We start from the raw sequence: 57,671 nt of genomic DNA on the forward strand, positions 1-57,671 counted from the left end.
ACCAGTAACTGGTTCAGCTATTGACTCAACAGTATTACTATTCGCTTCAATGCTATTAATCTTATCGGGGTTGGCTTTAAGAAAACGTTTCAACGAAATAATCTAATTTGAGAGGGTGCCCCGCCCTCTTCTTTTTTACAATTAAAAAGGAATGAGAACATGAAAAGAAAAATCGGAAACCTATTGTTATTGATTGGTCTTGCCATTCTTGCATTTGTCGCTTTTACGAAAATAAAAATATATTATGAACAGCACAAGCTCGAGAAAGAATTCTCATCGATCGAGTTCGCCACTTCCGAAGATGATTTGGGCAATACGGAGCCAACTTCTTTCAATGATGGGGATATGATTGGAAAGCTTACGATTCCAAAAATTGACTTGACAACCCCCATCGTCGAAGGAGCCAGCCAAAAAAATATGGAGAGTGCTGTCGGTCATTTGACTAATAGCAGCCCGTTATCTTCATTGGGAGATAAAAACAGCAACTTCGCAATTGCCGGACATCGTACCGCCACATTTGGAAAGTTCTTCAACCGTTTGGACGAACTTGAAAAAGGTGATGAATTCATTATTGAGACTAAAACAAAAAAATATACCTTTAACGTCATCAACAGCCAAATTGTGAAACCTACAGCCGTTGAAGTCATATTGCCAGTGGAAGATCAATCTTTAGTAACACTCATTACTTGTCACCCAATTTACTCAAATAAATACAGGCTCATTATCACAGGCGAATTTAAAGAAGTGACGGATAAAATGTAAACGACCATTTTTCTATTTTAGAAAAATGGTATTTTTTTATGTAACTTTAGCACTTTCATTTTCCCCTCATATTTTAGTAATTATAGACTTTTATCTCTCAACAATCTAGTAAAAATTTTCTTTAATTATTAAAAATCTGGCTGATTGCCCCTTCAAAAAACTATTAAGTGAATATGATGTAAATGAAAGGAGGTGAAAACAAAATATCAGTATAAGATTGTACGGTAATCTCTCAGAAAAAATCAGATATGAATAACATCTTTTAAATATCAAAGAAGGATACCCATTTCCGACATTGTGAATATGAGCAAATACAGCCTTTGATAATAAGTCAACATCACTTTTCATCATGCAATTGAAAGAGCCTGTATTTGTTTCATATCTGCCCCCTCACAATCGGAATGGTCTGGACGCGAATGTATCCTCAACTGTTACTTCTTATCGTTGGCTGATGGTGGATTTTTTGAAATTCAATGTTGTTTCCTCCATTGTAAATAGGATAGTCTCTCCGAATTCGCATTCCCATAATATTGAAACACCCCTTTCGACGACGAATGGTCCGTATGAAAAATTTTCTTCCACAAACTCCATATCATGTCAGGATGGTGAACCGCCATCCTTTTTTTTGAGTTTTTTTATTGAAAGTTCTATTTTATGCAAAGAATTTATAATTTCTTGACTGTTTCCCCTAGTTAAGGTTTAAATAGGAATAGACCTTTTTCAACTCTCTTCGCCAAACCTTGATATATAAGCATCTTGCAAGAAATCGATAGAATTTACTCTAAAGGGGATATTTATGAATTCAAAATCACAAAAAATAGCATTGGCATTGGTCCTCAGCAATATATTCATCACCTTTGTCGGCATCGGCCTCGTCATCCCTGTCCTGCCATCACTGATGAACGAATTATCCATAAGCGGTACCGTGGTGGGAAATATGGTTGCCGCCTTTGCGTTGGCACAATTGATAGCCTCTCCTATAACAGGCAAATGGACCGATAAGTATGGACGGAAGATCATGATAATAGTCGGTCTTTTTTTATTTAGTTTTTCCGAGTTTTTATTTGGTATCGGGAAGACCCTTGAAATCCTTTTCCTTTCTCGGATATTGGGAGGAATCAGCGGCGCTTGCATCATGCCTGCCATTACGGCATTTATTGCGGACATCACTTCAGAGAACGAACGCCCAAAAGCCCTTGGTTTTATGTCTGCCGCCATTAATACAGGATTTATCATAGGACCCGGTATCGGGGGATTTTTGGCGGAATTCGGCATTCGTGTTCCATTCTTTGCCGCCGGTGTTTTAGGAGCGGTTGTCGCCATTGCTTCCATCTTCCTGTTGAAAGAACCGGAACGCAGGGAGCAACCGGACATTATGAAAGGGCAAAAGGTCGGCTGGAAACGTGTTTTCATGCCAGTGTATTTCATCTCTTTCATCATCATTTTCCTTTCGACTTTCAGTTTGTCTTCCTTTGAATCATTATTCAGTCTCTTTGTCGATCACAAATTTGGATTTACCCCTCGGGATATCGCCATCATCGTGACAGGGGGCGGAATAGTGGGAGCAATTGCACAAATTCTTTTGTTTGATAAATTGACGAGACGATTGGGGGAAATCATGGTCGTCCGTCTAAGCTTAATATTGTCCGCATTACTCGTTTTTGTGATGACCATCGTCGATTCTTACTGGTCTGTCATGTTAACCTGCTGGATTGTTTTCGTCGGATTTGATTTGATTCGTCCCGGAATTACATCATACCTTTCAAAAATTGCGGGAGATGAACAAGGGTTTGTTGGCGGCATGAACTCCATGTTTACAAGCATCGGAAATATTTTCGGGCCGATTATCGGCGGTATTTTATTTGATATGAATTTTAATTTCCCTTTCTATTTTGCAACCATTATCCTGGTTGTCAGCATCACCATTGCAATATTTTGGAAAAAGCAAACCCCATCGACCGAATAAAAAAGGTTATCCAGATTCAACCTTTGAACTGGATAACCTTTTATTTTTACTCCCTTTTCCGTACGGCCAATGTCTTCACTTTATGGGTCAATCCCATGACAGCCGGCATAAATGATGGAAGCATCACCAAACTTAACATTACCAATCCAACAATCACAATGACCGCCACTTGGATTAACGTGACGATGCCTGAAGGAAGCAATGCCGCAAATGTGCCGCCTAAAATGATGGCTGCCGATAGGACAACCCCTCCAATTTGTTTCTCTGCGTCAATTATCGCTTCATAACCTTTATCCGCATTTTCAAAGTATCGCATCATCAAGAAAATACTGTAGTCGACCCCAAGGGTAACAATCATGATAAAGCTGAAGAACGGCACATTCCAGCTGAAAGTGTCTTGTCCTATCACATGTTCACTGATGAATTCGGATGCTCCCAAAGCGGTGAAATATGCAATGACAAGGGATGCGATAATCAATAATGTCTGCCAGAAAGATCTTGTGATGATTAATAATACAAAAGCAATACCGATTAACATGATGGTGATGGTTCTCGCAAAGTCTCCTGTTGAGACATTTTGCAAATCCACGTTTTGAGCGGATTTTCCGCCCAACGCCACTTTCGCATCACTGAAACTCAACCCTTTGACAGTCGCTTTTACTTGTTCGTCAATATCTTTCAAAATGGACATCGCTTCTTTTGAGTACGGATTGACATCCAAAATAATATTGATTTTTGTTGTTTGGCGATCATCCGACATATACAGATCCAAGCTTTGCTGGAATTCTTCCCCCTCCAACACTTCTTGAGGGATATAGAAGACTTCATCGGATGCGGATGTCAATTCTGATAAATAATCCTGGGCATCCACAAGGCCATTTTTGATTTGTGATAAACCTTCCGCACTTTGGGATAAACCGGATTGCAAATCGCCCATTTTATCCTGTAATGCCGTCAATCCTTGCTGCAATTGCCGCTGTCCTTCGTTTACAGCCTTCAAGCCGGATTGCAGTTGATTTGTGTTCTCAACAATCGCGGATGTCCCTTTTGCGCCGGATTGTAATCCATCGGCAAGGGTAGAAGCGCCGGATTGCAATTGCGCAACGCCTTCTTCCATTTTTTTCAACCCGTTTGTAATTTGAGCCATGGAAGCATTGGCTGCCTGGAAAGATTTCAATGCTTGATCATATTTCGGGGTAATGGATTTAAGCTGGCCCAACAACGCTTCTGTCTGGGCTTTTCCTTGTTCTGCCATTGTGATGGCCTGCTTGATATTTTCGTCTGAATTCAGCCCGGGATTTGTTGCCACCGCCGCCTTCAGTGATTGTTGGATGGCAGAAAAGCTGCTATAACTTTGTTCAACGGCCTTTGAAATCGTTGAAAATACGTCCGCAAAGGAACCGAATCCTTTCTCCAATTCTTCATAGCTATTTTTTAGCATCGTTGCCCCTTGGCGCAACTCCCGAATATTATCTATTAAAGCGGATAAACCATTGCTGATTTCCTCCGCTCCTTGCGCCCCATCCTTCAATCCTTGGGAAACCCGGCTCAAGGCGATATTCAGCTGGCCGACGCCTTGTTCCATTTCTTCCGTGCCGTCGATCAGCTGTTGCACGCTGTCAAATTTGCTTTTGTCCACTTTGCCTAATTCCTGGTCCGCTTCGGATAATCCTCCGTGAATTTTAGAAATCCCTTCTTCTGCTGTACCAAGTCCCTCTGTTAATGTATTCACTTGATCCCGTACATATAATTCTTTAATTTTTTCTCCGGCAGGGCGTGTGACCGAATATACTTCCGATACCCCTTCCACCTTGGAAATGGCTTCTGTCAATTCATCAATATCCTGCAAAGCTTTTTGTGTCGCAAGAGGTTCATCGGAATGAATCATCAAATAGGAGGGAGCCGAAAAACCGGCTGGGAAATGGTCCTCTATGACTTTAATTGCTTGCTTCGATTCATATTTATCATTAATTTCCACTAAATCGTTATAGTTCAGCTCCCCTGAATTGGAGATAATGAACGGTATGCAGATTACCGCAATAATTGCAATAGCGGAAAGCGGTCTGTACAATGAGAATTTCGATAAAACTTTCCATAGTTTGTTCTCTGGATGGCCATTTACCTGTTTGGCTGGCCAGAACATTTTGAAACCGAGCACTGCCATGAAAAATGGATTCAAAGTAATGAGCACCAGCAAAAGCACGGCCACCCCGATGGCCACAGCGGAAGTCGCCCGATACAATTGGAACTCCGCCAAATATAAAGCCATAAACCCGATAAACACGGCAATGCCGCTGTAAATGACCGTCTTTCCCGCAGTGCGGTAAGTTTCGGTAATCGCTTTTAATATATGGCCGCCTTTGCTGACCTCTTCTTTGAACCGATTGTAAAGAAGAATATTGTAATCCGTACCGATACCAAACAAAATGACAACGATGAATACTTGCGTAAAGTTTGAAAACGGAAAATCAAAGTGTTCCACCAACTGTGTCACAATACCAAGGGAAACGATATAGGCGACCCCCACTGTAATGAGCGAAATGAACGGCACAATCGGGGAACGGAATACAAGGACCAATACAATCAGGATGAAAACAACAGCAATAATCTCCGTCTTTTTAATTCCATCCTGGGACGACTTCGCAAAATCATCCAATACGATATCCGTACCTGTAAAGTAAGCATCGACTGTTTTTGTATCCGCCAGTTTCCTTAATTGCTGCGCAACTTCTTCCACCGTCCCGGCATTCTGATCCACAGCAATTTGCGTTAAAATCGTCGTGCCATCTTCCGAAACAAGCTGTTTTTCTGTTTCTTCACTGTCGTTATAAGCTAAAATACTAGTAATACCAAGTTCATCCCGCTGTTCTTTGAAATCCTCGATGATTTTATCTATTTCTTTTTTCTGCTCATCCGTCAATTTTTCTTTGCTATTAAATACGGCAATAAATTGATAGTTTTCCTTGCCGTCCGTCTCCATCCCGGTTTGCAAATTCTTTGCGATGGTGCTCTGAACATAGGCAGGCATTTCAACCTGTCCTTTTCCCGAACCAATATATCTAAATTTGGCATGGTTATTAGCATAATAATAGAAATAACGAGCCAAAAAATAAAGGATGCAGTTCGAACATTGAGCCACTCCCTCAATTTCAAACTATCAAACTCCTTTCCCAATCGTTTTTTGAAAATCATTAAATTTCTAATAATAAAACTATCATGAAACAGCGGAACCGAACATAGACAATAATCCGCCATTTGTTTAAAATAAGCAAATTCCGGAGGGCAATGATATGAAAAATTCGAAAAAACTTCTTTCCAATTCCTTAAAAGAATTAATGAAGAAAAAGCCTGTCGAACAAATTTCCATCCGCGAAATTGCGGAATTGACCGGGCTGAATAGACAAACCTTTTATTATCATTTTGAAGATATTTACGATCTGATGAGGTGGACTTTCCAACAGGAAGCTCTCGTTCTGATTGATGCCCATGAAAGCGCAAAAGTGTGGCAGGAAGGATTGCTGCAACTGTTCCATTATTTGGATGAGAACCGCGATATTTGCTTGTGTGCACTGCAATCGTTGGGCCGTAAACATATTAAACGATTTTTCTATTCGGATATTCATAACATCATTCATCGGGTGGTTCATGAATTCGGAATGAAACTCCATGCCCAAGAAGAATATGTATCTTTTCTGTCCCATTTCTTTACATTGGCTCTGGGTGCCGTTGTTGAAAGCTGGCTGAATGGAGAGCTGGAACAGACTCCAGAGGAACTCATAGCAATGATCGATTTATTCATCCAAGACCAACTGCGGGGGGCGGAGCAAAGAATTGCGGCAAAAAAACAAATAAAACCCGTATTGTAGAATAAATAATACTTTTCGACAAAAAATATAATCCATCATATATAATGAAGTAGATGAAGCCTGCTAAACCAGGGGAATGTTCGTTCTCGCGCTTCAGTACACTCTTTAAGGGGGGATTTTCTATGAGTAAGACATCAAAAGAAATAATTGAAATCACTGAAAAATATGGCGCCCGGAATTATAAGCCGCTGCCGGTTGTCATCAGTGAAGCGGAAGGAGTTTGGGTAAAAGACCCTGAAGGCAATGAGTACATGGATATGCTTTCCGCTTATTCCGCCTTGAACCAGGGCCACCGTCATCCAAAAATTATTCAAGCATTAAAAACGCAAGCAGATCGGGTGACATTGACTTCCCGGGCCTTCCACAACGACCAACTTGGACCTTGGTATGAGAAGTTATGCAAAATAACGGGAAAAAATATGGTTTTGCCGATGAACACCGGTGCTGAAGCCGTCGAATCAGCCATTAAAGTGGCCCGCCGCTGGGCTTATGATGTGAAAGGCGTGGAAGAAAACAAGGCCGAAATCATTGGCTGCACAGGCAATTTCCATGGGCGCACAATACTTCCGGTTTCCCTTTCTTCAGAGAAGGAATACCAACGGGGTTTCGGCCCATTAATTCCCGGAATCAAACTGATCCCATACGGGGATATAGAATCGCTCAAAAATGCCATCACGCCAAACACAGCGGCTTTTATCGTGGAACCGATCCAAGGAGAAGCGGGGATTGTCGTTCCGCCTGAAGGATTTTTAAAAGCAGCGGCGGAGCTTTGTAAACAGCATCATGTGCTATTGATCGCAGATGAAATTCAAACCGGCCTCGGACGCACCGGAAAAATGTTCGCCTGCGAGTGGGAAGAAGTTGTGCCGGATGTTTACATTCTGGGAAAAGCGCTCGGCGGAGGGGTTTTGCCAATTTCGGCAGTGGTGGCAAACGACGATATTTTAGGCGTATTAAATCCAGGTTCCCATGGTTCCACATTTGGAGGAAACCCGTTGGCATGCGCAGTTTCCATCGCATCACTTGAAGTGATCGAGGAAGAAAAGTTGGTGGAACGTTCGCTGGAGCTGGGGCAATATTTCAAAGGGGAACTATTGAAAATCAAATCCCCTGTCATTAAAGAAGTGCGAGGGAAAGGATTGTTTATCGGTGTTGAACTTCATGAACCTGCACGTAAATATTGTGAACAGCTGATGGAGAAAGGATTGTTATGCAAGGAAACCCATGATTTCGTCATTCGCTTTGCTCCCCCACTAATTATCACAAAAGAACAACTGGATTGGGCGTTGGAACGGATTAAAGAAATTCTTGAGTAAGCAGGAAAACAACCCGAAACTTCATGCGGCATTAAATCGAGTAGGAGGGAGCGATTAACTCCCGTCCTCTCACACCACCGTACGTACGGTTCCGTATACGGCGGTTCAATTAAGATCATTGACGCAAGTTTTCATAACGAGCTTCAAGACTTTTCAGCCCTTGGTTTCTCCAATAGGAGTTACCAAGGGTTCTGTGTAATATTGGACTTTTTGAAATACGCCAATAACTCTTCCGAGTATTTCCCCATTCATACGCTTGCCATTGTGGTACGCCAAGTTGAATAAGGTTGCGCATCTTTGTTTTCGGTTTCTTCCAGTTCTTCCATAGACACATTCGAAGTCTTCTACGAATCCATTTATCTAATTCAAGGAATGTAGATTTGGTGTCTGCTAACGCAAAATATCCACACCATCCCATTAGATATTGATTCAGTTTCTGAATGCGGTATTCCATCGGGTAGGGCATCTTGCGTGATGTGATTTCACGAACTTTATTCTTCATTCGTTTAAGGCTTTCTTTTGCGATACGAACCTTTGGCTCTTTATGATAGGTAAAGCTAAATCCTAGAAACTTACGTTTCCATGGACGGTCGACCGCTGATTTCTTTTCATTTACTTTCAGTCGTAGTTTTCCTTCAATGAATCGTTGAATGCTTGCCATTGTGCGAAGTCCTGCTCGTTTACTTTTCACGTAAATGTTACAGTCATCCGCATATCGAACGAATTTGTGTCCTCTTCTTTCCAATTCTTTATCTAGTTCATCTAGTACAATATTAGACAGTAGCGGACTTAATGGTCCTCCTTGTGGAGTTCCTTCTAATGTGCTTGACACCACACCATTTATCATGACTCCCGATTGTAAATACTTACGAATCAATTTCAGTAATGGTTTATCTTGGATTCTCTTCGCGAGTGTACCCATTAATCTGTCATGGTTGACCTTATCAAAGAATTTCTCCAAGTCCATATCTACAACCCATCGATATCCATCTCTTATATATTCTTTCGCTTTCCTCACCGCATCATGAGCACTTCGGTTTGGTCGAAATCCGTAGCTGTTTTCAGAGAATGTAGGGTCATACACTTTTGAAAGTACTTGGGCGATTGCTTGTTGAATCAAACGGTCTGTTACGGTAGGGATTCCTAGTAAACGAGCACCGCCATCAGGTTTCGGGATTTCGACTCTGCGGACTGGCATCGGTTCATAAGTTCCCTTGAGAATTGCTTCTTTAATCGATAGCCAGTTTTCAACTATGTGCTGTCGTAGGTTTTGTACGGGCATCATATCTACTCCGTGGCTTCCTTTATTCTGTTCTACACGTTTTAGTGCTTGAAGCATGTTCTCCCGTGACAGGATTTGATTCAAAAGCATCGTTATTCTCCTTCCGTGAATAGCTGTTCTCTTTATGCCAGTGGTCACTCCACCCTCCAAGAGGTCCCCCACGGGATTCACCGCTTCCTTCCTCAAGTGAGGTACTACGTTTTCTGTGTTCATCATGACTCACTGAATGCCAAGGGCTATTCTCTCTTAATTGTTCAGTCCTTCTTAGTTGTTCTAGACCAACTAATACTATGACCTCTGCTGACTTCTGACGGTTCAGCTACTTATCACTAAGTAGGTTATGAAGCGTACTTCACCTATCCGCCAGACCTCCCCGGGTAAGTACATGCACTTTCACACCATCTATCCGCCTCATTTACTCGATATGACCTTCGACAGAAAGAGCTTTGTTTTGTTTCGCAAACTCACTCAATCATACCTAGCCTTATATGAGGTTCGTGTTCCTCGGACCGGTGTTTTGCCTCCAGCTTCCTTCAGATTCCGCGTCACCACGGACACCCTTGCTCTTGGCTAACCTCTACTTCTGTCTTCGGGGTTCGGGACTTACACCCTATAGTTCATGTACATGCCGGGCGCACGAAAAGGATAGATGCACAGGAGGAATACCCGTTTGCATCTATCCTTTCTTATTAATCCTTTTTTCCAAATCGCCATTGTTGAAACTGCCCGTAACTGACCATTGGTACATATAAGATCAAAAATCAGCGCGCCCAATTTTGAATTTCCATTGATCATTCGATATAGTAAAGGTACAAAAGTGAGGGATGAAGATGATTCAATCGCTTTACGTTTCCGGATACAGACCCCATGAGCTGGGCATTTTCACCAAAAAACATCCGGGCATTCAAGTGATTAAAAAAGCAATCGAACATGAATTGAGAACTTTGATTGATGAAGGACTGGAATGGGTCATCATCAGCGGACAACCAGGTGTGGAAACATGGACTGCGGAAGTCGTGATTGAATTAAAAAAAGCATTTCCCCATTTAAAATATGCCGTCATCTCTCCTTTTTTGGAAATGGAGAAAAACTGGAATGAAGAAAAGCAAGCCGAATACGCTTATATTCTGGGCAAAGCCGATTTTGTGACGAGTGTTACAAAAAGGCCGTATGAAGCCCCTTGGCAATTTGTTGAGAAAGATAAATTCATCATCCAAAACACCGATGCTTTATTGCTTGTCTGCGATGAAGAACATGAAGGATCCCCGAAATATTTGAAAAGGCTTGTGGAAAAATATATGGAGCGGAATGAATATGAGCTCTTGACCATCACTTCTTACGATTTGCAAACCATTGCCGAAGAAATGCAAAGAGCGGAGTGGTAAATTTTCATCATTTATTTTGAATTCCCTGTTGACTTTTCAATTGATAATGATTATCATTATCGTAAAGAAAAAATTCCGAGCTGTACCCCCAAAAAATATCTCGGAAAAGTATTTTCCAAATTATTTTCTCCAACTATGTCTATATCCCCCTATATGAATAGACATTTCTAGGCTGCAACTGACTGGCATGTTGCAGCCAAATTTCTATTATGGATTCTCTTTTTGGGTTAAAATACAGATACCAACCAATTATATTGATAAAGGAGTTGTATCAAAGATGGAATACCGTATTGAAAGAGATACGCTTGGAGAAGTACGTGTTCCGGCTGATAAAATTTGGGGTGCACAAACCCAACGCAGTAAAGAAAACTTCCAAATCGGCACAGAAAAAATGCCGAAAGAAGTGATCCGCGCCTTTGCCATTTTAAAAAAATCCGCAGCACTCGCCAATAAAAAATTAAATAAACTGTCACCTGCCAAAGCAGATGCCATCATTACAGCAGCTGATGAAATTCTTGAAGGCATATGGGATGACCAATTCCCGCTTGTGGTTTGGCAAACAGGAAGCGGTACCCAATCCAACATGAATGTGAATGAAGTCATTGCCCACCGCGCAAATCAGCTATTGGAGGAACAAGGCTCTTCTGAAAAAGTGCATCCAAATGATGATGTCAATATGAGCCAAAGTTCCAACGACACATTCCCGACCGCATTGCATATCGCCGCTGTTCAAATGGTGGAAGACTATTTACTTCCTCGGTTAGAACTATTGAAAAATACATTAAAAGACAAATCTGAGGCTTTCAAAGATATTATCAAAATCGGCCGCACCCACTTGCAAGATGCAACACCTTTAACGCTTGGGCAAGAAATCAGCGGCTGGCACTACATGCTTGAACGTTCCGAAGAAATGATTAAACAAAATACGGAGTACTTAAAAAGCTTGGCCATCGGTGGTACAGCCGTTGGTACAGGCATCAACGCCCATCCGAAATTCGGCGACATGGTGGCGGAAGAAATCAGTAATCTCACCGGCAAAAAATTCGTTTCTTCTCCAAATAAATTCCATGCGTTGACAAGCCATGATGAAATCGTTGCAGCTCATGGCGCATTGAAAGCATTGGCAGTGGATTTAATGAAAATTGCCAACGATGTAAGATGGCTTGCCAGCGGTCCTCGCAGCGGCATCGGCGAAATTACGATCCCTGCCAACGAACCAGGAAGCTCCATCATGCCTGGCAAAGTAAACCCGACGCAATCCGAAGCATTGACAATGGTAGTTACCCAAGTGGTGGGTAACGATGCAACAATCGCCTTTGCAGCCAGCCAAGGCAACTTTGAACTGAACGTATTTAAACCGGTCATTATTTATAACTTCCTGCAATCAGCACGATTGCTTGCAGATGCCATGAAATCCTTTAACGACAAATGTGCAGTCGGCATTGAACCTAACCATGAAGTGCTTAAACGCAACTTGGAAAACTCTTTGATGCTTGTAACGGCCTTGAACCCTTATATCGGCTATGAAAATGCGGCAAAAATTGCGAAAAAAGCCCATGCGGAAGGAACAACATTAAAAGAAGCAGCTCTTGCCCTAGGTTTATTAACCGAAGAACAATTCGACCAATATGTGGATCCAAAGAAAATGATTTATCCAAATGCTTAATCCCCCATCCCTTGACATAACCCAATCGAGTAGGAGGGAGCGATTAACTCCCGTCCTCTCACACCACCGTACGTACGGTTCCGTATACGGCGGTTCAATTAAGATAATTGACGCAAGTTTTTATAACTTCCGTGAATAGCTGTTCTCTTTATGCCAGTGGTCACTCCACCCTCCAAGAGGTCTCCCACGGGATTCACCGCTTCCTTCCTCAAGTGAGGTACTACGTTTTCTGTGTTCATCATGACTCACTGAATGCCAAGGGCTATTCTCTCTTCATTGTTCGGTCCTTCTTAGTAGTTCTAAACCAACTAATACTATGACCTCTGCTGACTTCTGACGGTTCAGCTACTTATCACTAAGTAGGTTATGAAGAGTATTTCACATATCCGCCAGACCTCCCCGGGTAAGAATGTAATCTTTCCTTCCATCTATCTGCTTCATTTACTCTGTACCACCTTTGGCAGAAAGAGCTTTGTTTTGTTTCGCAAACTCACTCAATCATACCTAGCCTTATATGAGGTTCGTGTTCCTCGGACCGGTGTTTTGCCTCCAGCTTCCTTCAGATTCCGCGTCACCACGGACACCCTTGCTCTTGGCTAACCTCTACTTCTGTCTTCGGGGTTCGGGACTTACACCCTATAGTTCATGTACATGCCGGGCGCACGAAAAAGCCGGCGGAACTTTTTCCGCCGGCATTTTTTCTTTATTCTTCCACAGTTGTTGCGGCCACTGTTTTCGCTTTTTTCGGACCAACCATATTAAATAAAATGTTTAACACGATGGCAGATAAAGAACCGCACACAATTCCATTGGATGTTAAAATGGACAGGCTCTCTGGCAATACTTCGAAAATATTCGGAACAAAGGCAACCCCTGCTCCAAGAGCAACTGAAATCGCAACAATCATTGTATTTTCCGGTGATTTTAATATTTCAGGAGCCAGCATCGTAATCCCTTGCGTCAACACCATTCCAAACATGGCAAGCATGGCCCCGCCTAAAACTGATGTTGGAATAATGGTTGTGAGCGCTGCAATTTTTGGTAAAAAGCCTAATGCAACTAACATAACGCCCGTAATAACGATGATTTTTCTTTCCTTCACCCCTGTCATTTTGATAAGTCCCACATTTTGGGAGAAGGTTGTATATGGAAAGGCGTTAAAAATTCCTCCGATAATGGATGCCAATCCTTCTGAACGATAACCGCGGGCTAAATCTTCTGCCGAAATCTGCTTTTTCTCAATATCCCCTAATGCAAAATATACGCCACTAGATTCCACCAATGACACCATCGCAACAAGGGTCATCGTAATGATGGAAGCTAAATCAAAGGTTGGTGTGCCAAAATAAAATGGCTGAACCATATGAAACCATCCTGCTTCTTTGACAGGTGAAAAATCCACTTTCCCCATAAACATACCTACAATTGTTCCAAATACTAATCCTAATAATATGGAGATAGAACGGATAAAACCTGTGGCAAAACGATAAATCAATAAAATCATGAATAGTGTTATCATCGCTAAAGCAATGTTGGACGCTGAGGCAAAATCTTCAGCCCCTTGTCCGCCGCCCATATTATTCATTGCCACTGGAACTAGGGAAATCGCAATAATGGTTACAACAGAACCTGTTACGACAGGAGGGAAAAATTTTACTAACTTTCCGAATACTCTTGATATAAAGATAACAATCAGCCCTGAAGCAATGATGGAGCCGTAAATGGCGCCGATTCCTTTACTTTGGCCAATTGATATAATCGGGAATACGGCTGTAAAAGTACATCCTAATACAACAGGCAATCCAATCCCAAATACTTTCCCTCTCATCACTTGCAGCAATGTAGCAACCCCGCACATCATAATGTCAATTGCGACTAAGTATGTCATTTGCTGCTCATCAAAACCTAATGACCCCCCAATAATCAATGGCACCAATATCGCACCTGCATACATGGCCAGTAAATGCTGTATTCCTAGAGTTATAGCTTTTCCATTTGTCATGAAATGATGTTCCTCCTCAAAATCATTCAACAATCGATTATTCAGCAAATTCAATCGTGTTATTTTTCAAAGACTTGATAATGGCTAAAGATTCCACCCGGACACCTTGTTCTCTCAGCATTTTTCCGCCATTTTGGAACCCTTTTTCTATCACGATGCCTACCCCGACTACTTTGCATCCGGCCTGCTTCGCAATATCCAACAATCCCTTTACCGCTTCTCCATTTGCCAAGAAATCATCAATGATGACCACATTATCGTCAGGAGATAAAAAGTCTTTGGAAACGGATATTTCATTCGTTTCTCTTTTCGTAAAGGAATACACTTGCGAAGTATACAAATCTCCGGATAGAGTCAAAGATTTCTTTTTGCGGGCAAATACGACCTGTGCACCAATCGATAACCCCAACATGGTTGCAGGTGCGATGCCGGAAGATTCAATCGTTAATACCTTTGTTATCACTTCATCTTTGAAACGGTTGGCAAATTCTTCCCCGATTTCTTTCATCAACAGCGGATCAATTTGATGGTTCAAAAAAGAATCCACTTTCAGCACTGTATCCGAGAGCACTTTCCCCTCTTTTAAAATCTTTTCTTTCAATAGATCCATTAAAGAATCTCCCTTTCGTCATTCCTTGATAATAAAAAACCCGAAAGACCTTTCCTATGAGGAATAAGCCTTTCGAGCCGATCGAAAGCACATAGACTTGTGCATATGTACTGCATCCGACAAATCTAATACTATCCCCTCATAGTCGACTTATTTACGGTAAGTCGGTAGAAACTTGCGAGCCATATTCCCGCGATTATATGAGTGCGATATTATTTATTTTTGAATGTTTATAATTATAAACACGTCAATTGTCGAATGCAAGATATTTCTATGAAAAAACACCCTTATTATTCGGAAATTACTGCAAATTTAGCCAACAGGCAATCAAATTGTTCGTATTTTCTGTTTTTTCAAAAGGTTCACAATAGACGGCCAATGGTTTCTTTCAACGTACCAAAAGCCGCCCCTTCTTTCCCGAAGTAAGACATATTGCGGCACACAAGTATTTTCACATTTTCCCCTTCTTGAAGGGGCAATTCCGCAACAACCCCTGATTGCTCCAGTTCCTGCACATTGCCTGTATCAAAGACATCCGCTTTATGAATCAAACGGTCATGAAAGTTTTCCCTGAATTCATCGAAAGCCTTTGAACCCTCAATGATAAGGATTTCCGGCGAGAATTCATAAAGCACTTGTTCAAACAATTTTTTCCCTGCAAGATAGCGAAAATGATTTTCTTTTTTCATTTGTTTAAATTGCTTATAATCTTCCGCCATAAAACCATTCACGTTCGTCAGCACGACGTTTTCATTGAATATTTTTTTCATCCATTGGGCAAAATTCAAACTTCCCTTATATTCCCTTGAAGCGTTGAGGATTTCAAGCCCATTTAATTGTTCAAACAGCTCCCCATCCACCAATGAATCGGCGTATATTTTTGCATCTTCCAAATCAAAATAAGCAAGGGATTCCGGATATAGTCCAACTAAAAACACTTTCGACTTATAGGGGTTCCCGTCCACTTGAAATGGCCGATACTTTATTTCTTCTGAGAGCCCGTCTGCAATCCACTCGTTAATTTTTCTAAAAAAACCCACTGAGACCGTCATTTTTTCCCATCCTTTACCAATCTTTTCATCCTTTTGACTTCTTCACGTTCTCCCGTTCCAACTACCCGGTTTATATGGATGAGTACTGTCTACTCATGTTTTTCAACATCCAATTTGCATTCCTCAAGGGGGATGATTTTGGTTTTATGTTTTATCTTATACCCCAACCATAGGATGATAAACAGCGGAAGCCCAATATATGAAACGGCAATGCCATGCCAGTCGATTGTCCCGATAAAGGCGCGATAATTTTGTCCGATGATGACAATTAAACATAAAATTAACGCAAACAATGACCCGAATGGATATACCGGCGATTTATAAGGCAAATCTTTCAAGTCTCTCCCCTGTTTTATATAGGCTTTCCGGAAACGGTAATGGCTGATGGCGATCCCTACCCATGCAATGAAACCGGATAATCCGGAAGCGTTTAATAACCATATATATACAACTCCATCTCCAAAAAAGGAAGATAAAAAAGCCAAACATCCTACCGCCAGAGTGGCAAGCAACGCATAAATCGGCACTCCACGTCCATTGATTTTGGCAAAAAGTCTTGGCGCCTTTCCATCAACCGCCAATTGCCACAACATGCGGGAAGAGGCATATAAACCGGAATTCCCCGCCGATAGCATGGCGGTTAAAATGATGGCGTTCATCACCGATGCGGCAAAAGCGATTCCCAATTTATCGAACACTAGCGTAAATGGGGAAACGGCCACATCTTCGGATAATAGGCGTGAATCTGTATAAGGGATCAATAAGCCGATTGCAAGGATGGCCAAAATATAGAACAATAATATGCGCCAAAAAACGGATTTTACAGCTTTCGGAATATTTTTCCCGGGTTCTTCCGTTTCACCGGCTGTAATCCCCAATAATTCCGTCCCTTGGAAGGAAAATCCCGCTGCCAAGAAAATCCCCACTACCGCTAGAAACCCGCCGTTAAACGGGCCGTCGCCAATGAAGAAATTGGACAAACCCACTTGTTCTTCCCCAATGATCCCAAAAACCATTGAATAGGAAGTGATAATAAAGATGATGACCGTTGCCACTTTAATCATGGCAAACCAATATTCACTTTCGCCGTACACATTGACGGATAGAATGTTGAAAGTTAACACGACCGCAATAAAAAGAATGGTCCAAAGAAAGGATGAACTGTCCGGAAACCAATATTTCATAATTAAATTGACCGCTGAAATTTCCGCGGCAATGGTAATGGCCCAGTTATACCAGTAGTTCCATCCCATCGCAAATCCAAAGGCGGGATCCACGAAATTTGACGCATATGTACTGAATGAACCGGAGGAAGGCATGTAAGCCGCCATTTCTCCCAAACTGGTCATTAAAAAGAACACCATCACTCCGATGAGAGCATAGGCCACCAATGCTCCACCCGGTCCCGCTTGCGCAACGGAAGCGCCGCTTGCGAGAAAAAGGCCCGTCCCAATCGTTCCTCCTAAGCTGATCATGGTTATGTGCCGGCCTTTTAAGCCCCGTTTCAGTTGTTTTTGATTATCTGTCTCTTTCTTCATGATGAATCTCCTTTGAGTCAGTTAATTCATTCCATTTTTTCTTACCTAATTTATTTTCCAAGCATTCCTCTATAAAAATTTACAATTGGAAGTTATTATTATTTTTGTATCCATTCATAAAGGCACTTTATTAATATAACATTATTTTTGTTATTTTGAATTTTTGGAGGTTTATTATGAAGATTGAACGGGAATACCCCACTAAAAAAATTCACTTTACTTTTGCGACTTTTCTTTTTTTCATTGCCATCATCTTTTTCGCAACAACCGTAAGGACTCCGATCACAGGTGTAGGCACCATCATTTCATATATTCGTGAAGATTTGGGCATTTCAAATACGTTGGCAGGTTTTTTGACAACCATTCCGCTTCTCGCCTTTGCCACCGTTTCTCCCTTTGCGCCAAAGATTGCGCGCAAATTGGGCATGGAGTATACACTGTTTTATTCTTTAATTCTTTTGTCCATCGGGATCCTGATACGATCCATCGGAACCATCAGCTTATTGATTGTGGGCACGGTTTTGGTCGGCGTCGCCATTTCTTTCGGAAATGTTTTATTCCCAAGCTTTTTCAAAGCAAAATATCCGTATCAAGTGGGCTTATTGACAGGCATTTATACGGTGGCAATGAATATATCGGCAGCTGCATCCCTCGCCTTCAGCCAACCGGTTGCGGAGCTCACCGGATGGCAAGGGGCTCTCGGTTGTACCGTTCTGTTCGGTTTGCTCACAATGATCGCTTGGATTCCGATTCTTAGAGGCGAACGAATCGGCAAAAGCGAATCCGGGCAAAGTCAAAAAGGCGGAAAGAAAATTTGGCAATCCCCTCTCGCTTGGGCGATTGCGATTGCCATGGGCATGCAATCTTTATTGTTTTACTGCTCCACTGCCTGGATTCCGGAAATCTTGGTATCACAAGGATTCAGTCTGGAAAAGGCCGGTTTAATGACTTCGATATTTCAACTTTCCCAAATGCCGATGACGTTTTTCATTCCTATATTAGCGGAAAAACTGTCATCCCAGCGGCCAATTGTCTATTTCTTCACAATTTGTTACCTTATCGGTTTCAGCGGACTGCTCTTTCAATGGACAAAAGGTGCAGTTCTTTGGATGATTTTGTTGGGATTTGCGGCAGGCGCCTCTTTCGGCCTTGTATTGATGCTCTTTACTTTGCGCACCAGAAATGCGTATGAAGCTTCCGAAATTTCCGGGTTTGCCCAGTCTTTTGGCTATTTGATCGCAGCGGTCGGTCCCGTGTTGTTCGGGTTCATTCAGGAAATCACGGGAAGCTGGACTGTGCCAAACATCATCTTTATGGCAACATCCCTTATTTTATTTGTTTTTTCCTTCATCAGTGCAAAAGAACGGTATATTTAACAAACGCAAACATACGTACCCTTTTTATGGTACTATATATGATAAGTATGGTAGTAAGGGGTAAAGACTGTTGGCAAAAAGAACGAAAAGGAAAAATAAATTCAGAAAGACTTTGTTTCGGCTTTTACTGATCGGTGTTGCCTGCATCGGTTGGTACTATACAAAATCTTTGAAAGGCACGCTGATTACCTTAGGGGTATTTCTGCTCACCTTTTTTCTTATAAAAATATGGTGGAAAACAAGACGGGTTTTGCGTCTTCGAAAAGCGGGTATAAAACAAATAGATGAAATGTCCGGCGAAGAGTTTGAAGAGTATTTGGGGATGCTCTTTAAAAAGCGTGGATTTAAAGTGGCCTATACAAAAAGTTCAGGAGATTATGGCGCCGATCTTATTTTGCAAGATCGGGAAAGTACGATTGCCGTCCAGGCAAAAAGATATTCCGGTACGGTGGGTGTAAAAGCGGTCCAAGAAGTGATCGGCGCTTTAAAAATGTATGATGCGACGGAAGCCTGGGTGATTACTAACAGCTATTTTACAAAACAGGCTCAAAAATTGGCGGAATCCAATGATGTTTACTTGATTGACCGGGATGAATTAATTGAAATCATTTTAGATTCCAAATAATGGGTGTTCATCGTATTGATGACACCCTCTTTTATTATCATTTAATTTTTTACATTTTCAATTATCCCTCCTCCAATCAATATTATCACTGTTGGAACATTTGTAATTATCGTTTGATTTTACATACTTCAGAAGAAAAAATGAAGAATTCATCAATCTTAAAAATATATTAATATTTTTGTAAATAATTCTTAAAAATAATAATTCTAATTTAGTAGACATTTTAATTTACCTATGCTATATTAAGAATCAAGCAAAGAACAAATGAGGAGGGGCTATATTATGACGAACAATCTTAATAAACGCCAACAATTTACAAAAGCGAACGGTGCTCCGGTCATCAGTAACCACGATTCAATGACTGCCGGAAAAAGAGGTCCGGTATTATTACAAGACGTATGGTTAATCGAAAAACTTGCAAACTTCAACCGCGAAGTGATTCCTGAACGACGCATGCACGCCAAAGGTTCAGGAGCGCACGGTGTATTCACAGTGACAAATGACATTACAAAATATACGAAAGCAAAAATGTTCTCAGAAGTCGGGAAAAAGACTCCGCTATTCACCCGCTTTTCTACTGTGGCCGGTGAACGGGGATATGCGGATGCAGTCCGTGATATCCGCGGTTTTGCCATTAAATTCTATACCGAAGAAGGTAACTGGGACTTGGTCGGCAACAACACACCTGTTTTCTTCTTCCGCGATCCATTGCACTTCACTGACTTGAACCACGTGGTAAAACGCGATCCACGTACAAATATGCATAATCCAAACAGCAACTGGGATTTCTGGACATTGCTTCCTGAAGCATTACACCAAATCACCATCACCATGTCTGACCGCGGTATCCCTGCAAGCTACCGTCATATGCACGGTTTTGGTTCGCATACTTACAGCTTCATCAACGAAGATAACGAACGTGTTTGGGTGAAATTCCACTTCATTACGCAACAGGGCATCAAAAACTTGACAGATGAAGAAGCAGCTGAAGTAAGAGGAAAAGACCCGGATTCACACCAACGCGACCTTTACAACGCCATTGAAAACGGCGATTATCCGAAATGGAAAATGTACATCCAAGTGATGACAGAAGAACAGGCAAAAGAAATGCCTTACAACCCATTCGACTTGACAAAAGTATGGTATAAAAAGGACTTCCCACTTATTGAAGTTGGTGAAATCGAACTTAATAAAAACCCAGAGAACTACTTTGCCGAAGTAGAACAAGCGGCATTCTCACCATCCAACATCGTGCCTGGCATCGGCTATTCACCGGACCGTATGTTGCAAGCCCGTATTTTTGCATACGCTGACGCACAACGCTATCGCTTGGGTGTAAACCACTATTTGTTGCCAATCAACGCACCTAAATGTCCATTCCGCTCATTCCACCGCGATGGTGCAATGCGTTTCGATGGCAACCTGGGAAGCACATTAAGCTATGAACCAAACAGCTATGGCGAATGGCAACATAACCCGGACTTAAAAGAGCCGCCATTAGCCCTTGAAGGCGATGCAGACATCTACGATTTCCGTGAAGACGATGACAACTACTTCGAACAACCGGGAAAATTGTTCCGCTTGATGTCTGCCGATGAACAACAACGCCTATTTGAAAACACTGCCCGTAATATGGAAGGTGTCGAAGAATTCATTAAACGCCGTCATATCTTACACTGCTACTTGGCAGATCCTGCTTATGGCGAAGGTGTCGCAAAAGCCCTTGGATTATCTTTGGACGGTATGGATCTATCCAACCCATACAAGAAATAAACATGCCTGACTGAAACCTATTAATAATCGCTTACAAAAAATAATCTTCTAATCACTGATACTCATAACCTGCTTTGCCTGTCAAATGCAAAGCAGGTTATTATTTTTTTCATAGTTTTTACATTTATTATATTAAATATTCAGAAATTTCATACAAGTTTAACAGCTATACGTGTCAAATTTTGTTATATTTTAGTTAAACAACGTTTAAAACACTGATTAACTTTTTTGAAGCGGGGGGGAAGCAATGAAAAATAAAGAAGATTACACCACAAAACAGGCCATATTAAATGCCGCGTTGGACTTGATGAAGGATGAAGGAATCAAAAGGGTCACCATTCGGAAAATCGCAAAGATCGCCGGCGTCAATGTCGCATTAATCAATTACTACTTTGGCTCAAAGGAAAATTTAATAAGCGAAGCAATCCAATCCCTGCTTACTTCTTTGAAAGACACCTTTACCATTTTCGATGACCCTTCATTAACATCAACGGAACAAATAAAAGGGTTTTTGCTCCAATATGCGCGCATTTTTCAACAATACCCTTTCATCGCCCATATGGTGATGCAAGAGAATCCATTAATTTTTAAAAGCCAAATGGAATATTTCAATTTCCTCAATGCCATTGGAATGAAAAAATTTAAAAACGCCATCAGTGAAGCTTCTGGCGAAAAAGATCCAAAAAGGTTGACCATTATGATGTCCCATTTGATAGGGGCTACTTTGCTGCCAAATTTAATTGACCCCATTTATGAATATGTCACGGGGTACCCCTTTTCAAACAATATTGAAACCCAGGTGGATATTCTGATACAGCAATATTTCTCTAAATCATGTTAGTACCAGTAAAATTTGCAGAAGGAGTGATATCAGTGGAACTCCAAATCGGTTTAGATGTAGGATCAACAACAGCAAAACTCGTAGTACTGAACAACAAAAAAGAAATTTTACATAAAGCTTACCAAAGACACTTTTCCGATATCAAAAATACAACCTTATCTTTGCTTCAAACGGTGGCTGAAAAATTTCCGAATGCGAAATTGAAAATGAATGCCAGCGGTTCCTCGGGACTTGGTATTTGTGAAGAAACAGGTATTCCATTTATTCAAGAAGTCATTGCTTGTACAGAAGCAGTAAAGGCGACTCAACCGAATATCGATGTCATTATTGAACTTGGTGGAGAAGATGCCAAAATCATATATTTGACAAACGGGCTTGAACAGCGAATGAATACGGCCTGTGCGGGAGGCACAGGTGCATTTATCGACCAGATTGCCGCCCTGCTCAATACCGATGCCGCCGGATTAAATGAACTGGCGAAAGGTGCCGAAAAAATTTACCCGATTGCTTCCCGCTGCGGCGTGTTTGCCAAAACGGATGTACAACCATTATTAAATGAAGGAGCCCGCAAAGAAGATATTGCAGCAAGCGTCTTCCAGGCGGTGGTCAACCAAACCATTGCAGGCCTTGCCAATGGACGTCCTATTCGCGGTAATGTCGCTTTCCTCGGCGGTCCATTGACATTTTTGACAGAGCTCCGGAAACGGTTTATCGAAACCCTCCGTTTGACCGATGAACAAGTTTTGCATAATGAAAATGGTCATTATTACGTGGCATTGGGCGCCGCTTTGGAATGCCAGCAGGAAAACGCCATCAACATCAATGAAATCATTGGTATCCTCAGCCACTCAAAACCGGTTGTAAGCGTTTCCAATGTTAATAAAAACGGCATGCTCTTTGAAACAGAAGAAGATTATGCCGCCTTTAAACAACGACATGACAAAGCGAAAGTGCCAAAAGCCCCGCTAAAAGACTATCAAGGAAACGCCTACTTGGGCATTGATGCCGGTTCTACCACAACGAAAATGGTATTGATTGGCGGAGAAGATGAAGTGTTATACACCTTCTACGAAAAAAACAAAGGCAACCCTATTGAAACAGTGCGGGAAGGATTGGCCAAATTATACGAACAGCTGCCAAAAGAGGTGAAGATCCGCCGCTCCGCTGTTACCGGCTATGGTGAAAAATTAATTCAAACCGCCTATCAAGTGGATGACGGTCTCATTGAAACCATCGCCCATTATCAAGCGGCAAAGAAATTCCAGCCCGATGTGGACTTTATCATCGATATCGGCGGACAAGACATGAAGTGCATCAAAATCAAAAACGGTGTGATTGACAGCATCCATTTAAATGAAGCTTGTTCAGCAGGATGCGGCTCCTTCCTGGAAAGTTTTGCGGAAACATTGGGCCAAAGTGTGCAAGAGTTTTCGAAACTTGCCCTTACTGCCAAATCGCCGGTGGATTTGGGCTCCCGTTGCACCGTTTTCATGAACTCCCGAGTCAAACAAGTGCAAAAAGAAGGAGCAAGTATTGATAACATTTCGGCAGGACTCGCCTACTCCATCGTGACAAACGCTTTATATAAAGTGATTAAATTGAAATCTGTCGAAGAATTAGGGAATAAAATCGTCGTTCAAGGCGGCACTTTTTTAAACGATTCGGTTTTAAGAGCCTTTGAAAAAATGACCGGCAAAGAAGTGGTCCGTCCTGACCTGGCCGGGCTCATGGGCGCCTATGGATGCGCCCTTGTAGCAAAGAAAAACTGGAACGGGGAAGAAACTACGACATTAATTCCAAAAACAAAATTATATGATTTCCAAGTAAAAATCACCCACAGCCGTTGCGGTCTCTGTGAAAACCGTTGTCCGATCACGATCAACCGCTTCCCTGACAAGCGGACATTCATCACTGGAAACCGCTGCGAACGCGGCGCCGGAATACAAAAACCGAAAAGCACTTTGCCAAACTTGGCAAAGGAAAAATACGAAAAATTATTTGACCGCCCATCCCTCCCGGAGGAAGAAGCGGTTCGAGGGAAAATTGGCATCCCCCGCGTTTTGAATTTATATGAAAACTATCCATTCTGGCATACATTCTTTACAGAGCTTGGCTTTGAAGTGGTCTTATCCAATAAATCGAGCAAAAAACTGTTTGAGAAAGGCATTGAAACCATTCCTTCCGAATCGGTTTGTTATCCGGCCAAATTGAGCCACGGCCATATTATGAATTTGATCGAAAAAGGTGTCAAAATCATATTCTATCCTTCCATCGTCTATGAAGAATTGGAGAGAAGAACGCAGCAAAACCATTATAACTGTCCGGTTGTCGCTTCTTATCCTGAAGTGATTCGCGTCAATATGGAACAAGTCTTTTTGGAAAATGGCGTGAAATTCTTAAATCCATTTTTATCAATCCATAAAGAGGACGCCTTGTTCAATGAATTATGCGCTGTCTTCCCGGATATTTCAAAAGTTGAAATTAAATACGCCTTGCAAAAAGCGAGACAGGAAGACATCCAATTTAACGCATGGCTAAGACAACGGGGAGAAGAAATCATTAAACAATTGGAGGAGGAAGATCAAATCGGCATCGTTTTGGCGGGACATCCATATCATATCGATCCTGCCATCAACCACGATTTGCCCGATGAAATCATCCGGCTTGGCATGGCCGTTTTGACAGAAGACTCCGTCAGCCATTTGGCACCGTTGCGATCCCGGGATGAAGTGGTGAACCAGTGGACTTTCCATTCACGGCTTTATGAAGCGGCAGAAGTCGTGAAAGAACACCCGAACTTGGAATTATTGCATGTAACATCCTTTGGTTGCGGCCTTGACGCCATTACAACGGATGCCGTGCAAGAAATATTGGAACAAGATAATCAACTCTACACTTGGATTAAAATGGATGAAATTTCTAATCTAGGCGCCGCCCGCATCCGGCTCCGCTCCATGAAGGCGGCGATTGAAGAACGGAAAAACAATAAAAATCTGGGAATCGCACAAAAAAATGCAGTAGAAAAAGAAGAAGCCATTTTTGATAAGAAAGCAAAAGAAATTTACACCATTTTGGCGCCTCAAATGGTTCCAACCCACTTCAAGCTGTTTGAAGAAGCCTTCAATCAGCATGGCTATCAAATCAAGGTGCTGGAGAAAGTGTCAGAAAAGGATGTTGAAGAAGGATTGCGTTACGTGAATAACGATGCTTGCTATCCAGCCATCGTTACCATCGGCCAATTAATTGCCAATTTGAAAAAAGGCCATTACGACTTGGACCGCACGGCCGTGATCATGTCTCAAACTGGTGGTGGATGCCGCGCGACCAACTATTTTGCATTACTCCAAAAAGCATTGAAAAACGCCGGCATGGGACAAGTGCCTGTACTTTCCCTCAGCGCCAAATCCATCAGCGGCAAGAAACATACAGGTTTTAGAATCACCTTGCCTCTTGCGAAAAAGCTGATCATTGCCGCCAATATTGGGGACTTGCTGCTCCGTTTGAAACTGGCGGTAAGACCTTATGAAGTGGTGAAAGGGTCCACCGAAGCCGTCTATCATAAATGGCTGGAACAATCGAAATATATTCTTCCCAACTTCTCTATGAAAGAATATAGAAAATTAATTCAACACATCATTGATGATTTTAGCCGCATTGAAGTAACGAATGAACAGAAACCGAAAGTCGGAGTCGTGGGGGAAATTTTAGTCAAATTCCATCCATTCGCCAATAACCAAGTGGTGGAAATTATCGAAGAAGAAGGCGGCGAAGCGGTCGTTCCTGATTTTATCGACTTCTTCTTATACGGTTTATACAACCGGAAATACAAAGCGCAACATTTTGGATTCCCGAAAATGGATTCCATCTTCGGCAATATTTCCATTGAATTTATTGAGTTTTACCGTAAGCCTATACGGAAAGCGCTGCAAGAAAGCGGGCTTTTTTCAGCACCGCTTGAAATCCATGAAATTGCCGAAAAAGCTTCGAAGTTTTTAAGTCTTGGCAACCAAATGGGCGAAGGTTGGCTATTGCCTGGGGAAATCGCGGAATTGATGGATGCCGGAGTGCAAAATGTCGTTTGTGTGCAGCCATTCGGATGTTTGCCAAACCATATTGTCGGCAAAGGCATGTTCAATGCAATCAAAAAAGAATATCCAAATGCCAATCTCGTTGCCATCGATTATGATGCCAGCATCAGCAAAGTGAACCAAGTCAACCGCATCAAGTTGATGATGAGCGTGGCAAAAACAAACATTCAACAAACAATATAAAAACCAAGCGGCCTTGAAGTAGAACTATCAAGGCCGCTTGGTTTTTATTTCAATAATTTATTGGCTTACAACGGGTTCGTTTTCCAAAATGCTCATGAATTCTTCCCCGCTGATCGTCTCTTTCTCCAACAAATACTCTGCCAATTCATGGAGTTTGTCGATGTTCTCTGTGAGAATTTGGCGCGCTTTTTCATGGGCGCTTTCAATAATGTTTTGCACTTCTTCATCGATTTTGGCTGCCGTTTCATCGGAACAGATGAGAGAACTGTCCCCTCCTAAATATACGTTGGAGACCGTTTCAAGGCCCATCATGCCAAAGTGCTCGCTCATGCCGTAGCGGGTAACCATCGCCCTCGCCAATTTCGTCGCCTGTTCAATATCATTGGCGGCACCGGATGTAACGGATTGGAAAACAATTTCTTCTGCCGTTCTTCCGCCGGTCAATGTCACAATTTTATTAAACAGCTCTTCTTTTGTTAATAAGTATCGTTCCTCTTCTTCCACTTGCATTGTGTAGCCTAAAGCTCCGGAAGTACGGGGAATAATGGTGATTTTTTGCACCGGCGCGGAATGGGTCTGTCTCGCCGCAACAATGGCATGTCCAATTTCATGATAAGCGACGATTTTCTTCTCTTGCGGTGACAGGATTTTACTTTTTCTTCTATATCCCGCAATCGTAATTTCCACCGCTTCTTCAAGGTCCTCCTGAATCACTTTGTCCCGATTCATTCTCACCGCTCTTAAAGCCGCTTCATTGACGATATTGGCGAGATCTGCCCCGGATGCACCAGGCGTTGCTTTTGCAATCGCAGTCGCATCGACATTCTCGTCTGCCGCCACCTTTTTCAAATATACATTCAGAATGGCTTCCCTTCCTTTTAAGTCTGGAAGTTCAAGCGGAATTCGGCGGTCGAATCTTCCCGGACGCAAAAGAGCTTGGTCCAACACTTCCGGACGATTTGTAGCGGCCAGAATGACAACGCCCTTGCTGGGATCGAAACCGTCCATTTCATATAATAATTGGTTTAATGTTTGTTCCCGTTCGTCGTTTCCTTGGGTCAAATTCACGCCCCGCTTTTTCCCGATGGCATCAATCTCATCGATAAAGACGATGCATGGCGCTTTTTCCTGGGCTTGCTTAAACAAATCCCGCACACGGGCCGCACCCATTCCGACAAACATTTCCACAAATTCAGAACCGGAAATCGTAAAGAATGGCACTTTCGCTTCCCCGGCCACCGCTTTGGCAATCAACGTTTTCCCGGTTCCTGGAGGCCCTACCAACAACACCCCTTTAGGGAGTTTTGCCCCCACTTTCCGGTATTTTTCCGGATTATGTAAAAAATCCACAATCTCTTTCAATGCTTCTTTCGCTTCATCCTGGCCGGCTACATCGTCAAAGCTTTTCCCGGTTTCGGATTCAACATAAATTTTGGCATTGGCTTTGCCAAACGTTAATACGTCCGCTCTTGATTGGCGGAGTCCCCGCGTGAAAAAGCTTCCGATTAGCAAAATAATCAAAAAAGGAACAATCCACAATAATATGAATCGAATTAAAGGTGAAAATTCATTCGGGATGGTTTTCGTAAATGGGACATTGGCTTCATATAGCCGGTCCACTAATTTAGCATCTTCCACCACACCTGTTTTGTAAATGACATCTTTATTGTCTTTATCGGTAAATGTAATGGCATCATCTTGAATCGTTACTTTCTTCACTTTCCCGTCTTCAACCATTTGAAGGAAAGTGCCGTAGTCCACCTCTTCCACTTTTTGCTTCTGAATGCCCGGAAAAATGAGCGCATTCAATAACACAATGGCCATTAAAATGAAAAAGTAGTAGGTCAGAGAGCGATTTTGAGGTTGCTTTTCTTTCACAACTCAACACTTCCTTTTATCTTCTATATTATTAGTTTACAAATGTTTACTCCCCGTAGCGAAGCATTTTTTTGAACTTTTATTTAACATTCCTTTACCCAAAAAGAAGGTTGGATAAATAAATTACAATCGTCACAGTAATGCAGCTGACAATGGTTGAAAATAAAACCGTTTGAGCTGCTGTGTTGGATTCCACATCATACTCCAAAGCAAGGCTTGAGCTGTTGCGGGAAGTAGGAAATGAGCTTGCAATAAATAAAGATTTGGCGACAACGCCATTGATGCCGAGAAGATATATGATGAGAAGCGCCACCGCCGGACCTACAAAAAGCCTCATAAAGCAGCTGGTAATGATCGTTTTGTTGATCATCGTGCGCATTTCCAGCTGTGATAGTTGCGCACCAAGGGTAATCAAAGCAACGGCGACAAACCCATCCGCCACATGATCCAATGGAATGCGGAAGGTTTGGGGGATTTCAAAATTTGCCACATTCAAAATGACCCCGACAATTAATGCATGGAGAATCGGCATTTTTAAGAAATCTTTGATGATGTCAAGCCCGGATTTCGTTGCTGAAATCAAATTGTACAATCCGTAAGTGTAAGTCGTCATGTTTTGAAAAATTACAAGGATGACCTGAATGGCGACACCAATGGGCTGGGTTGCAAAAACCATTTGCGCCACCGGAATTCCGTAGTTGCCGGAGTTGATGAGAACAATACTATTTTTAAATACAGCGGATTCCGAACGGTTAAGCCCAAGTATTTTCGCCACATAATGGCTGATGATCATTTGGCTTCCGATAAATAAAACGATAAAAACCGCAACTTCCCCGAGGGCCGACATGCTGATGGTCGTTTCGTATATGTTGACAAATACCGCTGCCGGCATGAAACAATATGTAACAAGTTGAGACAATGCTTTTAAGTTAAAGCGGAATTTCTTTTGCAACAACGCACCTACTACAAGCAATACGAGAATCGGTGCCACGATTTGGAAAAAGATCATCGATAGGTAGTGCATGTTTGCGACCTCACTTAATTGATTTGTAGTTCAACCTTTTGTATGAATGCATAATATTACATTATACAACTATAGTGTATAAACCGAAAGGAAATTCAGGATGAATCAACTGGACATGTGCGGCAAGTCCGGGGAATGAATGCGGAAGAATGTTTGAATAGCAACAAGTATATGAATCGTGAAGAAGTTTTTATAGAATGATTCAGTTTATTATATTAATAATAGAATAATAAACTGACAGGATGTTGGGATATCCCCTTTTCAAGCACCACGTTTTTTTATTTTTCATTCTTTGGTATATTCTTCTTAAGTAGCTTTAGGGGGAATCGTAAGAATGCTCAAATTTGATGAACAGCTTTTTCAAAAAACGAAAGGTCAAATCGGAGAACTCTTTGAAGAAGGCATACAACAACTCGGCGGATATGAAGAAGAGGAGAAAATCTTTGGCCGCCTCATCCCGCTTGAACAGATCCTTCTCAATAAAACCGATGCTTCCAATGTCATTTTCCAGGAAATCAAACAGCATTGGGGCAAAATGGATTTATTTACGCAAGAAATGTTCCGTTCATCAAACATTGAACTGCAAAATGTTCAAAAGAAACTCGATGCCTTCTTCTCTTCCCCATCGAGCAAAAAAACCGTTTTTGAACACGCCCTGATAAAAAATGTGTTCAACTTTTCCCACTTTGTCGAAATCGTTTTTGGCAAAAAGACCGATTACTCAAAATCAATCACTAAATTAAATGAAATCTATTTATATAAAATAGGGAAAAAATATTTTATACATATTCTTTATAATCATAAAATCGATTTTTGGCGCTATTTATATGCAAAAAAGATTTATTCTGTTTTCTTGCAAGCGCCCCTACATACCATTCAAAACCCTATTGATTTGATTCAGCAGTATAAGCAATTTATTCAATCTTTCATGACCCAAAATCAACTCATCACAACGATGAATCATTTCATTCAAAAAATTGATTATAAAAATCCTCGTTCACATTTGTTGAAAGAATTTCATCTGTTAAATATCTCCCTCCATTTTATGGGTGGGAAACGGCATTATAAGAAAATCAACAAATTGATAGCGGAAGTGATCCGAACGTGGGAGGCTGGAGAATGGGCGTTGACAGAGAAAGAGCAAACACTGTTGTCTTATATTTTGGCGATTGACGGAGCCAAACATTCCGATACGGAAAAAACGATTGCCCACGGCAAATATTTAATTACGAATGACCGCTTGATCAATCACTCGATTGAATTATTGATCGATTATGGGGAAATTTTGCCGAACATAAAGCCGGAACCTGAATCTTTGGTGAAACGGTACGATCAAAATTATTTGGAACAAATCTTTTATATTGTCATTGATGCCCTTGTGAAAAACGAACAATATTATGATGTATTGCAATTGATGAAAGAATATGAAATCGCCTCTTGCACAAGCATTTATGAATTTTTGAACGCAAAGGATTTTGATCGGGACTTATTGTTGAAAATTGAGGCAGCTGTTCAACGGAATATCGCCTATGTGGTCGATCAATCCCATCAGCACGTAAAGCAGTCGATTGAAAAGTGGATGCAGGAATATCATCATGTTGATAGCCCCTTCCATTCCATCGCCCAAATGACTTCCAAACATGTGTGCAATCTCTTAAAAACCCTTTTTGCCACAGAACAATTTGATTTGTTTGAGCAATTGATGAGCATCTATATGAAATACTTGATCCTTCAGGAAGATTTCATGGATTTGCGGGATTTTGTGGCAGGCTTTGTGCAAAAAGAGACGTCCCAAAAGGAATGACCATCCTTTTGGGACGATTTTTTATTCAAGTACGCCATTGTCATGCAATGATTTGATTTCTTCATCGGAATAGCCGAGGGATTGTAAAATTTCATCTGTATGCTCTCCAACCTTTGTCCCGACAAATCGATAAGTCGGTTCCACCCCTTCAAATTTAAGGGCTGTGCCGATTTGCTTTTGCGTTGTGCCATCTTCTTTCGGCACTTCCACAATCATATTTCTTGCACGGATTTGCGGATGATTGCAGGCTTCTTCAAAGTTCAATACCGGCTCCACGCAACCTTCGAAATCTTCATTGAACACTTCCAGCCACTCATCGAAGGTTTTTGTCAAGAAAGCGTCTTTCACCGCCTCTTTAAACCGTTTTTGCGTATAAGTGGAATCATTAAACGTGCTTTGAATCAGTTCGGGAATGTCCAATGCTTCACAAAGCAGTTTGCGGAAATGCGGCTCCAGGCTGCCAACAGAGAAATAACGGCCATCTTTCGTTTCATAGTAATCATAAAACGTACCGCCATTTAAAATTTCCTCTTCCGGCTTTGGCAATTCCCCGCTGCCTAAAAAGGCCGTTCCATATAATGCATTCATCGTGAATACCGCATCGGTCATGGATAAATCAATATATTTTCCTTCACCCGTTTTTTCCCGATGCAATGCACAAGCAAGCACACCAATCGCCGCATGCAATGTTCCACCGGCGATATCCGCAATCTGGATTCCCATGGAAACAGGTTTTTTTCCTTTATGGCGGGAATAATCCAGGATGCCTGAAATCGATAAGTAGTTATTATCATGCCCGGGACGATTTCGATATGGCCCTGTTTGTCCATAACCTGTAATGGAACAATAAATGAGCCTTGGATTTACTTTTTTCAGCGATTCATAATCCAGCCCCAAACGTTCCATCACGCCCGGACGGAAACCTTCAATCACAATGTCATATTCTTGGATCAATTTTTTTACGATTTCTACGGCTTCCTTTGTTTTTAAATTCAATTTGATTGATTTTTTGGAGCGATTTAGATGCTGATGAATATAGGACTCTTTATTTTCATCATATGGCGGCATAATGCGCATCAGATCCACTCTTCTCGTGGACTCCACATGAATGACATCCGCGCCGAAATCCGCAAACATCATTGTTGCAAAAACTCCCGGAAGCATTGATGAAAAATCAAGTATTTTCAAGTCTTTTAGTATTGTCAATTTCCCCATCCCCTTTATGAACCAGACGTATATCAATATAATGAACAATCAGCAGTAACCTTTGAAAACGCTATCTTCTTACCCCACAATTTTATTATACTAATATTTTAAAATAATCTGAATATTTTGTGAACCTATTATACTATATATGTTGCAAGAAGGTAAGAAATTATTAAATTAAAGATTTTGGTAATAAAGATCTTGCATCCAATCAAAATTCCTTTAATTTATTAATAAAATTTCACATCTTGACCTCCCTGAATTTGAAAAAAAGCAAAAAAATATCACCCAAAAACCGGTTTGGATGATACTTTTTTCAGGACGGACCCTCTTTCCGTTCGATATTAACAGCCCACTTTTACCCTTCCAGTTCAATCTTTTCTTTGCAGAAAGATAAAAGTTCCTGTTCCTCCTCTTCTTCCAAGGCAAGTTCAATATAACGCTCGTCCTTTTTATCGATAATATAATAATTGATAATAAACGGCCCTTCACCTTCATTGCCAATCAATAGCCGGATCTGTGTTCCCGCTTCGGAATAAAGTTCATCATCTTCTTCCACTTCCACGTCCAACAAAAACTCATAGCGTTTTCCCTGAATAATCCCTGTCGGATCAATCAATTCTTCCATTGTGTATTCAATGATATCCATCTGTGTAGTCTCCTTTGCTTAATTCCATAAGAAATCTAATTACAATCATAATGAAAAATAACTTTTGGTCAAATATCTTCTCCTGTCAGATTGCAACAAAAAAACGCCTCAGATTGAGACGGTTTCATCGCACGTTATTTCGCCTTCAGCTCAACCACTACAATTTCAGGAAAATTAAAAATGCGAAATGGCGCGCCGCTGTTTCCCAACCCTCTGTTGACGTTCATTGTCGTTTGATTCTCTTCATAAAATCCCGCTGTATATTCAGGGAAAAATCCTTGTCCCGGCGCAATGAGTCCTCCTACCAAAGGAATCCGGATTTGGCCACCATGGGCATGTCCCGCAAATACCAAATCAATTTCATTTTTTGTATAGATATCAAATTTTTCCGGACGATGGGCAAGCAATGCGGTAAAAAATTCTTTTGGTACATGGGCCATCGCAGTATTTAACATGATTTGCGTATCAGCGCCATTGAGGGGATCTTCAATGCCGGCAACGGCTATTTTTTCTCCGCCGCGTTCCAGCAATACGGCAGCATTCGGCAAAATATGTACCCCCAATTTTTGAAGCGCATCATAAATTTCGTCCACTTGATTAATGGCCACTTCATGATTTCCTATGACATAATACACATCCGCAATTTCAACAAATCCCCGGACAGCCGTTAAACTTTGTTCCAAGTCATACCGGTTGCTGTCAATCAAATCGCCTGTAATAAAAATGGCATCCGGTTTGGTGTTCCGCACTTTCTCGATTAATTTTTTCTGATTCTCTCCAAACAGGGCATCATGCAAGTCAGAAACTTGGGTAATCCGAAAGCCTTCAAAGGATTTTGGGATTTTTTCGGATTCATAGGTTCTTTCCGTGATGACAATCCAATGATTGTTTACGTACAAAAACACATATACTCCGACAATCAATAATATGATTTTCAGCAACTTTTTCAATTTGTTTCGCTCAATTCTTTTTAATTTTCCGGAATATCCATTCATAATATTATGGGTTTATATAGAGAGATTCAAGCCATCATTTTAGTTGTTCCGCATCTTTTCCGCCAAATAAGACCGACTTCAACTCATCCTCGCCTGAACCTTCCGCCAAAGGCACCCCTGAACGGTAGGCTGCCCGGATGACAAGATGACTGGCAACCGGAGAAGTGATAAATACAAATAAAATGCCCAACAATATGCGGATACTGATATACCCATCTTGAACCCATATATAAACAAAAGACCCGATCAGACAAGATAAAACCCCTAATGTGGCGCTTTTGGCCACCGCATGGGACCGGGTATAAACATCCGGAAAACGGAGCATTCCAACAGCACTAATGACACTGATGATTGCCCCCAACAACATAATCATGGCGCAAATCCACTCAATGATCTGACTTGCGTTCAATAATGACACCCCTTTCAATAAATTTGGAAAAAGCGATCGTCCCAATAAAGGCTAAAATCCCCAATATTAATATAGCCTCCAAAAAGGCAGTCGTTTCAAACAAAATGGAAACAATCGCCATGGACGAAATCAAATTAACCCCGATCGTATCGAGGGCAATGGCCCGATCAGGCATTGTCGGACCTTTAATAATCCGAATGACATGTAAAGCAATGGCAATCATAAACAAAGCCAAGGCAATCAGCAACATCGTTTCAATCAATCCCGGGACACCTCCAATATGACAGTCTCAAATCTCCCCAACGATCGAATCAAATCTTCCTTCTGTCCAATATCCATTGCGTGAATATATAATTCATCGCCAGATTCCGACACTTCCATCACCACCGATCCGGGTGTCAATGTCAATAACAAGGCAAGGGCCGTTACTTCCCAATCTTTTTCCAAAATCGTCTTATATTTAAAAATACCTGGTGTGATATTCAAGTTTGGAGTCAACACCTGCTTCATGACGACAAATCCGGAAACGATCAATTCTCTGAAGAAAACAAGCGCAAGCTTTAGAATTTTCACAAGCCGGATCAAATAAAACCTCGTCCCAAAAAACCGATGCATGAGATAAAGGATTCCAATACCGACGATAAATCCGGTATTAAAAGTGGAGAGGGTCGGCTTCGGCTCGTCTTTAAACAAGAGCCAAAGCAGCGCAATAAATAAGTTTAAAATGAATTGGGCAAAAAACACCTTCACACCCCCTCGCTTTCGCTTAATATGGCATCAATATAGATGGATGGGTTCACGAGGATTTTTGCCGCATCTTTGACATAGGCCATCAGCTGCTCCGCCCCTAAACCCATCCCCACAATGCAGAGGGCAAAAGCAACAAGCGAAACCATTGAAGCGATGGGAAGCGGTTTTTTATCTTCATTGGTAATAATCGTTTCCCCAAAGAATGAACTCAGGAATATTTTCAGCAACGAAAAGAGCACCACAAGGCTGGATGCGAACCCGAGGAACAGCAATACATAGGAACCCGCTTCAATCGCCCCCTTGCCAATCAATATTTTTCCCACAAAACCGCTGAGTGGCGGAATACCGACCAAAGCCAGCATCGTCAGGAAATAGATCCATCCGAATAATGGGTAGTTTCGGATGAGTCCGCTCATATTATCAATAAACTTTTCGCCGGTCAAAAAGACCATCAAGCCCACCAACAGGAACAACAACGCTTTCGCAATCATGTCATGGATTAAATAAAACACGGACCCTGCCAGTGCGTTTTCCGTACCACTCGCCAACCCTATTAAAATAAAGCCCACAGCAATCACAATATTATAAGCGGCGATTCTTAACACATTCCGGGATGATAATGCGCCCAAACATCCCAGGATGATTGTTAAACCCGCAAAAACGCCAATGATGGTATGGGTTACCTCCGGACGATGCGGGAACATCAATGTGAATGTGCGAATCAGCGCATACACTCCAACCTTTGTGAGCAATGCCGCAAACAATGCCTGCACCGCTGCGGGCGGTACCACATAGGAACCCGGTAACCAGAAAAACAGCACTAAACCGGCCTTCAAACTGAAGACAATAAACAACACAAGGGAAACGGTTGTCAACATCGGATCTTGCCCCGCTTCAGCAACCCTCTCGGCAATGTGTGCCATATTCAACGTTTTCACCGTTCCATATAAATATGCAAGGGCAATTAAGAAAACGGAAGAACCTACAACATTAATTAATACATATTTCAACGATTCCCGGAGTTGAACCTTCTCACCATCCAATGCGACTAATGCATAAGATGCCATTAACATCACTTCAAAACAGACGAACAAGTTGAAAATATCCCCTGTTAAGAAGGAACCGTTGACTCCGGCAACCAGAAGCAAGACAAAAGAATAAAAAAACATGTATTCATGCCGCTCGCCAACCGTCGAAAATGCATATAGCAAACAAATCAGTGTGACAATGCTTGCTGTTAGTACCATCAACACCGAAAAAGCGTCCGCAACGAACAAAATCCCGAATGGCGGTTTCCATCCTCCAAAGTCTATTCTTATAATCCCTTCTCTTTGCACAAGCACCAGCAAAAAGAAAGATATGATGCTAACCGCAAGCATTGTCAAAAAAGCGATGATCCTTTGCACGACCACATGCTTTCGCAAAAAGATTAAAATAACGGCTGTAAATATGGGAATAACCAGAGGCAAGACAATGATGTTGTTACTCATCGGACATTCCTCTCAATTCGTTAAAATCATCCGACCCATTCGTTTGATAGGTGCGGTAGGCTAATACGAGCAAAAAAGCGGTCGTGGCAAAGCTGATTACAATCGCTGTTAAAATCAAAGCCTGCGGCAAGGCATCGGTAAAAGGTTCTTCCCCGTGGCCCAGCAAAGGTACATTTCCGGCTTTTAATCCACCAACCGTCATAATCAGCAAATTCACTGCATGGGACAATACAGCCGTGCCAAGAATGACGCGAATCATATTCCGCGAGAGGATCAAATAGGTAGCCACTGAAACGAGTATCCCAATCAAAACCAACATGACCTGTTCCATACATTTACTCATCCTCACTTATGCTTATAATCATTGTAACGAGCGTGCCAATCACCGTTAAGGCCACTCCCGCTTCAAACAAAGTCACCGTCGATAAATGTTTATCACCTATAAATGGAAACGCAAAATGTCCATCCGTATGAGTTAAAAATGGCAAATCAAAATAAATTGCCCCCAATCCTGTTCCCGTTGCAATCAAAACGCCAAGGGCCGCCACCTTCTTAAAATCAAAGGGGATTTTCTTTTGAATCGTATCGATATCGTACGTTACATAAAGGAGAATGATCCCGGAGGCGAGAACAAGTCCGCCAATGAAGCCTCCCCCCGGTGCATGGTGGCCCGAGAAAAACAAGTACACACCGAGCGTCAGGATAATTAAAGTGATCCCTTTTACGACCGTCCGCAAAATCACATCATTGATTCTCATTTGTTCCCCCTCCTTTTGCTTTCAACTTGATGATGGCGTATACTCCCAAACCTGCAATAAACAACACGACCACTTCAAGCATCGTATCGAAAGCACGGAAATCACCCAAAATTGTGTTGACGATATTTTTTCCTCCGGCCAATTCATAAGAATCATTAAAATAATAAGAAATCGTCATAAATTTCTCGTAGTGAATGGCCGCAAAACCGACCAGCGTAACCGTTGCCCCGGCAGCAGCCGAAATCAAAACATTTCTTATCTTTTTCCATTTTGGAAGCATCTCTTTTTTTATTTCAGGCAAATGTCTGAAACAAATTAAATACAGCACCGTTGAAACAGATTCCACCGCCAGCTGCGTCAATGCCAAATCCGGTGCCCGAAACACGATAAAAAACAAGGCAGTCGAATATCCTAAAACCCCGTTCAGAAATACGGATGTAATACGGGATGTCGCAAACACTATTCCGATGGAAGACACAATCATAATCAACACCAGAATGATTTCAAACACTTCCAGCGATTCAAGATGGACTGGACTTAAAACCATAAGATCCGCGCGAAGAAAATATCCTCCGACAAATAATAAAAAGGCAAGATATATATAAACAAAATAATCTGTCAAATTGCCTGTCATGTACCGGTTTGTCAATCGTGCCGATAATGATTCGCTCAATAAAATCCCGTTATTAAAAATCTCATTCAATGAGAATTTTTGAGGAAGTACCCGATAAATCGGTTTCCAGCTTTTCAAAATACTATACAGAATAATTCCTGCGATGATTACAAAAATCGTCATCCAAAGCTCCGGACTCAATAATCCATGCCAGGCATGGATGGTCGGGGTCAATTCTTGTGTGGATGGAAATGAAGGATAAATGCTTGCCATTGCAGGTCTTAAAATATATTGGCCCAGCAAATTCGGGAAAAAGAAAATTCCAACAACAAAAATGATGAGCGTATAAGGAGAAATCAACATTCCAATTGGCGCTTCATGAGGATGTTTGTCCAGCCAATGGGATTTCACTTTCCCAAAGAATGTTTTCCCGACAATAATCAAGCAGTACACGAACGTGAATACACTCGCAATCCATGCAACGATTGGAATCAGGAAACCGATATGGTCGAGAGAAAAAATGCTCAAATCCTGTATATGAAGAGTCGCAGCGAAAAACATTTCTTTGCTCAAAAATCCGTTGAATGGAGGAAGCCCTGCCATCGATAAACTGCCAATCAACGCAATCGTAAAGGTGAGCGGCATGAAAGACATCAGTCCGCCCAGTCTCCGAATATCGCGCGTACCCAATTCATGGTCGATGATTCCGACCATCATAAACAGCGCACCTTTAAAAGTGGAATGATTAATTAAGTGGAATATGGCAGCAAATGCCGCTTGCGTGTAGATTATCGTTTCAGCGGAATAACCCAGATAGATTGCCACGGAACCCATGCCCAATAAACTCATGATGAGCCCCAGTTGGCTGACCGTCGAAAAGGCGAGCAACGCTTTCAAATCCACTTGCTTCACAGCGTTGAAAGAGCCCCAAAACAGCGTAAATAAACCAACCCCCGTTACCAACCAAAACCAAACCGCTTCTCCGCCAAAAACAGGCGTAAGTCTAGCCACCAAGTAAATGCCCGCTTTTACCATCGTTGCGGAATGCAAATATGCACTCACGGGTGTCGGGGCCTCCATCGCATCCGGCAGCCAAATATAAAACGGAAATTGGGCCGATTTTGTAAAAGCTCCTAATAAAATCAACACAAGCGCCGGCACAAACAAGGCACTGCCGCGAATCAGATCCACTTTATCGATGATTTCCCGGATGCTCAATGTACCGGACACCTCATAAAGCATCAAAAATCCGGCAAGCATAGAAATACCGCCAGCAACCGTTATAAGCATGGATTTTCTTGCTCCGGCTCTGGAAGCTTTCCGATGATGCCAAAAAGCAATCAATAAAAATGATGAAACACTTGTTAATTCCCAAAATCCATATAAAACTAATAAATTATCAGATAGAACAACCCCTAACATTGCCCCCATAAACAAGAGTAGATAGCAATAAAAATGGTATAGCTGTTCACTTCTAGATAAATAGAAAATGGAGTACAAACCAACTAAGCTTCCTACTCCGGTTATGAGTAAACTAAAAATTAAGCTTAGTCCATCCAGATAAGTGGTGAAATTGATACCTAACGAGGGGATCCACTCATGAGTGAAAGTAATGACTTCGCCGTTAGAAATACGGGGAATATAAGCAGCTAATAGAAAAAATAAAATGAAAGATACAGTCATTACAAGCCAGCCAATGTATCTCTTGCTAATGTACCTGTGAAATACGGGAATCATCAGGGCAAAAATAAACGGGGTGAGGACGATGGCAACATCCGTTGTCACTTAATTCTCTCCTCCCTTCACTTATTCCATTCACTTGACGAAAACAAAACTGCATTGCATAATATTGTGTCAACAACATGATTTTAATTGATATGTATTTTTTAGAAAAAATAAACCTTAGTCTACAATTTTAAGTATATAATAAAGCAAAATGGTTTTCATGGATTTTGATTGCGGAATGTTGAAAATTTGTATTACATAAATTTAAGAGGTGCGATAATAATGGTGAATGATATCAAAAAGCAAACGGATGAAAGCATTTTGGTTTGCGTCTATTATGGTTTAAACGGAGAACGGCTGATTCGAAGAGGCCATAAACTCGCTTCTTTGCTCAATTGTCCATTATATATATTAACCGTCGATTCGAAACCTCTCGACAAGTTCGATGCCGAAAAGTCCGGTTATATTGAACGATGGAACGAGTTGGCGAAGGAACTCGGGGTTGAAAAATTTATCATTCGGGATAATGAAAAACGGCCCATTCAAAAAGTGATTGCGGAAGTGGCCAAGGAATTGAACGTATCTCAAATAATCGTTGGGCAAAGCGCCCAAAGCCGATGGGAGGAAATTACAAAAGGGTCTTTATTGAATGTCTTGTTGAAAGAAATTCCTTTTGTTGATTTTCATATTGTGGCCGTAAACCCTCCTACAGAAGATGAAGAAATCGGCATGTATGAAAAAGGAGTCCGGGCTTTTATCGTTCCGGCAGGGGAACGATATAAAATCGTATTTACGTGCCCGAAAGGCCGCTATATCGAAGGGATTTTCTTCAAAGAAATCGGTACCGACTTCGATAATGGCATTTTCCGTTTTTCCCACAACCATAAAATGTGTGAATTGAAAGTTGAGGAAGATTTTGTATCAAATCCCGAAAAGATTCCGGAAGAATATAAACATTATTTGGTGTGATTGGACAGAAGCATGATTGCTTCTGTTTTTTTGTATAGTTCCTTCCTCTTCCGCTCATGCTAAAGGGAGAGGCGAAAGGAGGCTTCTGGATGATGGAAAACTTTTGGGAAGCAAACTTTTTGGACATCGTTTTTCGAAGCGTCATTACCTTTATTGTGATACTAGTATTGGCAAGAATCATTGGGAAAAAACAATTGAGTCAGTTGACCTTCTTCCATTACATTACAGGCATTACAATCGGATCGATTGCCGGTGAAATTACCACTCAAATAAAAACCCCTTTTTTTGACGGTATCATCGCTTTATCCTGTTGGACCATTTTGACCCTTCTCATGAGTTTTATATCGATCAAATCAACGAAAATCCGTGTCATTGTCGATGATCGCCCGACGATTTTGATCCAAAATGGAATGATCAATCAACATGGGCTAAAAAAAGCAAGGCTTCATGTCGATGAATTGGCCATGCTTTTGCGCGAACAAGGCGTCTTTTCCTTTGATGAAGTCCATTATGCCGTATTTGAAACAAACGGTGAACTCAGCGTAATGAAAAAGCCTGAAAATAACCCTGCCACCAAAAAAGATGTCAAAGCGGATTATCCAAACTCACCCCTCTTTCCAACCGAAGTTATTTCTGATGGGAAGATTGTGGAGAAAAATCTTTCAGAATTAAACCTAACGGAAGATTGGCTGCTCAACAAACTTAAAAAGAAAAATGTGAAAAAAGTGGAGGATGTGTTTTTTGCACAAGTTCTTGAAGATGGTTCCCTCTATGTTTCCCTTTTTAATAATAGACAAGGTTTGTCCAAAAAAAGCAAGTAAGGACAAACCTTATTTTATGTATGTATAATCAATGCACTTTCATTAAATCGAGAGGGGTGATGATTCCGATCAACTTTTGATGCGGCTTGCCATGTTCCGTAATCAATAGCGCATCATACCGCTTCCCCTTTTCGACACTTTCCTTATAAAGTTCCTTTGCGTGATAAACCGTTAGATTTCTGCTGACAAACTTATAATTGACCCGCTTTTTTTCGTAATTCAAAATTTCTTTGATCGTTGGCATGTCGTAAACCAAAATCTTTTGGTTCGCCACATCCGCCAACCAGTTCGTAATGCCCACCGTCGTGATGAGCCCTTGAAAATCCCTCCCCTCGTAAACAGGAAATTGCGTATATTTCCGTTCCTGAATAATATCTAAAACATCTTTTAGGGAATCCGACGTTTGAAAGGCCACTACCTTCTTTCGAAAAACTTGTCCCACTAAACCCGGGCGGGCTAACAGTTCGTCTATGTATTCGATGCGTTCAACCACTTGTGTATGAGGCTCGGCAATCACAAAATCTTCGGATACCCGATAATGCACAATTACATTTCGCAAATCCGCAAAAGAACGCAATTCATCCTCGTATTTTCTTACTAACGGACTTTTCTTTTTTGCAAAATCCACTAAACGATAAAAAGGCATAAATTCTTTTGCCTTTACGATTTTCCGCAATGTGAATGTGATCCGGTTAAAGGCCGCCAAAAACCGTTCGGAGTTTTTCAACGGACAACCCTCCTTTCCATATTTTTATTACTTACTATTATATTCTAATTTTTCATTTAGCAGAAAATTCTTTATTATGTATTATTTTTCTTCTGGGAAGCGCATTTCAGGCATTATCAAAATTTGCTATACTTTTTTCAAAGAAAAATAGCAGATTTAGTCGAATCATGCTAAAATTAGAAACTCATCAATATTTAACGACAAATTTTTTAAGTGGGTTAACATCATGAAAACCAAGATTATTTATCCATTACTTATCATAGTTGCAGCAAGCAGTTACGGCATCCTTTCGACCGTTATCAAAGTGGCGATGGGCCGTGGATTTACTTCGGATGAAGCCGTTACAAGCCAATATTTAATCGGCTTTTTCCTGGCTTTGGTATGTTTCATCCTGACGAAAGGCAAAATTCCTAAGCTCGGAAAAAAGGAATTCATGCTTCTTCTTTTCGCCGGAATTTTTACCGGTACAACCGGGATCGTTTACGGAAAATCTTTAAATTATTTGCCTGCTTCCCTCGCCGTAGTATTGCTTTTCCAATTCACATGGATCGGCATGTTGATCGACTGCATTTTAAGAAAAAGATGGCCAAGTCGTCCTGAAGCGATTTCCCTCGCCATTCTTTTTGTCGGAACGCTCCTTGCCGCTGGTGTCGCGTTTGAAGCGGATTTATCGAACTTTCAATGGAAAGGCTGGTTGTTCGGCTTTTGTTCAGCCATCAGCTTCGCCATATTCCTGCAAATTAATTCAAGATCCATCGAAGGGATTACAACCATTGAACGAACATTGTTTACATCCTTTTTTGCCCTTGTTTTGATCAGCATATTCTTGTCACCAGAAATACTGTGGAACGGTATATTAATAAGAGAAGGTCTTTGGCAATTCGGTTTAGTGCTCGGATTCTTCGGAACCATCCTGCCGATTTTCCTGCTTGCTTTCGCTGTGCCAAAGGTTGGCGGCGGTATTGCTTCCATCTTAAGCGCCATGGAATTACCCGTTGCGGTCTTCGCTTCGGTCATCGTACTTCATGAAGCCATTACTTGGCTGCAAATCATCGGAATTGTCCTTATTTTGTGGGGAATTGCGTTGCCAACAATGCTTTCTGAAAAACAGTTAAAGAAATTGCAAAAAGAAAAACAATAAGTTTTGTCCGGAAGTGAATGTTTTGTTGATAGAAATCGTTTTTGGGGGCGATGATTGTGATGTTCCAAGAGTATAGAAGCCGCATCCATGAATCTGAGGGTACCCAGTTCCCTTCAAACAGCTATCGTAAAATCGTGCTACAGCCTGCCTATGATGAAGCAAAGAAACATTTTTTGAAAGCAATGGTGCAAATACATATTGCCCATTTAAAAATGCTTGAAGAACAACAACTGGTTTCAAAAGAAGATGCAAAAAAAATCGGTGCTGCAATCGGCCAATTAGACATGGAATATTTTTCAAAACAAGAATATCAACCGCAGTTTGAGGATCTATTTTTCCATATTGAAAATAAATTGATGGAGATGGCTGGTGATATAGCAGGAAATCTGCATATCGGACGAAGCAGAAACGATATGGGCATCGCCATTTATCGCATGACCATCCGCGAAAAACTTCTCGACCTGATGGACGAATTGGTCACCTTAAGAACTTCCCTCATCACCTTTGCATTAGAACACGTAGATACGATCATGATCGGCTATACTCATACCCAACAAGCCCAGCCAACCACTTTTGCCCACTACTTGAAAGCCGTGATTGACCAGCTCACAAGGGATTTTAAACGCATGCAGCACGCTTATGCGACAGTGAACCGGAGCAGTATGGGGGCGGCTGCACTGACAACAACAGGATTCAACATTAACCGCGCAAGAATGCAGGAACTGCTCGCCTTTGATGATATGGTGGAAAATGCGTGGGATGCGGTTGCGGGGGCCGATTATATCGCTGAAACGGCCAGTGTCGTGCAGCTGGCTGCATTGAACCTTGGCCGCACCGCGCAAGACTTCTTGCTGTGGGCCACACAAGAATTTAACGCGATCAGTCTTGCAAGTCCCTATGTTCAAGTAAGTTCCATCATGCCGCAAAAGCGGAATCCCGTTTCCATTGAGCATACCCGTTCACTGCTTTCATCCGTTGTAGGCGATGCTTCCACCGTCTTACAAATGATTCATAACACGCCATTTGGAGATATTGTGGATACGGAAGATGACATGCAGCCTTATATTTGGCGGGCTATGGAAAAATTGCGCGGTATCTACAAATTATTTGGCAGTTTAGTAGTAACCATGGATGTGAATAAAGAAAAGTTGTTGGAACGGGCTGAAAAAAGTTTGGCCAACGTCACTCAATTGGCGGATACCCTTGTCATGACCGAAAATATTTCCTTCCGACAGTCCCATAAACTCGTTTCCGAATGTGTCCGCGCACTGCTTAAAGACAATAAGACTTCCATTGAGGATTTGACTTGGGAACTGGTCAATGCGAAAAGTATTGAGCTCACAAAGAAACCTTTAAAGATTTCAAAGGAAGAATTCTATCAATCTTTGAAACCCGCCCATTTCGTCAATGTCCGCAAAATGCCCGGCGGCCCTGCACCAATGACGATGACCGAATCATTGTTAAAGGCAAAAAGCGAAACATCCGCCCTTTGCAAATGGGTTCAGAATAAAAAGGATGCCATTTTACAAAGTGAAAAACGATTACGACAATATTTGGATGAATGGAGCAGAAAGGAAAAATGAATCAATATGTTTTAGCCATTGATGGAGGAGCGACAAAAACGACTTTGTCATTGAGGGATGCTGAGGGGAAAATCTATTTTGAAAAAACCACTACAAGCACCAATTACCAAGCAATCGGCACAGAAAAAGTCGAAAAGGTGTTAACCGATCTATTAGAAGACGCCTACACTTCAACGGGCATTCAGAACATTGCCGTTGCAGCTTTTGCCATGGCTGGCGTCGATACAAAAAACGGGCTGGCAATCGTACGGAACATAATCGATCGAAGCTGCCAAAATTCATCCTTTTGCATCCATCACACCATTGTTGAAAATGACGTACAGTCCACATTAATCGGATTAACCGGGAACAATGCGGGAGCCCTTGTTATTTCAGGTACAGGTTCAGCCGCTTATGCGACCGATGGCAAAGGAAGAATCGAACGTTCCGGCGGTTGGGGGCACCGGGTTGGAGATGAGGGGAGCGGCTATTGGATCGGAAGGGAAATTTTAAATACCATTTTCAGATATGAAGACGGCCGTCTCCCGAAACCTACCATCCTCACCGACTTGGTATATGACCTTTTGCAAATAAACAATATCGAACAGCTCAACGACTGGATATACCATCCCAATTATACCAATGCCCAAATGGCCAAAATCTCCGCCGTCCTTTCAAAAGCCATCTCTCTTGGAGACGAGCGGGCCATCGATATTGCTTGTGAAGCTGCAAAGGAGTTATCCCTTATGACCGATGCCGTACTTCGGAAAATCGGGCCGATTCATGAGAAGTTTGTAGTTTACTTAAACGGGGGCATACTGAAAAATAATCCGGTCATATTAAAACTATATAAAGATTATGTGAAAGAATTATATCCTCATATTTCCTTCCATTTATGCAATCAAAATCCGATAGACTATATTGCCAACAGGGCACTTCGTTCATTAAAATAATAATGGTTTTTCAATTTCGATCTAGTCGGTCGGTACGTTGGTAACTGGGGCTAATAGAAAAAGCCCCCTTTTTTTATGCTTCAAGAAGTCTCAATCTCCATCTTTTTCAATCCATCATCCGTCGCGAAGATCAAGTAACCATCTTCAACCAGCAAATCACTCACCTTTTCCGGATAGATGATGGATTCTTCCGAGCCGTCAGTGCGTATTCTTGTTAAATACGCCCCATTGGAATAGTTGCTGAAGTAAATCCAATCTCCGGCACCAACGATATATTGTGCTCTGCTTCTTGTTAATCGCTGATTTTCGCCGGTAGCCAAATTCAACCGATATAAGCGATGATGATCCTGAAGATTGCTGTAATAAATATAACCACCTTTTTCAAAAGCATGATCCATTTTTTCCATAAAGGCGTATTGTTTGCTGGTCGCCTTCGGATAGTTCCCTGCTTCCCAACGATGATCCAATTTCATTGTCGCATCATCTACAAGGAAATATTGATATCTTACTGCATTACCGCGGTCAGGCACCGGATCATTCCATGTTGTATCAAGGTGATACCATTCCCCATTCACTTTCACCAAATTCCAAGCATGAGGTCCTGTATTCACCTCTCCCACCACATATAAGGTTTCAATGCCAAGCTCTCTCAACATTTTTAAAGCAAGAAGCGCATAGCCCTGGCAAACGCCTTTATGTTCTTTCAAAACGGCGATTGCGCTATGCGGGCTTAGAGTTGTATCTTCGCTATAAACGGTATTTTTTACGATGTAATCATTCACAAACTTTACCTTTTCAAAATCCGACATGGAGTTGGCATCCACATTGGACAAAATGCTTGCCACTTGTGCATCTACATATTGTTCATAGGCAGCATTGGTTAAATATTCCTGATGCACTTTGATCAGCGCTTTATATTTTCCGTATTCATATTCAATTTTCCGGTCGCCCAGATGGCCTAAAATGTAATGATCCCGGTTGGCTGCGTCTTCCACAGCTTGTTGAAGCAGATGTTCGATATCACTTGTACTTCCCGCGTACTGTATTTCAAAATCCGTTTCCCACTGGCTAAAATGATAATAAAATGCATCGGCCAATTCTTCAACAGATTGCACTTTTGTCGGCAGGTGAATGGTATTTCGCAAAGCGGTAATGGTTGATGTGGTTTCATCAATCGGTTCTTTTGCCGATTGTTTTTCAACATTTGAAATATTGAAGCTATCTATTTTTTCGGCAACCTGGTTTTCGTCAATCCATTGAAGCACGCCATCCCAGATATCTTTTGACAAATCATAAGCGGGTTTAATCATTACAAGAAGTATCACGAAAATGGTCAAACGCTTTAACAATACCCTTCACCACCTATCGATAAAACTGCTCATAGAAAAAAATTTTCCCCAAATCCATTACAAGTATTGCCATGAAAATAAAAAGAAGTACTACCGAAATAAAAAAGTTGGTAGCCCTTTTGGTAGTACTATCAAAATGTACGATTTTTGATTTAAAAAGTTTCACTCAAGTTTTTTTATTTATTGTACTTAGTGAAATTTGCAATGATTTGGTGAATGATTTTTTGAGTGCTTACAATTTCATCGTAATGAATAATGGAATTCTTTTTTATTTTTGCCCGTCCAATCGGGATTTCGTAAATCGGGATTTTTCGTTTAATTGCCTCCACCAGCATATTGATGTCATAATCATATGAATTTCCAGGCACTTTCATCAACCATGGCAATTCTTTTGTCGGAATCGAACGCAATCCCGTCTGGGTATCTAAAATCCGGCGATGGAATAGTAATTGAAATAGCCATGAAGCCGCTTGCTGGCCAATTGTATTCATAAAGGACAAATCTTTTGATCGGAAGTTGCGCACACCTAATATAATACCATCGGAAAATAACTTCATCTTCTGCAAAATAAGGTTTACATCATCAATGGTATGTTGTCCATGGGCCCCTACCGTCAACACGGAATGCGATTTGGGAAAATGGTTTAAAACATATCCAAACCCTGTCTTTAACGCCCGGCCTTTTCCTTTATTTTCATCATGATGTAATACCATGCATTGATTCATCGCAGAAATTTCCTGGAAAATCGGTTGGTATTTCGAATCACTGCCGTCATTGACGACAACAATTTGATGAATATCCAATTCTAATAAAGTATTTATATAATGAACGAATGTCGGCAAGGGATTAAGAGTCGGTATGATCACAATTGGCCGTTCCACAGCGAGCTCTCCTTAACAAGAAATATACTAATCTATATATTAGTATACTATTATCAAGTATTCTTTTACATTTCATAAATCCATAAAAGTCATAAAAAATTATCATCCGGCCTGGATGATAATTTTGGTTTCATTCTCGATCAGAATGAATTGCTAATTCATCACGGCTTGTTTCATTTCTTTTTGAAAAGCTTCAATCGCTTGTTCAATATTTACGGCAAGGCCCAGCTCCTGAAGCACTTCCCCGATTGTCCGAATTGCCTTCTCCAGCATGTCAGGGGTCGTATTCCCCATATGACCGATGCGGAACGCTTTCCCGGCTAAATGGGCTAATGAACCGGCAACGACGATTCCTTTTGACGCAAGTTTATTTCGAAAAGCGGCATCCTCCACACCTTCCGGATAGAAAATACAACTTAAGGTAGGGGCGGCCACCTCTTCTTCTGCCAACGGTTTCATTCCATAAGTGCGCAATGCGGCCCGAATTCCCCGGCCATATGCGATATGGCGTTTTTCCCTTCTTTCCATTCCTTCATTTAGGACCATTTTCAACGCTTCATTATAGGCATAAATCAAGTTCACCGGTGGAGTCGCAAAATATTTCGATGGATCTTGCATGATCGGCTTCCAATTTTCTATGTCACAATAGTAAGCAGGAATCCGTCCCAATTGTTCCCTTGCCTTTAATGCCGTTTGATTAAACGCAACAATGGCTAAACCTGGTGGTATGCCAATCGCCTTTTGGGAACCGGTCAACACGACATCCAGCTTATAATCCTTGTGTCCGTATGTTTTGCTCATGTTTTCATCCATTGCTGCGGTTGCCACAACCCCATCCAGAATGACCAGGGCACCAGCCCGTTTAATAATCGGCACCAATGTATCCAAATCCGAAAAAACGCCGGTGGATGTATCTGCGTGCGTAATAGTTACAGCCTTATATTGTTTGCTTTTTAATGTTTCTTCCACTAATTTTGGATCTACTTGTTTCCCCCACTCGGATTGCAACACATCCACTTGAATATCATAAGCTTTTGCCAATTGTGTAAAACGGTCGCCAAAATAACCATGGCTGATGACGAGTAAATGTTCCCCTTTGCCCACCGTGTTGACGATCGCCATTTCCATGGCCAATGTACCTGATCCGGCAATGACAAATACTTCGCCATCCGTCTGAAACAATTGTTTTGTTTGTTCCAAGGCATTTTTATACACTTCAACAAAACGCGGGTCGGTATGTCCTCTTGTTTCAGAGGATAGGGCATCATAAATTTCATCCACTACCGGAGTCGGTCCTGGAATTAGTAGAATATCTTTATTTCGCATCTTTCTCTCGTTCCCCTTTTTAATCTTATTTTTAACAATAGATTCTCGGCAAAACCGTTTTTTCCTTCTTATCTTATGTAAAAAAAAAGACCTTACTTGCTCAGTATCCCAGCTAAGTAAGGTGAAATCCCCAATTTACTAAAATCTATTATTCCTTAACATAACCCCTTTAGCAATAACACTATCAATATAGGAGGCAACCTATAGATAGATATTTTACGATCCCCTTTGTGTAAAATGTAAGCGATTTATTGAATTCGTTCCCAAAATGAATAATCAACAAAAATGTACGTTTACCTGCAATTTCGAAACGACCGTTTTATGATTCTTTTATCCCCATTCTTTGCTACTTTTGACCATTTCTAGAATACCTTTTAATGGCGAATACATTTTGAAACTTCCGTTTATGACATTTTCTCAAAGCGATGTTTTAAATGCTGCCCTCATACCATGAATTTTGATGATGTTATAGTTTAAATCCCGACACATATATTGATTCATACATCCGTTGGAACTTCTTCCATTTGGCAGCTGTTACTTGCACGCCTATTGATTTGGAGTAAACAAATTAGGATTGGCTGATTATAATTTTAGGTTCACATCGTGCGATAATTTACTGACATGACGAAAATTATTACGCCTGAACTTACTGCATCGATCGATAATTTCTGATCGACCGCTGATCCTTTGAGTTTTTGGTGAGAAGGGAATGGAACAATGCCAATCCCCTTCCCCTTATCAATAATCTAGTTTTTTATTACCAGATTAAAATTATACGAATTGTTCAGTTTCTGTTGAACCTGCCATCGCAGTTGTTGAAGAAGTACCGCCAGAAATAACCATTGATACTTCATCGAAGTAACCTGTACCAACTTCACGTTGGTGTCTAGTAGCTGTGTAACCTTTTTTCTCAAGATCGAACTCAGCTTGTTGTAGTTTAGAGTAAGCTGCCATACCTTGATCTTTGTATTCAACAGCCAATTCGAACATTGATTTGTTGAGCGTATGGAATCCTGCTAATGTTACGAATTGGAATTTGTAACCCATCTTCGCGATTTCACGCTGGAATTCCGCAATCTCTTTGTCTGAAAGATTTGCTTTCCAGTTGAAAGATGGAGAGCAGTTGTAAGCTAGCATTTTGCCAGGGAATTTAGAATGGATTCCTTCAGCAAATTTACGGGCTTCTTCTAATGATGGTTTAGATGTTTCACACCAGATTAAGTCAGCGTATGGTGCGTAAGCTAAACCGCGGGCAATTGCTTGATCAATGCCTGCTCTTGTTTTAAAGAATCCTTCTGGTGTACGTTCACCTGTGATGAACTCATGGTCACGAGGGTCGATATCGCTAGTTACCATATCCGCTGCATCAGCATCTGTTCTAGCGATTAGGATTGTATCTACACCCATTACGTCTGCAGCTAGACGTGCAGCGATAAGGTTGCGAACTGCGTTTTGAGTTGGAAGCAATACTTTACCGCCTAAGTGACCGCATTTTTTCTCAGAAGCCAATTGGTCTTCCAAGTGTACTCCAGCAGCACCCGCTTCGATCATTGCTTTTACTAATTCAAACACGTTAAGCGGACCGCCGAATCCTGCTTCTGCATCGGCAACGATTGGTGCAAACCAGTCAAAATTATCGTCGCGGCCTTCAGCATGTTCTATTTGATCAGCACGTTGTAATGCTTGGTTAATGCGTTTTACTACAGCTGGAACTGAGTTAGCTGGATATAATGATTGGTCTGGATACATTTGACCTGCCAAGTTAGCGTCAGCAGCTACTTGCCAACCTGATAGATAAATAGCTTTTAACCCAGCTTTCACTTGTTGTACTGCTTGGTTACCAGTCAATGCACCTAATGCATTGATGAAATCTTCTTCATGAAGTAGTTTCCATAGTTTTGCAGCACCACGTTTTGCCAATGTGTGCTCAACCACTACAGACCCCTGTAATTTTACTACTTCTTCTGCGGAGTATGGGCGCTCAATGCCTTTCCAACGCGGATTTTCAGCCCAATCTTTTTTTAGCGCTTCTACTCTTTCTTTTCTTTCTTGTTGTGATAACATTTCTTTCAACACCTTCCCCTTTATTTCAATACACTCTGTTAGAAAAGTAATTTACATTCTGTTTCATAACAGGTATATTTATTGTAAGACTAATATATAACAGTCAATTCAAAAATGTATAATTTTGTGACGAAATACAGAAATTTCAGGATGAAACAATTATTTTGGGGGATAAATACTTAAGATTCTGAATTTTTAAAAAGGGGGAAGTCCATGTGGAGATGAAATGCGTTGCTATTTCAAATAAGGGGTTAGAGCAATTTAATATTATATTAAAAGATTGGATTCCCAAAAACGCATCCATTGCTTTGGCTTGCGAAGATTCTTACATTCATTACTCCCCAAGTGTTGAACATATGCATTTGACAATTGGGGATAAAATTCATCCTGACAGTGTAGCAGCCCGTGTGATGCAAACCCGTATGAAGACGGATCTTGTCATCGATTCTTCCATATTCGGGCAGCCATATTTCGTGATGGGTTATCCAATTTATTTGGATCAAAAAGAAGCGGCACTGATTATTATTTTCCCATCTTCCTATACACCAGAAAAAAAGGAAACTTATAAATTTTTAACGGGCAAACAGGAAGATATGTGGACACCTGTACCGGTCGAAGAAATTACACATATTGAAAGTTTGCAAAAACGGACTTGGTTTTATGCTAATAATGAACAATTTAAAACAAACTTTACATTAAAAGAATTGGAATCTAAGTTGCCTGAATTTTTTATTCGAATTCATCGTTCCTATATATTAAATATTTACTTTATTAAAAACATTACGAAGGACATCACAACCAACTTTATTATCCAACTGAAGAATGGTATCGAATTGCCTGTCAGCCAATCCTATATCAATGATTTGCGTAGAGTGCTTGAGTTTTGACGGATATTAAAAGAGTTTAGTTAATTGTATATAATTTTTGTGACAATGGAATCGAAATAAGGATGAAGCAATGGTATATCTTCCTTATTTCGATTTTTTTATGATTCTGTATTTTGGGGGGAATTTTTTCTTACAATTCTCTAAATACTTGAGTGGTAATAGTTGTGCTTCATTTTCAAGAATAAACAGACTTTCTGTCTTTAATAGATAGGAGGAACTTTTTTGGTAATTAAAACCACTACTTTCGTGGTGTTTCTGCTTGCGAAGCGACGTCCTACTCTCGCAGGGGGATCCCCCAACTACCATCGGCGCGAACTCCGAAGCACGTTGACCGGCTACTCTCGTCAGCTTCGGCGGTCCGGTGCTCACGTACCCGACGCTTGCGCTCCGGGCCGCCTCGCTTCCTTGATCTTCTTGGTCCCCGTGCTTCTCGTCTGCTTCTAATCCGGCTTGCCGCTCCACTTTGGCTCTATAATATTTGGTGTTGGTGAGTATAAACCAGCACCAATTTTTTTGAACAAAAAAAATGAGACAGTGACAAAACTCTGGTAAAATGTAATCGCCAAAACACATTTTCCAAAGGAGTTGTGTCACATGTCTCACCATCATTCTATACGAAACCTACTCAATATAAAAGACAAAAATATCACATTTGATGAAAATTTTTGTGCAGAAGAACTCATTAAAGGGGTCCAATCAAAAGTCTTTTATGGCCAATTAACTTACCAACCAAAAGCTTGTTATGCTTGTGGACATGTCTTTGATGTTCAAATCATTAAACACGGTTTTAAAACGTCTCTCATTAAAATGCCTAGTATTTCAGGTTTTCATACCTACTTAAAATTGCGTAAACAGCGTTATTTCTGTAAACATTGTCATTCCACGTTTACTTTAAAAACGAGCGTCGTGGCTAAAAACTGTTGTATTTCCAACAATACTAAAGTAGCGATTGCTTTAAACGCCAAAGATAAAATATCCGAAAAAGATATTGCGATGAAACATAATGTTTCTCATGCCACTGTCAGTCGTGTCATTGACAGCTTTTATAGCTATTATCAACCAAATGTTCACTACCTTCCAAAGCATTTGTGTTTTGATGAGTTTAAATCAGTGAAATCCGCAGCTGGAGCGATGTCCTTTATTTTCTGCGACTCTGAAACGGGGGAGATTGTGGATATCGTGGAGGACCGGAGATTACATGTCCTCAAAGAGTATTTCTTACGGTATTCCAAGAAGGCGAGAGATGCGGTAAAAACGATTGTCATCGATATGTACAGCCCTTATATTTCCTTAATCCACGAAGTTTTCCCTAAAGCGGAAATCGTACTCGACAAATTCCATATCCTCCAACTATTTAGCAGAGCTTTAAACAAAACGCGCATCAACGTCATGAATCGGGATAAAAAGAATTACAATAAATTAAAAAAATACTGGAAGCTCCTTCTGAAAGATCAAACAAAACTTGATTATAAGAACTATAAATATCATCGTTGCTTTAAAAAGCATATGTGTGAGGTGGAGATTCTCCACTATCTCATTGATTTAGATTCTGAATTAAAAGCGTCCTATGAGTTATATCAATACGTGCAACATTGCATAAAAATCAAAGACTTTGAGCTCCTAAAGAAAACATTAGAGAATAAACAAAATATCGTTTCCAGCTATATGAAAACCGCCATCAAGACAATCAACAAATACATCAATTACGTGGAGAATACGTTGAAATATGATTATAACAACGGCATTTTAGAGGGGATTAATAACAAAATCAAAGTGATTAAACGCATTTCTTTCGGTTATCGATCCTTCTATCACTTTAGAAACCGAATATTCATTACCCAAAACTTAGCGAAAATAAAAACAGCTTAGGGGAACCTCGAATTTCCCCTAAGCCATCCGATTACATATTACCAAATAATGTCACTAAAATTTATTCACCAACACCATTTGACAAAGAACCTCCACTTTTTGGTTCCTGCTACTGTATCGCGCCGAACTGACCTCCGGCCTTTGGTAGTTGGGGGCTTATTTTGGGCAATAAAAAAAACACCACTTTCGTGGTGTTTCTGCTTGCGAAGCGACGTCCTACTCTCGCAGGGGGAAGCCCCCAACTACCATCGGCGCTAAAGAGCTTAACTTCCGTGTTCGGTATGGGAACGGGTGTGACCTCTTTGCCATCGTCACTTCACCATATTTAGTTGAGAGGTTGTTCTCTCAAAACTGGATAACGGCATTGAAAGCTTTTCTTTTGGTTAAGTCCTCGATCGATTAGTATCCGTCAGCTCCACACGTCACCGTGCTTCCACCCCGGACCTATCTACCTCATCGTCTTTGAGGGATCTTACTTGCTTATGCAATGGGAAATCTCATCTTGAGGGGGGCTTCATGCTTAGATGCTTTCAGCACTTATCCCGTCCACACATAGCTACCCAGCTGTGCCTTTGGCAAGACAACTGGTACACCAGCGGTGTGTCCATCCCGGTCCTCTCGTACTAAGGACAGCTCCTCTCAAATTTCCTGCGCCCACGACGGATAGGGACCGAACTGTCTCACGACGTTCTGAACCCAGCTCGCGTACCGCTTTAATGGGCGAACAGCCCAACCCTTGGGACCGACTACAGCCCCAGGATGCGATGAGCCGACATCGAGGTGCCAAACCTCCCCGTCGATGTGGACTCTTGGGGGAGATAAGCCTGTTATCCCCGGGGTAGCTTTTATCCGTTGAGCGATGGCCCTTCCATGCGGAACCACCGGATCACTAAGCCCGTCTTTCGACCCTGCTCGACTTGTAGGTCTCGCAGTCAAGCTCCCTTATGCCTTTACACTCTGCGAATGATTTCCAACCATTCTGAGGGAACCTTTGGGCGCCTCCGTTACCTTTTGGGAGGCGACCGCCCCAGTCAAACTGTCCACCTGACACTGTCTCCCAAGCCGATCAGGCTTGCGGGTTAGAATTTCAGTACAACCAGGGTAGTATCCCAAGGGCGCCTCCAGGGAAGCTGGCGCTCCCCCTTCTACGGCTCCTACCTATCCTGTACAAGTTGCACCGAAATTCAATATCAGGTTACAGTAAAGCTCCACGGGGTCTTTCCGTCCTGTCGCGGGTAACCTGCATCTTCACAGGTACTATAATTTCACCGAGTCTCTCGTTGAGACAGTGCCCAGATCGTTACGCCTTTCGTGCGGGTCGGAACTTACCCGACAAGGAATTTCGCTACCTTAGGACCGTTATAGTTACGGCCGCCGTTTACTGGGGCTTCAATTCGGAGCTTCGCTTGCGCTAACTCCTCCTCTTAACCTTCCAGCACCGGGCAGGCGTCAGCCCCTATACGTCACCTTGCGGTTTTGCAGAGACCTGTGTTTTTGATAAACAGTCGCCTGGGCCTATTCACTGCGGCTCATCGGGGCTTGCACCCCAATGAGCACCCCTTCTCCCGAAGTTACGGGGTCATTTTGCCGAGTTCCTTAACGAGAGTTCTCTCGCTCACCTTAGGATTCTCTCCTCGACTACCTGTGTCGGTTTGCGGTACGGGCACCTCCCGCCTCGCTAGAGGCTTTTCTTGGCAGTGTGAAATCAGGAACTTCGCCTCCAAAGAGGCTCCCCATCACCGCTTGGCGTTATGGGAAGCGGATTTGCCTACTTCCCCGCCTTGCGGCTTGGACACGCGCGACCAACGGCGTGCTTTCCCTATCCTCCTGCGTCCCCCCATTGCTCAAACGGCGGGGAGGTGGTACAGGAATATCAACCTGTTGTCCATCGCCTACGCCTTTCGGCCTCGGCTTAGGTCCCGACTAACCCTGAGCGGACGAGCCTTCCTCAGGAAACCTTAGTCATTCGGTGGATGGGATTCTCACCCATCTTTCGCTACTCATACCGGCATTCTCACTTCTAAGCGCTCCACCAGTCCTTCCGGTCTGACTTCTGCGCACTTAGAACGCTCTCCTACCACTCGTGCGAAGCACGAATCCACAGCTTCGGTGAACCGTTTAGCCCCGATACATTTTCGGCGCAGCGTCACTCGACCAGTGAGCTATTACGCACTCTTTAAATGATGGCTGCTTCTAAGCCAACATCCTGGTTGTCTAAGCAACGCCACATCCTTTTCCACTTAACGGTTACTTTGGGACCTTAGCTGGTGGTCTGGGCTGTTTCCCTCTTGACCACGGATCTTATCACTCGTAGTCTGACTCCCGCGTCTAAATAGCTGGCATTCGGAGTTTGTCTGAATTCGGTAACCCGAGGTGGGCCCCTAGTCCAAACAGTGCTCTACCTCCAGTATTCGTTACGCGAGGCTAGCCCTAAAGCTATTTCGGAGAGAACCAGCTATCTCCAAGTTCGATTGGAATTTCTCCGCTACCCACACCTCATCCCCGCACTTTTCAACGTGCGTGGGTTCGGGCCTCCAGTGAGTGTTACCTCACCTTCACCCTGGACATGGGTAGATCACCTGGTTTCGGGTCTACGACCACGTACTCTTTCGCCCTATTCAGACTCGCTTTCGCTGCGGCTCCGTCTCCTCGACTTAACCTTGCACGTAATCGTAACTCGCCGGTTCATTCTACAAAAGGCACGCCATCACCCGTTAACGGGCTCTGACTACTTGTAGGCACACGGTTTCAGGTTCTCTTTCACTCCCCTCCCGGGGTGCTTTTCACCTTTCCCTCACGGTACTGGTTCACTATCGGTCACTAGGGAGTATTTAGCCTTGGGAGATGGTCCTCCCGGATTCCGACGGAATTTCACGTGTTCCGCCGTACTCAGGATCCACTCTGGAGAGGATGGATTTTCGACTACAGGGCTGTTACCTTCTACGGCCGTCCTTTCCAGAACGGTTCGTCTAACCCATCCTTTTGTAACTCCGTATAGAGTGTCCTACAACCCCAAGAGGCAAGCCTCTTGGTTTGGGCTGTTCCCGTTTCGCTCGCCGCTACTCAGGGAATCGATGTTTCTTTCTTCTCCTCCAGGTACTTAGATGTTTCAGTTCCCTGGGTGTGCCCTCTTAACGCTATGAATTCACGTTAAGATACTGCTCCATTACGAGCAGTGGGTTGCCCCATTCGGAAATCTCCGGATCAAAGCTTACTTACAGCTCCCCGAAGCATATCGGTGTTAGTCCCGTCCTTCATCGGCTCCTAGTGCCAAGGCATCCACCGTGCGCCCTTACTAACTTAACCTAAAAATTAAGAGCTTACAGTAAATTTCTTGCTTTCAATGTCGTTTATCCAGTTTTCAAAGAACAAAACTCTTGATTGAAGGCATGAACCTTCAAAACTGAACCCAAAACGTTAATGTTTTCCGTTTATATCCTTAGAAAGGAGGTGATCCAGCCGCACCTTCCGATACGGCTACCTTGTTACG

Annotated in this window: 43 protein-coding genes, 3 rRNA genes, 1 pseudogene and 1 riboswitch (2 of these 48 cut by a window edge); of the genes and pseudogenes, 20 read left to right on the top strand and 27 right to left on the bottom strand. The window is 41.9% G+C overall.

Features of this window, described 5'->3' with window-relative positions:
- The 3 genes from NSS77_RS04800 to NSS77_RS04810 form a co-directional block, all read left to right on the top strand.
- Nucleotides 1–106, top strand: partial view of a hypothetical protein gene (locus NSS77_RS04800; protein WP_342470630.1) — the end only. The gene continues 1,256 nt to the left of window position 1, outside the view; only the last 106 of its 1,362 coding nucleotides appear in the window; its start codon lies beyond the left edge, outside the window; its stop codon occupies nt 104–106.
- Nucleotides 107–159: 53 nt separating this feature from the next.
- A complete protein-coding gene (locus NSS77_RS04805) occupies nt 160–762 on the top strand; it encodes a class D sortase (RefSeq protein WP_342470631.1) in 603 nt (200 codons plus the stop codon).
- 796 nt (nt 763–1,558) lie between these two features.
- Entirely contained in the window at nt 1,559–2,728 is a 1,170-nt protein-coding gene (locus NSS77_RS04810) for an MFS transporter (protein ID WP_342470632.1), read from the top strand.
- Between the two features lie 46 nt (nt 2,729–2,774).
- Here NSS77_RS04810 and NSS77_RS04815 read toward each other — a convergent pair.
- Nucleotides 2,775–5,920: pseudogene (locus tag NSS77_RS04815) on the bottom strand (MMPL family transporter).
- Nucleotides 5,921–6,018: 98 nt separating this feature from the next.
- Between NSS77_RS04815 and NSS77_RS04820 the strand changes: the two are divergent.
- Both NSS77_RS04820 and NSS77_RS04825 read left to right on the top strand, forming a co-directional pair.
- Entirely contained in the window at nt 6,019–6,594 is a 576-nt protein-coding gene (locus NSS77_RS04820) for a TetR/AcrR family transcriptional regulator C-terminal domain-containing protein (RefSeq protein ID WP_342470633.1), read from the top strand.
- A gap of 122 nt (nt 6,595–6,716) precedes the next feature.
- Entirely contained in the window at nt 6,717–7,910 is a 1,194-nt protein-coding gene (locus NSS77_RS04825) for an ornithine--oxo-acid transaminase (protein WP_342470634.1), read from the top strand.
- Between the two features lie 115 nt (nt 7,911–8,025).
- Here NSS77_RS04825 and ltrA read toward each other — a convergent pair whose 3' ends face one another.
- Nucleotides 8,026–9,282, bottom strand: coding sequence for a group II intron reverse transcriptase/maturase (gene ltrA / locus NSS77_RS04830; RefSeq protein ID WP_342471184.1), 1,257 nt, complete (start codon nt 9,280–9,282; stop codon nt 8,026–8,028).
- Nucleotides 9,283–10,022: 740 nt separating this feature from the next.
- Here ltrA and NSS77_RS04835 point away from each other — a divergent pair.
- Both NSS77_RS04835 and fumC read left to right on the top strand, forming a co-directional pair.
- Entirely contained in the window at nt 10,023–10,577 is a 555-nt protein-coding gene (locus NSS77_RS04835; RefSeq protein ID WP_342470635.1) for a DUF1273 domain-containing protein, read from the top strand.
- A 277-nt stretch (nt 10,578–10,854) separates the two neighbouring features.
- Nucleotides 10,855–12,243 carry a class II fumarate hydratase gene (gene fumC, locus NSS77_RS04840; RefSeq protein ID WP_342470636.1) on the top strand — a complete coding sequence of 463 codons (1,389 nt, stop codon included), beginning with the start codon at nt 10,855–10,857 and terminating at the stop codon, nt 12,241–12,243.
- Between the two features lie 98 nt (nt 12,244–12,341).
- On the opposite strand, the gene NSS77_RS04845 is transcribed toward fumC, so the two are convergent.
- From NSS77_RS04845 to NSS77_RS04865, 5 genes are all read right to left on the bottom strand, one after another.
- Nucleotides 12,342–12,485, bottom strand: a complete 144-nt coding sequence (locus NSS77_RS04845; RefSeq protein WP_342469131.1) for a hypothetical protein — start codon at nt 12,483–12,485, stop codon at nt 12,342–12,344.
- A gap of 461 nt (nt 12,486–12,946) precedes the next feature.
- On the bottom strand, nt 12,947–14,245 hold the full coding sequence (locus tag NSS77_RS04850) for a nucleobase:cation symporter-2 family protein (protein WP_342470637.1): 1,299 nt from the start codon (nt 14,243–14,245) through the stop codon (nt 12,947–12,949).
- A gap of 37 nt (nt 14,246–14,282) precedes the next feature.
- Nucleotides 14,283–14,855, bottom strand: a complete 573-nt coding sequence (locus NSS77_RS04855; protein ID WP_342470638.1) for a xanthine phosphoribosyltransferase — start codon at nt 14,853–14,855, stop codon at nt 14,283–14,285.
- A gap of 122 nt (nt 14,856–14,977) precedes the next feature.
- Nucleotides 14,978–15,079, bottom strand: a riboswitch (purine riboswitch).
- Between the two features lie 138 nt (nt 15,080–15,217).
- Nucleotides 15,218–15,907: a hypothetical protein gene (locus NSS77_RS04860; RefSeq protein ID WP_342470639.1), complete on the bottom strand. Its 690-nt coding sequence runs from the start codon at nt 15,905–15,907 to the stop codon at nt 15,218–15,220.
- A gap of 89 nt (nt 15,908–15,996) precedes the next feature.
- Entirely contained in the window at nt 15,997–17,445 is a 1,449-nt protein-coding gene (locus tag NSS77_RS04865) for an amino acid permease (protein WP_342470640.1), read from the bottom strand.
- Nucleotides 17,446–17,621: 176 nt separating this feature from the next.
- Between NSS77_RS04865 and NSS77_RS04870 the strand changes: the two genes are divergently transcribed.
- The 5 genes from NSS77_RS04870 to NSS77_RS04890 all read left to right on the top strand — a co-directional run bounded on the left by NSS77_RS04870 (nt 17,622) and on the right by NSS77_RS04890 (nt 26,331).
- The gene (locus tag NSS77_RS04870) at nt 17,622–18,821 is read left to right on the top strand and encodes an MFS transporter (protein WP_342470641.1); all 1,200 of its coding nucleotides are present in this window, start codon (nt 17,622–17,624) and stop codon (nt 18,819–18,821) included.
- A 70-nt stretch (nt 18,822–18,891) separates the two neighbouring features.
- Entirely contained in the window at nt 18,892–19,446 is a 555-nt protein-coding gene (locus NSS77_RS04875; RefSeq protein ID WP_342470642.1) for a restriction endonuclease, read from the top strand.
- 282 nt (nt 19,447–19,728) lie between these two features.
- Nucleotides 19,729–21,219: a catalase gene (locus tag NSS77_RS04880; protein ID WP_342470643.1), complete on the top strand. Its 1,491-nt coding sequence runs from the start codon at nt 19,729–19,731 to the stop codon at nt 21,217–21,219.
- A gap of 247 nt (nt 21,220–21,466) precedes the next feature.
- Nucleotides 21,467–22,060: a TetR/AcrR family transcriptional regulator gene (locus tag NSS77_RS04885; protein WP_342470644.1), complete on the top strand. Its 594-nt coding sequence runs from the start codon at nt 21,467–21,469 to the stop codon at nt 22,058–22,060.
- A 32-nt stretch (nt 22,061–22,092) separates the two neighbouring features.
- Nucleotides 22,093–26,331, top strand: coding sequence for an acyl-CoA dehydratase activase-related protein (locus NSS77_RS04890; RefSeq protein WP_342470645.1), 4,239 nt, complete (start codon nt 22,093–22,095; stop codon nt 26,329–26,331).
- 57 nt (nt 26,332–26,388) lie between these two features.
- Here the strand turns inward: NSS77_RS04890 and ftsH are convergent, their stop codons facing one another.
- Nucleotides 26,389–28,209, bottom strand: coding sequence for an ATP-dependent zinc metalloprotease FtsH (ftsH, locus tag NSS77_RS04895; RefSeq protein ID WP_342470646.1), 1,821 nt, complete (start codon nt 28,207–28,209; stop codon nt 26,389–26,391).
- A 94-nt stretch (nt 28,210–28,303) separates the two neighbouring features.
- Nucleotides 28,304–29,233: an AEC family transporter gene (locus NSS77_RS04900; protein ID WP_342470647.1), complete on the bottom strand. Its 930-nt coding sequence runs from the start codon at nt 29,231–29,233 to the stop codon at nt 28,304–28,306.
- Between the two features lie 334 nt (nt 29,234–29,567).
- Between NSS77_RS04900 and NSS77_RS04905 the strand changes: the two genes are divergently transcribed.
- Nucleotides 29,568–31,037, top strand: coding sequence for a hypothetical protein (locus NSS77_RS04905; protein WP_342470648.1), 1,470 nt, complete (start codon nt 29,568–29,570; stop codon nt 31,035–31,037).
- A gap of 21 nt (nt 31,038–31,058) precedes the next feature.
- Here NSS77_RS04905 and NSS77_RS04910 read toward each other — a convergent pair whose 3' ends face one another.
- The 10 genes from NSS77_RS04910 to NSS77_RS04955 all read right to left on the bottom strand — a co-directional run bounded on the left by NSS77_RS04910 (nt 31,059) and on the right by NSS77_RS04955 (nt 39,692).
- A complete protein-coding gene (locus NSS77_RS04910; RefSeq protein WP_342470649.1) occupies nt 31,059–32,243 on the bottom strand; it encodes a CaiB/BaiF CoA-transferase family protein in 1,185 nt (394 codons plus the stop codon).
- A gap of 358 nt (nt 32,244–32,601) precedes the next feature.
- Entirely contained in the window at nt 32,602–32,892 is a 291-nt protein-coding gene (locus NSS77_RS04915) for a DUF6509 family protein (protein WP_342470650.1), read from the bottom strand.
- A gap of 134 nt (nt 32,893–33,026) precedes the next feature.
- Nucleotides 33,027–33,842 (bottom strand): metallophosphoesterase, encoded by an 816-nt coding sequence (locus NSS77_RS04920; RefSeq protein ID WP_342470651.1) that lies wholly within the window; start codon nt 33,840–33,842, stop codon nt 33,027–33,029.
- Nucleotides 33,843–33,921: 79 nt separating this feature from the next.
- On the bottom strand, nt 33,922–34,296 hold the full coding sequence (locus tag NSS77_RS04925) for a Na+/H+ antiporter subunit G (RefSeq protein WP_342470652.1): 375 nt from the start codon (nt 34,294–34,296) through the stop codon (nt 33,922–33,924).
- Nucleotides 34,274–34,558, bottom strand: coding sequence for a Na(+)/H(+) antiporter subunit F1 (locus tag NSS77_RS04930; RefSeq protein WP_342470653.1), 285 nt, complete (start codon nt 34,556–34,558; stop codon nt 34,274–34,276). The genes NSS77_RS04925 and NSS77_RS04930 overlap by 23 nt, the downstream gene beginning before the upstream one ends.
- A complete protein-coding gene (locus NSS77_RS04935; protein WP_342470654.1) occupies nt 34,555–35,040 on the bottom strand; it encodes a Na+/H+ antiporter subunit E in 486 nt (161 codons plus the stop codon). Before NSS77_RS04935 ends, NSS77_RS04930 begins: the two co-directional genes overlap by 4 nt.
- Before the next feature lie 2 nt (nt 35,041–35,042).
- Nucleotides 35,043–36,536 (bottom strand): Na+/H+ antiporter subunit D, encoded by a 1,494-nt coding sequence (locus NSS77_RS04940; RefSeq protein WP_342470655.1) that lies wholly within the window; start codon nt 36,534–36,536, stop codon nt 35,043–35,045.
- Nucleotides 36,529–36,867 carry a Na(+)/H(+) antiporter subunit C gene (locus NSS77_RS04945; RefSeq protein ID WP_342470656.1) on the bottom strand — a complete coding sequence of 113 codons (339 nt, stop codon included), beginning with the start codon at nt 36,865–36,867 and terminating at the stop codon, nt 36,529–36,531. Before NSS77_RS04945 ends, NSS77_RS04940 begins: the two co-directional genes overlap by 8 nt.
- Before the next feature lie 4 nt (nt 36,868–36,871).
- Nucleotides 36,872–37,294, bottom strand: coding sequence for a Na(+)/H(+) antiporter subunit B (locus NSS77_RS04950; RefSeq protein ID WP_342470657.1), 423 nt, complete (start codon nt 37,292–37,294; stop codon nt 36,872–36,874).
- Nucleotides 37,281–39,692: a Na+/H+ antiporter subunit A gene (locus tag NSS77_RS04955; protein ID WP_342470658.1), complete on the bottom strand. Its 2,412-nt coding sequence runs from the start codon at nt 39,690–39,692 to the stop codon at nt 37,281–37,283. Before NSS77_RS04955 ends, NSS77_RS04950 begins: the two co-directional genes overlap by 14 nt.
- A 225-nt stretch (nt 39,693–39,917) precedes the next feature.
- Between NSS77_RS04955 and NSS77_RS04960 the strand changes: the two genes are divergently transcribed.
- On the top strand, nt 39,918–40,601 hold the full coding sequence (locus NSS77_RS04960; protein ID WP_342471201.1) for a histidine kinase: 684 nt from the start codon (nt 39,918–39,920) through the stop codon (nt 40,599–40,601).
- 92 nt (nt 40,602–40,693) lie between these two features.
- Nucleotides 40,694–41,422 carry a DUF421 domain-containing protein gene (locus tag NSS77_RS04965; protein WP_342471202.1) on the top strand — a complete coding sequence of 243 codons (729 nt, stop codon included), beginning with the start codon at nt 40,694–40,696 and terminating at the stop codon, nt 41,420–41,422.
- A 28-nt stretch (nt 41,423–41,450) separates the two neighbouring features.
- Here the strand turns inward: NSS77_RS04965 and NSS77_RS04970 are convergent, their stop codons facing one another.
- The gene (locus NSS77_RS04970; RefSeq protein ID WP_342470659.1) at nt 41,451–42,149 is read right to left on the bottom strand and encodes a CBS domain-containing protein; all 699 of its coding nucleotides are present in this window, start codon (nt 42,147–42,149) and stop codon (nt 41,451–41,453) included.
- A gap of 226 nt (nt 42,150–42,375) precedes the next feature.
- Here NSS77_RS04970 and NSS77_RS04975 point away from each other — a divergent pair, with 226 nt between their 5' ends.
- Genes NSS77_RS04975 through NSS77_RS04985 form a run of 3 tightly spaced genes read left to right on the top strand, consistent with a single transcriptional unit; the run spans nt 42,376 to nt 45,805 of the window.
- Nucleotides 42,376–43,290, top strand: coding sequence for a DMT family transporter (locus NSS77_RS04975; protein ID WP_342470660.1), 915 nt, complete (start codon nt 42,376–42,378; stop codon nt 43,288–43,290).
- A 59-nt stretch (nt 43,291–43,349) separates the two neighbouring features.
- A complete protein-coding gene (argH, locus tag NSS77_RS04980) occupies nt 43,350–44,873 on the top strand; it encodes an argininosuccinate lyase (RefSeq protein ID WP_342471203.1) in 1,524 nt (507 codons plus the stop codon).
- The gene (locus tag NSS77_RS04985) at nt 44,870–45,805 is read left to right on the top strand and encodes a BadF/BadG/BcrA/BcrD ATPase family protein (RefSeq protein WP_342470661.1); all 936 of its coding nucleotides are present in this window, start codon (nt 44,870–44,872) and stop codon (nt 45,803–45,805) included. The genes argH and NSS77_RS04985 overlap by 4 nt, the downstream gene beginning before the upstream one ends.
- Nucleotides 45,806–45,885: 80 nt before the next feature.
- On the opposite strand, the gene NSS77_RS04990 is transcribed toward NSS77_RS04985, so the two are convergent.
- From NSS77_RS04990 to aceA, 4 genes are all read right to left on the bottom strand, one after another.
- Nucleotides 45,886–47,154 (bottom strand): transglutaminase domain-containing protein, encoded by a 1,269-nt coding sequence (locus NSS77_RS04990; RefSeq protein WP_342470662.1) that lies wholly within the window; start codon nt 47,152–47,154, stop codon nt 45,886–45,888.
- Between the two features lie 176 nt (nt 47,155–47,330).
- Complete coding sequence (locus NSS77_RS04995; protein ID WP_342470663.1) at nt 47,331–48,035, bottom strand: glycosyltransferase family 2 protein; 705 nt, start codon at nt 48,033–48,035, stop codon at nt 47,331–47,333.
- A gap of 153 nt (nt 48,036–48,188) precedes the next feature.
- The gene (locus NSS77_RS05000; protein WP_342470664.1) at nt 48,189–49,361 is read right to left on the bottom strand and encodes an alanine--glyoxylate aminotransferase family protein; all 1,173 of its coding nucleotides are present in this window, start codon (nt 49,359–49,361) and stop codon (nt 48,189–48,191) included.
- 771 nt (nt 49,362–50,132) lie between these two features.
- Nucleotides 50,133–51,425 carry an isocitrate lyase gene (gene aceA / locus NSS77_RS05005; protein WP_342471204.1) on the bottom strand — a complete coding sequence of 431 codons (1,293 nt, stop codon included), beginning with the start codon at nt 51,423–51,425 and terminating at the stop codon, nt 50,133–50,135.
- A 221-nt stretch (nt 51,426–51,646) separates the two neighbouring features.
- On the opposite strand from aceA, the gene NSS77_RS05010 reads away from it, so the two are divergent.
- Together NSS77_RS05010 and NSS77_RS05015 are read left to right on the top strand one after the other, a co-directional pair.
- Complete coding sequence (locus NSS77_RS05010; protein ID WP_342471205.1) at nt 51,647–52,312, top strand: LytTR family DNA-binding domain-containing protein; 666 nt, start codon at nt 51,647–51,649, stop codon at nt 52,310–52,312.
- 594 nt (nt 52,313–52,906) lie between these two features.
- Nucleotides 52,907–54,181, top strand: a complete 1,275-nt coding sequence (locus NSS77_RS05015) for an ISL3 family transposase (RefSeq protein WP_342470665.1) — start codon at nt 52,907–52,909, stop codon at nt 54,179–54,181.
- A 203-nt stretch (nt 54,182–54,384) separates the two neighbouring features.
- Here the strand turns inward: NSS77_RS05015 and rrf are convergent.
- The 3 genes from rrf to NSS77_RS05030 form a co-directional block, all read right to left on the bottom strand.
- Nucleotides 54,385–54,500 (bottom strand): 5S ribosomal RNA (gene rrf, locus NSS77_RS05020).
- 60 nt (nt 54,501–54,560) lie between these two features.
- Nucleotides 54,561–57,487, bottom strand: a 23S ribosomal RNA gene (locus tag NSS77_RS05025).
- Between the two features lie 137 nt (nt 57,488–57,624).
- Nucleotides 57,625–57,671, bottom strand: a 16S ribosomal RNA gene (locus tag NSS77_RS05030); it runs 1,506 nt beyond the window's last position.
- Together the 16S, 23S and 5S rRNA genes form the textbook arrangement of a ribosomal RNA operon.

This window comes from Ureibacillus sp. FSL K6-3587 (genome assembly GCF_038593165.1).
Lineage (GTDB): Bacteria > Bacillota > Bacilli > Bacillales_A > Planococcaceae > Ureibacillus > Ureibacillus suwonensis.

Bases quoted from the DNA above. Each gene is read 5' to 3' on its own strand.
- NSS77_RS04985 (WP_342470661.1), top strand. From the start codon at position 44,870: ATGAATCAATATGTTTTAGCCATTGATGGAGGAGCGACAAAAACGACT.
- NSS77_RS04835 (WP_342470635.1), top strand. From the start codon at position 10,023: ATGATTCAATCGCTTTACGTTTCCGGATACAGACCCCATGAGCTGGGC.
- NSS77_RS04860 (WP_342470639.1), bottom strand. From the start codon at position 15,907: ATGACGGTCTCAGTGGGTTTTTTTAGAAAAATTAACGAGTGGATTGCA.
- NSS77_RS04845 (WP_342469131.1), bottom strand. From the start codon at position 12,485: ATGATGAACACAGAAAACGTAGTACCTCACTTGAGGAAGGAAGCGGTG.
- NSS77_RS04810 (WP_342470632.1), top strand. From the start codon at position 1,559: ATGAATTCAAAATCACAAAAAATAGCATTGGCATTGGTCCTCAGCAAT.
- NSS77_RS04885 (WP_342470644.1), top strand. From the start codon at position 21,467: ATGAAAAATAAAGAAGATTACACCACAAAACAGGCCATATTAAATGCC.
- NSS77_RS04915 (WP_342470650.1), bottom strand. From the start codon at position 32,892: ATGGATATCATTGAATACACAATGGAAGAATTGATTGATCCGACAGGG.
- ltrA (WP_342471184.1), bottom strand. From the start codon at position 9,282: ATGCTTTTGAATCAAATCCTGTCACGGGAGAACATGCTTCAAGCACTA.
- NSS77_RS04900 (WP_342470647.1), bottom strand. From the start codon at position 29,233: ATGCACTACCTATCGATGATCTTTTTCCAAATCGTGGCACCGATTCTC.
- NSS77_RS04905 (WP_342470648.1), top strand. From the start codon at position 29,568: ATGCTCAAATTTGATGAACAGCTTTTTCAAAAAACGAAAGGTCAAATC.
- NSS77_RS04855 (WP_342470638.1), bottom strand. From the start codon at position 14,855: ATGGATCTATTGAAAGAAAAGATTTTAAAAGAGGGGAAAGTGCTCTCG.
- NSS77_RS04850 (WP_342470637.1), bottom strand. From the start codon at position 14,245: ATGACAAATGGAAAAGCTATAACTCTAGGAATACAGCATTTACTGGCC.
- NSS77_RS04965 (WP_342471202.1), top strand. From the start codon at position 40,694: ATGGAAAACTTTTGGGAAGCAAACTTTTTGGACATCGTTTTTCGAAGC.
- NSS77_RS04820 (WP_342470633.1), top strand. From the start codon at position 6,019: ATGAAAAATTCGAAAAAACTTCTTTCCAATTCCTTAAAAGAATTAATG.
- NSS77_RS04825 (WP_342470634.1), top strand. From the start codon at position 6,717: ATGAGTAAGACATCAAAAGAAATAATTGAAATCACTGAAAAATATGGC.
- NSS77_RS04880 (WP_342470643.1), top strand. From the start codon at position 19,729: ATGACGAACAATCTTAATAAACGCCAACAATTTACAAAAGCGAACGGT.
- fumC (WP_342470636.1), top strand. From the start codon at position 10,855: ATGGAATACCGTATTGAAAGAGATACGCTTGGAGAAGTACGTGTTCCG.
- argH (WP_342471203.1), top strand. From the start codon at position 43,350: ATGTTCCAAGAGTATAGAAGCCGCATCCATGAATCTGAGGGTACCCAG.
- NSS77_RS04950 (WP_342470657.1), bottom strand. From the start codon at position 37,294: ATGAGAATCAATGATGTGATTTTGCGGACGGTCGTAAAAGGGATCACT.
- NSS77_RS04975 (WP_342470660.1), top strand. From the start codon at position 42,376: ATGAAAACCAAGATTATTTATCCATTACTTATCATAGTTGCAGCAAGC.
- NSS77_RS05000 (WP_342470664.1), bottom strand. From the start codon at position 49,361: ATGCGAAATAAAGATATTCTACTAATTCCAGGACCGACTCCGGTAGTG.
- NSS77_RS04865 (WP_342470640.1), bottom strand. From the start codon at position 17,445: ATGAAGAAAGAGACAGATAATCAAAAACAACTGAAACGGGGCTTAAAA.
- NSS77_RS04940 (WP_342470655.1), bottom strand. From the start codon at position 36,536: ATGAGTAACAACATCATTGTCTTGCCTCTGGTTATTCCCATATTTACA.
- NSS77_RS05015 (WP_342470665.1), top strand. From the start codon at position 52,907: ATGTCTCACCATCATTCTATACGAAACCTACTCAATATAAAAGACAAA.
- NSS77_RS05010 (WP_342471205.1), top strand. From the start codon at position 51,647: ATGAAATGCGTTGCTATTTCAAATAAGGGGTTAGAGCAATTTAATATT.
- NSS77_RS04870 (WP_342470641.1), top strand. From the start codon at position 17,622: ATGAAGATTGAACGGGAATACCCCACTAAAAAAATTCACTTTACTTTT.
- NSS77_RS04945 (WP_342470656.1), bottom strand. From the start codon at position 36,867: ATGGAACAGGTCATGTTGGTTTTGATTGGGATACTCGTTTCAGTGGCT.
- NSS77_RS04805 (WP_342470631.1), top strand. From the start codon at position 160: ATGAAAAGAAAAATCGGAAACCTATTGTTATTGATTGGTCTTGCCATT.
- aceA (WP_342471204.1), bottom strand. From the start codon at position 51,425: ATGTTATCACAACAAGAAAGAAAAGAAAGAGTAGAAGCGCTAAAAAAA.